This window comes from Nonomuraea sp. NPDC003754 (genome assembly GCF_053605785.1).
In genome coordinates, this window is record NZ_JBSGJX010000046.1 from 1 (window position 1) to 57,445 (window position 57,445).

Genomic DNA, 57,445 nt, shown 5'->3' on the forward strand with positions numbered 1-57,445 from the left:
AGATGTCGCAATCCACACCGAACCCGCAGGCCCTCCCTCATTTCAATCACATCGGGCTCGTGTCCTTGGCGCACTCAACCTCTGTGGTCATTACAGCTTAGGGCCGCGTCGAGGAGCGCGCCGTGTTGATCGACCGACAATTCTGGGACCTCCTACCGCGGGGTCTTGGCCGTGGCCTGCTGGTGACCGCGCAGGTGACTGGTCAGCGCCGGTCAGAACGCTGGCAGCGCGCCCCAACCGGATCCTCGGCCGCCAGCCAGCGCACATACGCCTGGATGCGGTCGTGGTCTTCAGGGAAGACGGACTCCCGCTCCTCACCCAAACCAAACCACCGCGGTGGTTGCCCGCTCTCCCCGCCCAGCGGTAGGTCGCGGTCGACAATAGCGGCATACGACAGGCCCAGCGTCGGCGACCAGTCGGCACGGTAGGACCGCACGGAGACAGCCGCCGGCACAGGCAGCAATTCGGCCCGCAGCCCGGTTTCCTCGGCAAGCTCACGCACCGCCGCGGCGCGCGGACTCTCCCCCGGCTCGACTTTGCCGCCGGGAGGAACCCACCCCCGCCAGCGATGCTTCACCAACAGGACCTGCTGGAAGGCCGGATCGGTCACCCAGACCTCGGCCGCAAGCGGCTCCATCGAGTAGCGACGCGCCCGTTCCAGCCAGGCTCGCGCGTCGTCGAACTCCAGGGCCGCGAGCCTGACGTCGGCGACCACCACGTCAAAGATCATCTACCTCCACCATGGATCACCCGCACACCTTACGCCGACCCCGTGCGCTCGCCACGAAGGCGCTGGAGGGGAGATGCGGTCCAGCTGACCACCAAATCCTCTGGCACCCCTGGGCAAACTGGTCCGCTTGGCCGAAAATGAGCTGACGGAGCGAGCACTGGTGCCGGCCATTGCCGGTGACCGCGCGGGCGCCGTCTGGCAGCTGTACATCCTGGCGAGGATCACGCCAATGCCTCTACGGAAATCGTCGTGAACGCTCTATTCGATGGGCCACGTCATATATTGCCAATGACCACAAGCTCCGATATCGCAACGTCCCGGCCGTCCGTTGCCGTTCTTCCGGTCGGCAGCTTCGAACAACACGGAGGAATCCTTCCGCTGGCCACGGATACCGTGGTTGCGAGCATCATCGCCACACGCCTTGCGGAGGACTACGGATTATTCCTTCTGCCGCCGATAACGATCTCGTGCTCTCATGAGCACGCAGCCTACCCCGGTACAGTCAGCATCTCCCACACCACGCTGACCGCGATCGTCACAGATGTTCGCCAGTCGCTGTGCCACTCGGGGATCACACGGTTGGTGCTGGTCAATGGGCATGGCGGGAACTACGTGCTGTCCAATATTGTGCAGGAGGCCAACGTCACCAGTCCGGACATGGTCTTATTTCCCGTTCGACATGACTGGGACACGGCGCGCCAAGAAGCTGGTCTGGTGACGAACTCGAGCGAGGACATGCACGCCGGCGAACTTGAGGTCTCGCTGCTCCTGCACGCCTATCCCGAGCTCGTCGGTCACGTGACCGAGGACGATGACCACAAGTCTGGGGCTCGCCCATATCTGCTGACCACGGGCATGGCTGCCTACGCTCCAGGAGGGAGCATAGGCCGCCCTTCCATGGGAAGCCAGGAAAAAGGGCGTGCATTGCTCGATTCGCTTAGCCGTTCTTTCGAAGGGCACCTCACCCTCATTATATGAGCCTGCGCTTCTGTTCCGCTTCGGCGGCTGACAAGAATGGCCCGGTTGGTCGCCTCGTCATGGCACTGCAGACTCCCGCCAGTCCCAGCATGTGAGGGTCGGAAGCCGTTTGCCGAACCCAGCATCGATCTACGCCTGGGCGCGGACCCGCCGCACGTGAGCGAGCACCTCGGCGACGACAACCTCCGGGCGGTGGCGGTGCACATGGTGTCCGGCGGGGTCGGCCACAACGTGCCGTGTTTCAGATGACAGAGTCGTCAGATCCTTTTGCAGCGGCTCCCAGATGTCGTAGAACGCCGACCGCTCAGCAATGTGCGCAAGGTCGGTCAGGGTGGGATCGGTACGGCTAGAGCTGATGACGGTGAGCGGAATCGAACCTAGGGTGGGTGCATCACGGAGAACCTGGGATGGGTTGATCGTGATGGTTGCCAGCATTTCGCGGAGCTGTCCGCGTCGCTGTCGATCGCTGAAGTCCAGTGCCATACCGGCCTGATCCCACTCAGGCGGAAGCCGCCGCGCAGCGATCGCGCGCGTTGCCGCGCCGTCCCAGCCGAGCTCTGTGACCAAGCGCCGCAGCCCAAGTGGGGTCAGCCGCCATTTCAGGATGCGCCAGAGCATGTGGGTCCGCGTCCATGGAAAGTGGCGGCCTTGTTCCGGGTGGCTGGAGTCGACCAGGACCACCCCGGCGATCTCGTCGGGCTGCGCAGCGCAGAACAGCCGGACGACATAGCCGCCGGCGGAGTGTCCGACCAGGATGTACGGCGGGCTGATTCTCGCCAGCCGCAAGGCACGACGGAGGTCGTCGGCGTTCCGCCGAGCAGACCCCGCGCCCCATGCTGGGTCGCTCCACCCCAGATGCGCCTTGTCGAACAGGACAGTCGTCGTCTCCGCGGCTAGCTTGGGCAGCAGACCTGCCCAGTTCAACGCCGGCTCCCCGAGCGCAGGGACTACTACCACGGTGGGCGAGCCGACCCCATCGCGCCACAGGTGGATGCGGCGGCCGCCGATGTCCACCAGCACGCCAGGTGCGGCAATCCGCCGCCGGTCACGGCGCGAAGCCCATGTCTGGTAGGCGGCACCGATCCCACCCGCGGCGCAGGCGGCGAGTGCCGCTCGAGCGGAGAGCTGGGCAAGGATACTCGAACGACCGAAGCGGGTAACGCCGTGTGTGTGGCGCGGCATAGGCAGACCCTTCCAGTTAATCGTCGCGAGGTACTCGTGCTTGAGGCTGAAGGGTTAGCCAAGGCGGCAATAACGTCCGGGCCATAACCAGCTGGATGCGACGTTCGCGGAAGACCCAGCCAGCAGCGGGGTACGGCACGTCGGGGAGGGCGAGCTTGCCGGCCTCAACCGGGGTCCCAGAGCTGCATGTGCGCGAGATGGGTTGCAGTGTGATGGGGCGGCGTGTGCTGACCGCGAGTCGATATCCAGACGGTGGTGGCTCCGGCTTGCTGAAGGTCAGCCACAGGAGCGTCCCGTGCGCTCGAAGGAGGAGCGAGCCAGGATTGCTGAGGGCACCTCGATGCCCCCAGCCCCGGTCGCCGCGGCGGTTATGGCTTGAAAGCGACGCCACCGTAGACGGCCACATCGTGTTCCCAGCCGAACAGCTCACGCTCGGGTCGCCACTTCTGTACGTGCACCAGCCCTGGCTTGATCAGGTTCATCTCATCGAAGAACACTGCGATCTGCTCGCGAGTCCGGAAGACAGCCCGGCCATTTGCGGGCTTGTAGTGCCGTTCGGCGGCCCTGGCCAGCTGTGGTTGGTACTCCACGTGTGTCAAGGCCAGATAGGAACCGGAAGGCATCGCGTCGAGCAATGAGCGCACGATCTGGCGCGGATTGTCGCCATCGGGGAGGAAGTGCAGGATGGCCACCAGCAGCACGGCGACTGGCTGGCTGAGGTCGAGCAAGCCTTGCGTCTGTGCGATGATCTCCTGAGGCTGGCGCAGGTCCGCCTTCAGTACGTTGGTTTTACTGGTGGTGGCCAGCATCGCCCGCGCATGGCAGAGCACTACTGGGTCGTTGTCGACGTAGACGGTGCGCGCCTCGGGGTTGATCGCCTGGGCAATTTCATGCACGTTCCCGGCAGCGGGCAGCCCGGTGCCGATATCCAAGAACTGGCTGATTCCGGCGTCCTTGGCCAGAAACTTCACCACCCGGCCGAGGAAGGCACGGTTCTCCCGGACCATAATCCGGGTCTGCGGTGCCTCGGCCAGGATCTTCTCCGCTGCTTTCCTGTCGGCCTCGAAGTTGTCCTTGCCGCCGAGAAGGTAGTCATACACCCGCGCGATATTCGGCCGCTGGGTATCGATGCCATCAGGCACGCTCACCGCCTCGGCGGGGAGCGGCGGCCCCGTCCGCGGCGTCTCGGGCGCCGCCTCAGGCGTTCTGGAGAACATGCTCCTATCGTGGTGGCCGAACAGGACCGCGCCAACGCCCTTCTGGCGCCTCAGGACTGAATTTTTGCTGCACTTTCGGCGGTCAACTCCCGGTATCTGGTGACAGACTGGGCGAATGACCGAATTGAACGGCGCTCCCGCCAGTCCTGAGGCGCTGCAGACCTTGGGGCTGGTCAATTATGCGCACTTCACATCCATACGCGTCGACAATCAGCATGTACGCGGCCTTTCATATCATCTTGAACGCCTTGTCCGCGATTGTCGCTTACTGTTCAACGCGGAACTGGATCCCGATCGTGTCCGTGCGTTCATCCGGCGGGCGACCCAGGAGAAGGCCGGATCGTTCGTAGCGCGGGTGACGATCTTCGATCCCGGGCTCGAGCTCGGCCATCCGGGCGCGACCGCTGAGCCGCACGTCCTGGTCACCACCCGCCCCGCCGGTGCTCTACCAGTAGCGCCGCTACGCGTGCGTAGTGTCTGCTACCAGCGTGAGTTGCCCGCGGTTAAGCACGCTGGGCTTCTCGGCGCCATCTGGCACCGCCGCCAAGTCCAGCTGGTCGGCTACGACGACGCCCTGCTCACCGATGGGGCAGGCTTTATCTCCGAGGGCGCCACCTGGAACATCGCCTTCTACGACGGCGAACGTGTGATCTGGCCGCAGGCCGATGTCCTGCAGGGGGTCACCATGCGGCTGCTGTCAGAGGTGCACGACCAGATGGTCAGCCAGCCGGTCAACCTCGCCGACGTGGCAGGCATGCAGGCCGCGTTCGCGACCAATACCTCCATCGGCGTGCGCGCGGTTGCGCGCATCGACGACATCCCCTTGCCCATGGAGCATCCCATCTTCGACGTGCTGCGCAAGAGATACGACGGCATCCCCACCCAGCGGCTATAGCCGCTGCTTACCCCATCCCCGCGTTCAGGAGCCCCTAGTAGCATGCCCCCCTTCGTCAGAACGTGGTCCGGCCGTGAGATCCGTGCACTCCGTGAGGCCAAGCGGATGAGTATCCGGGCTTTTGCCAGCCATATCGGCGTGCACGAACGCATGGTGTCCAAATGGGAAGCCGCAGGTGAGACGATTCACCCGCGGCCGGCAAATCAGGCCGCTCTAGACTCGTCGCTCGCCGCCTCCAGCGCCGAGGTCCAGGCACGATTCGCCAGCCTGCTGGAGGCTACGGACAAGGGCGCCCGCAGCGGCTCCGCCATCGTCGACATCGCCCGCGCCACTGAGCCGCTTCCTGGAGATGACCACCACGTGCGCCACCCAATCGACGGCAAGCTGATGGCCTTCATTCCCGCTGGGACCTTCCTCAGCGGCACCAGCAACGAACCTGTCTACCTGGCCGCCTATTACTGCGACATCTACCCCACCACCAACAGCGACTACGCACGCTTCACAGCCGCCACCGGTCATCGAGCTCCTCAGCACTGGATGCGAGAGAGCGGTCCGCTTCCTGAGCTCGCTGACCACCCCGTCACTTTCGTTACCTGGCACGACGCAACCGCCTACAGCGTTTGGGCCGCCAAAGCGCTGCCATCGGCCCTCCAGTGGGAAAAGGCCGCACGCGGACCGCATGGCGACGTCTACCCCTGGGGCAACCAGCTCACCCCCGCCAAATGCAACGTCCGCGAAACCATGATCGGTGCGACCACGCCAGTGTCTCGCTACCACAGCGGAACCAGCCCCTACGGCATCTACGATCTGTGCGGTAACACATGGGAGTGGCTCAACACTCCAACCACGCCCGGCCGTCAGGAACTTAAAGGCAGCGCCTTCACCAGCCCGTTCAGGCGTGCCACACCGTCAGCCTTCAACGACGCCGACGCCGACATGCTCGACGACGACACCGGCTTCCGCTGCGTAGTCCCTGCTGAGACCATGCGCTCGCTGATCAACGTTCTCACCCAACCTGCCGACACCTGACCGGGTTGGCAACTACCGGGTTGGCAACTGACGTCAGGAGGGAGCCAGCTGCTTGTGCGCCAGCGGACAAGCAGGCTCCACGCCACGAGCTGGTGGCCGTTCACTCGTTCTTCGAAGGCGCCCCACCGCCTGTGGATTGTGATCAACCGCTCGCCCGGTAGCTGTCAAAAACCAGCTCGGGTCGCGTGCGTGGCCTGCCGCCGGCGCTCGCATACCTCGCCACAGGCCCGAACGGCTCAGCTGGTCGACGGGGGAAGGACCGGCTTGAACGCCGTGAGGAGGATGCTGCCCATTCCGGACATCGCGGCGCAGTTGGAGATCGCGCTCTCGACGCGTTCCACGGCCTCGACTCCGTATTCGGCCGTCAGCTCGTCCCGGTGGCGGTCGAATCTCTCAAGGATCCGGCCGTAGAAGGGTTCGGTGTGTTCGCTGATGTCTTCCGTGGACTCGATCTCGAGATCCGCCACGCGCAGGGCCCTCGTGTAGGCCTCCTCGGGTTCTATGGACAGGACCTGGAACATGTCGAAGTACGCCGCCAACCGTGACCGCATCTCGTCGGTGAGGGGGGCGCGCAGGTACGGGGTCTCGACCACCACCCGTCCACCGGGCCGCAGCACCCGGGCGATCTCCGCGAACAGCGGTTCCGGCATGAAGTGTGGTGTCGTCTCCAGAATCAGCACCGCGTCGAACGAGGCTTCGGGGTACGGGGTGGCCAGGGCGTCGCACCGTTCGAAGGACACCGACGTTTCCACGCCGCGTTCACGCGCCCAGGCCCTTCCACGTTCCAGGGCGTGCTCGTTGACGTCGATCGCCGTCACTCGCGCTCCGGTGGTCTCGGCTACCGCCACGGCGGGGCGTCCGTTCCCGCAGCCGACATCCAGCACGTGGTCGCCGGCGACGGCTTTCAGCCTTTCGATCACCACGCGGGTCAGCCGTTCGGTGGCCTCCTCGATCGAGGACCGGTCCTCCGGTCCCGACCAGTACCCGTAGTGCAGGTCGGGTCCGCCGACCTTCTCGGTCAGGGCGGCCAGGTACTCGTATGAGCCGGCGATGTCTTCGGTTCCGGGAAGCGATCCGCTCGACATTTCTCCTCCATCCGTTGAAAGGGGTCCGCTGCAGGCCGCCGGCACAACAGAGCGACAGGCGACCGTCGCCGCGCTGCCGCGCGGAGACCTGCGCACATGGGTTTCCGCTCGCCGTCCGGTCCGGATGGCCGCTGGTTCCCAGCGCGGTGCTACCACGCCACCGGAAGCGATTCGACGCTGTATGCCGCGTTCATCGGGGTGAACCGCAGTTCGTCGAACGGGACGGCCAGACGCAGGCCGGGGAAGCGGCGTAGCAGGCGGGAGATGCCGATCCGTATCTCCATCCTGGCCAGTTCCGCTCCTAGACAGTGGCGCGGGCCGTGTCCGAAGGCGAGATGGGGCGGCGGTTCGCGGCTGATGTCGAACCGGTCCAATCCGGGGCCCAGGTCCCTGTCGCGATTGGCTGACGGCAGGTGGCACAGGACGTACTCTCCGGCCCTGACCTCCTGGCCACCGACCGTGGTGTCCTCGGCGGCGGTGAACACCTTCCCGAAGGCCACCACCGACAGGTGGCGGAGCAACTCCTCGACGGCGTGGTCCGTGTCGGCGGAGCCGTCACGCAGCGCGGCGGCCTGGTCGGGGTGGTACAGCAGCAGCAGGACGCCCAGAGCGATCGTCCCGGACGTCGTCGCGTATCCCGCGAGCAGCAGCTGGGCGGCGATGCCGGCGACCTCGGAGTCGGACAGCTCCGCTCCGTGCGAGGTGATCAGTCTGCCGACGAGCCCGGGAACCGCACGACGGCGGCACTCCCCGACGAAGCCGCTCAGGTACGTGTCCAGCTCGCCGAACGCGACCGCCTGGTCCTGCGGGTCTGCGGTGAAGTCGAGCAGCATGTCCACGTGCGGCAGGAGCCTGGGCCGGTCCGATTCCGGGATCCCGAGGAGTTCGAAGAACAGCCGTGACGGGACAGCGAGCGCGAAGTCCGCGACCAGGTCGGCGGGAGGTCCCACCCGGTCTATCGCGTCCAGACAGTCGTCGACCACGCTCTCGACCCGCGGGAGGAACTCCCGCATCCGGCGCGCGCTGAACTCGGCGTTGAGCATCCGCCGGACGCGGCCGTGCTCGCGTGGACCGTACGTCGAGAAGAACCCCGGACGCGGTGGGGGGAAGCCTCCTTCCGGCATGGGTATGGGAATCGGGCCGTCGATCGCGGCTTCGGAGCTGAACCGGGCCTGGTCGGAGATCACCTGGAACACGTCGGTGTAGCGGGTGACCATCCAGGCGCTCGCTCCGGTGGACAGGGTGATGCGGGTCACCGGTTCCGAGGCCCGGAGACGGGCGAGTTCTTCGGCCGGATCGAACGGGCAGGTGCTCGATCGGCGGACGAAGATCGGGATGGTCGAGCGGGGCGGGGTCACGGGCGTGGAACCTCTTTCACGAACGGGCCGACCTCGGAGGGCTCCTCGCGGCCGAGGCGCCGCGTGCCGGCGCCCGAGGCCGGAATCGAGCTGAGACGGTTACCGATGTCGGCGACGAGGTCCGCTTCCGCCTGCAGCAGGTAGAAGTGCCCTCCGGGGAAGGTACGGAACTCGACGCCGGCATCCGTGACCTGGCTCCAGGCGCGCATGTCCTCCTGGCTCACCTGCTCGTCGTCCGCTCCCCGGTAGGCGACGATCGGAATGGTGAGCCGCGGCGAGCGCGTGGGCCGATAGGCGTGAAGGAGATCATGGTCCGCCCGTAGCGCGGGCATCACCACGCTCATCAGCTCGGGGGCGTACCGTAGCAGCGGGTCCGCGGAGCGCGCCTGCTCGGCGAGCTCGTCATCACTGAGCGGGACCTTCCAGGTGCCGTCTGCGTGCGCGGGTGGCGCGATGTGCGCGGACACCAGCAGCGCGTGCGGAGTGATGCCCTGCTGGGTGATGAGCCGGACGGCGACCTCGTAGGCGACCACGGCGCCCATGCTGTGCCCGAACAGGGCGAGAGGCCGGTCGGCCAGGGGCGCCAGCGCCTGGCAGATGTGGTCGGCCAGGAGGTCCATGCGGGTGATCGGATGTTCGTTGAACCTGTCCTGCCGGCCTGGGTAGCACACGGCGACGAACTCGACGTCCGCGGGGATCCGGGCCTGCCAGCCCCGGTAGAAGGCCGGGGTTCCGCCGGCGTGGGGCAGGCAGACGAGTCGCAGCCGTGGCTCGGGGAGCGTCCGCTGCCGGCGGAGCCAGAGCCGGGAGACGCCCGGGATCGTTTCGGTCATGGGACGTCACTTCCTTCGAGATCCATCAGGAGCCGCCCTTCGCCTGGCGTGTCGTCGCCGGCCGCCGGAGCCTCGGCGAGCGTTCTGGCCAAGCCCTCGATCGTCGGGGCGCTGAAGAGCGCCTTCACCGAAAGCCGCGCCCCGAACCGTTCCCTGCAGCGCTGGACGACTTGGAGTGCGCTGAGCGAATGTCCGCCCAGGCTGAAGAAGTCGTCGTGTCTGCCGATGGCGCTGGCACCGAGCACTTCCTGCCACACCGTCAGGAGTTCGAGCTCGTGGGGACTCCAGTCACCGGTGTCGCCGGAGCGGCCGGACGTGTCGGCCGCGGGTACGGCGGGAGCGGACCAGCGCGCAGGCCGGGGCTCGGTGGCGGACTCCGGGCTGGGGGCGTGGGTAGCTCCGGGAGGGCTGGAGGACACGATGACCTGTCCCAGGGGGACGGCCGCCAGGCACCTTTCGAAGGCCGCGATCCCTTCGTCGGGGCTCAGCCCGCCGGTCAGCGCCTCGCCGGTGAGGGCGTGATGGTGGCGTTCCACGTCGCGGGCCATCCCGACGCCGTTCCAGCGGTCCCAGTTGACCGACAGGATCGGTGTCCCGTCGCGGCGCGCGTGCAGGGCGAAGGTGTCCTGGAAGGCGTTGGCCGCGCCGTAGCAGGACAGGCCGGGAGCGCCGGAGAAGGACGCGAGCGAGGAGCACAACAGGATGAATTCGGGGCGCGCGCCTGTCTCGGCGAGGGCGGAGACCAGGGTGGCGGTTCCCACGGTCTTCGCCCGCAGGGCGGCGTCGATGCTCTCCCGGTCCAGGAACTGCGCCATGCCGCCGCCTGGCACGCCGGCGGCGTGGATCACGCCGTGGATCGTGCCGAACCTCACCTGGACTTCGCGCAGGATCTCGCCGAGGGCCGCCGGGTCGGCGACGTCCGCGTGGCGGAGCAGGATGTCGTTCTCACGCCCCGCGAGCAGTGCTCGCACATCCACACCGGACTCGCCCGCGGGAGACGCGTCACGCGTGCCCCGACCGATGAGGGCGAGCCGCGCCGAATGGCGGCGTGTCAGATGTTCGGCCAGCCGCAGGCCGATCCCGCTCGTTCCGCCGGTGATCACGTAGGTTCTGCCGGGGCGGAACGAGGGACCCGCCCCTGGCGGTGTCTCCAGCGCCTCGAATCCCCGCAGCCATCGGTGGCCTCCCCGGAGACCGACGGGGTCCTGCCGCGGAGGGCGGGAGAACTCGCCGAGGATCTGCCTGGCCCGTCGCCTGTGGTCTGCGCTGTCGTCGGCGTCCACGTCCACGAGCCGGACGGGCACGTCGGTCAGTTCGCAGCGGAGCGGTCCGGCGGCTCCGATCGTGAGAGCTGCCCGAGGATCGAGCAGTTCGCCTCCGGTGATCTCCAGGGCTCCTGTCGTGACCAGGCAGAGATCCGTCTTCCCGAGACGGCCGCCCAGCGCGTGGGCCAGGCCGACGATCTCGCTCAGTGGCCCGCCCACGTCCGCGGGGAGCGTCGCTCCCCACAGGCAGATGATCCGCAGGGGTCTGCCCGGTCCCTGTTCGGTCGCTTTCAGCAGCCGTTCGTAGTGCTCGGGACGCTGAGGGTCGATCTCGTAGTGTTCGGGGTGCCGCGGGATGGTCGTGGCCCGGGGTGAGGACCCGCGCCGGAACTCTCGTCCCGGGGTGACGACGGTGACGGACGCTCTCCGTTCCTCCAGCTCGGCGGTGATCGCCTCGGCGAGGGGCGAGACATCGGAGAACAGGATCCATCCCGTCTCGTCCGGGGCCGTCCCGGGATCCGCCGGATCCGTTTCCACGGCGCGTTTCCAGCTGACCCCGTAGAGCCCTTCAGATGAGCGCCGAGCGGGCGCGGGTTCCGGGGCGTGTGTCGGTTCGGGCAGGTGCAGGGTGGACGCGAATGGATAGGGCGCCGCGGGGTGCCGTCGGCGCGGCTGCGGCCAGAGCGCGGGCAGGTCGACGTCGACTCCGGCCTCCCACAGCCGGGCCAGCGCGCGGAGCAGGACCTCTCTGTCGGGGCGCTCGTCCAGCGGATGGCGGGTGGTGTTGATGACGACGGAGTCCTGACCGACCCGTGCTCCGGCCAGCGTGGTCAGCGTGGTGCCGGGCCCCATCTCGATGAGGACCTTCGGGCCCCGTGCCAGGACGTGGTCGAGCCCCGCGTCGAACCGGACCGTCCGGCGCAGGTGGGAGACCCAGTACTCGGGGTCACTGAGATCGGCCTCGTCATCCCCTGTCACGTCGGAGACCACGGGCACCGACGGGGCCCGCAGTTCGATGCCGTTCAGGAAGTCGCGGAACTCGTCGAGGACGGGATCGACCAGGTGGGAGTGGGCGGCGGTGCTGAGCGGGAGCAGGCGCCAGGCGATCCCCTGCCGGTCCAGCGACCGGCCGACCTCGGCGATCCGAGCGGACCGGCCGGCCAGCACGCACGCTCCCGGCCCGTTGACCGCCGACAGGCAGACCTCTTCGCCGAGGAACGGCTCGACCTGCCGTACCGGGGCCGAGACCGCGAGCATCGCACCGTCGCGCAGCCGGGACAGGAGCTCACCGCGTTTGGCCACGATCGCGAGGGCGTCGCGCAGCGACACCACGCCGGCGACGCAGGCCGCGGTGTACTCCCCGAGGCTGTGCCCGATCAGCAGGGCGGGTCTGACCCCGAAGGATCCGATGAGCCGGGTCAGCGCGATCTCCATGATGAACACGGCCGGTAGCGCCAGTGAAGGGTCGGTCTCCTCGGCCGCGTTCCTCGCATCCGGCGCGGCCCACAGGGCGCGCAGCCGCTCGGCGGTGGGACGGTCGGGCAGCAGGCGCAGGCACTCGTCCACGGCCATGCGGAAGACCGGTTCGTCGCGGTAGAGCTCCCGCCCCATCGAGGGATACTGCGTCCCCCCTCCAGGGAACATGAACACCACGTCGTCTCGGGTCGCCCAGGCGCGTGAGAACCGCCCTGCGGTCGCCCACTCCCGCGGGGCCGCCACGGCGGCGGATCGGTCGCGAAAGACTCCCGCGTACCGGTGGGGAAAGTGGCGGCGTCCGGCTGCCAGGGTGTAGGCGAGATCGGCGAACTCGGTGTCGGAGGCGTCCTGGAGCGCGTCGGCGCAGGATCGGGTCAGCTCGGCCAAGGCTGCGTCGTCACGCGCCGACAGGGCCACGAGCTGCCACGGCTCGGCGGGTGGCCGGGCCGGGAGGGCCGGTGGCTGTTCGAGGATCGCGTGGGCATTGGTGCCTCCGATGCCGAAGGCGCTGACGGCCGCCCTGCGCGGGGCGCCGGTCTCCGGCCAGTCCGCCGCCTCGACCGCGGGGCGAAACGGGCTCGTCTCGAAGTCGATCTCGGGGTTGGGGCGCAGGGGCGTGACGGGGCTCGGTGGGATCCGGCCGTGGTACAGCATCAACGCGACCTTGATGAAACCCGCCACCCCGGCCGCCGCGTCGGTATGTCCGATGTTGGACTTCACCGAACCCACCCGGCAGTACCCCCGGCCTACCGCGGCGGCGGCCCGGTACGCCCGGGTCAGCGCGGCGACCTCCACGGCGTCTCCGATCGCGGTGGCCGTCCCGTGGGCCTCGACATAGGAGACGGTGTCCGGGCGGACCGCGGCGACCGCGAGCGCCGCCTCCACCACCGCCTGCTGGCCGCGCACGCCCGGCGCCGCATAGCTGAGCTTGTCCGAGCCGTCGTTGTTGACGGCGCTCCCCTTGACCACGGCGTAGATGCGGTCCCCGTCGGCGAGCGCGTCGTCGAGCCTGCGCAGGACCACGATGCCGAGGCCGTCGGCGGGGACGAAGCCCGAGGCGTCACGGTCAAAGGAGCGGACCTGGCCGTCGGCGGACCAGACGCCGCCTTCCTGATGAAGGTAGCCCTGACGGCGCAGAGGGGTCCAGGAGACCCCACCGGCCAGAGCCATGTCGCAGTCATGGGTGATGAGCGCCCGGCAGGCCAGATGGATCGCGACCAGGGACGTGGAGCAGGCGGTCTGCACAGCGATGCTCGGCCCGGTCAGGCCCAGCTTGTAGGAAACCCGGGTGGGCAGGAAGTCCTTGTCGTCGGCCGCCATGAGCAGGTCCGCGGACGTACCGAGGAAGGTCTGGTGGTTCCTCGCGCGGTGGGTGCCGAGGGTCTGGCCCGCGTAGACTCCGACGGTGCCGGCGAACCGCTCGGGTGTGTGACCGGCGTCCTCCATGGCGTGCCACGCCTCTTCGAGGAACATGCGCTGCTGTGGGTCGATGAGGGCTGCCTCGCGCGCCGGATAGCCGAAGAAGACCGCGTCGAAGCATTCGGCGTCCCACAGCACGCCGGCCGCGGGGACGAGGGCGGGATCGGCGATCCGCTCCCGACCCGCGCCGCCTGCCGCGAGCTCCTCTTGGGTGAGCTCGCGGATGCCCCGGCCACCGTCGCGGATGAGCCGCCAGTACTCGGCGGGGCCACGGGCACCGGGGTACCTGCAGGCGATGCCGACAACGGCGATGTCGGTGCCCGCGGGATCACGCTCCGCCGCCTCCGGCCCACGGGTGCTCGTCGGGCTCACCTCGTCTGCTCCTTTCCGAGACGCTCCCCGAGCCGGCGCCCGCCGTCGTGCAGTCTCTTCCTGCTCCCGGCGGGCCTCTCGGCCCTGCATTCACCGTGTCCGTCGTGCTCGTCGAGCAACGCCGCCAGCAGCCGCACGTTGTGAGTCGCCATGAGGTCGGCGATCGGCACCAGCACCCCCCAGCGCTTCTTGATGTCGGCCTGGAGCTTGACGAGATCGGCCGAGGTGCCCCCGAGATCGAAGAAGTTCTCCTCGACAGCGACGTCGTCCAGGTGCAGGAGCCGTCCCACGACCTCGGCCAGCTCCCTTTCGCGCACCGACGCGGGGACCGTGTCCCCGCCCGCTGTCCGTGGCCGGACCTCCGGGCGGGGCAGCGCACCGCGGTCGACCTTGCCGTGGGACGTCAGCGGAAGCCGGTCCATCGTGACGAAGACCGACGGGATCATGTACGCCGGAAGGAGATCGGCCAGGAAGTCCCGATACTCTCCCGAGGAGAGCGGCAGCCCTGCCGTGAGCTGCACATGGGCGGTGAGCCTGACGGCTTCGGCCTCCCCGGTCGCGGTCACCACAGCCCCGGTGACGCGAGGATGGCACATCAGCGCCGCTTCGACCTCGCCCGGCTCGATGCGGTACCCCCGGATGTTGAGTTGCCCGTCGATCCGCCCCATGAAGTCGATGACGCCTCCGGGCAGCCGCCGGGCCAGGTCACCTGTCCGGTACAGACGTGCCCCGGCGCGACCGGAGAACGGGTCGGGAACGAACTTCTCCCGGGTCAGGTCCGGCCGGTTCGCGTATCCCCGCGCCACCCCACGTCCTGCGATGCACAACTCACCGGTCTCACCGTCCGGTACGGGGTCACCCGCCGGGCCGAGGATGTGGATCTCGACTCCCCTCATCGGATGGCCGATGGAGGGCTTGCCCTCTCCCGGCAGGCAGCGTCCCGCCGTCGCGGACACGGTCGCCTCCGTCGGGCCGTAGGCGTTGAACACCCGCAACCGCCTCCCCCACCGCTCCACCAGGAACTCCGGCAGCGGTTCGCCGCCCGACGTCATGGTGGTGACCGGTATCGACTCATCGTCCGGCAAGGTCGCCAGGAGCGACGGGGCGCCGGACAGGTGGGTGACGCCGAACTCGCGCAGGATCCGGCTCAGCTCCGGGCCGCACAGCGGTGACCTTGCCGAGGGGACGCACAAGGTTCCCCCGTTGAGCAGGCTCATGGAGAACTCCCACACCCAGGCGTCGAACGTGAACGGCGCGAACTGCAGGACCCTGGCCCCCTCCAGGTCGCCGAACAGGTCCCGCAGCCCCTCAGCCAGGTTGGTCACGCCACCGTGCTCCACCATCACCCCCTTCGGGGCGCCCGTCGATCCCGAGGTGTAGAGGAGGTAGGCGAGGTCTTCCCCATCAGGTACGGCGGCGCCGCCGTCCGGATCCTTACGCCCGGCGGCGCCTGTTCCCGCACGGCGGGGTGCGTCCGGTCGTACGGTTCGCACACCGCGCCCGGGCAGGACGCTGTGCGGGTCAAGCTCGGAGACGACAAGCCGGGCACCCGTGTCGGCCAGCACCAGTTCGGTGCGCCTGGACAGGTGTGCGGGAGGCAGGGGCACATAGGCGGCACCGGCCTTCCAGACAGCCAATACCACGACGGGCAGCAGGTAGGAGTGCTCCGTGAGGACGCCCACCACGTCACCCGCGCCCGCCCCCGCTGCGACGAGTTCCTCGGACAGGATGGTGGCGCGCTCCTCCAGCTCCGCGTAGGTCATCCGGCCGCCCCGGTGGACGAGGGCGTCACGGTCGGGCACGGTCCGCGCCCATGTCGCGAAGAGATGGTGCGCGCCGACCTTCTCACCGCTCGGATCGATACCGCGCATGTTTCCGCCTCACCCGCCGCCGACGGGCACTCGGCCGGCGGACGATTCGCGGCGGTCACGGAACCACGTGGTGAGCACCGCGATGTGCTCGCGCCGGTAGCCCCGGTCCATCGCTTCGCGCACGCGCTCGCGCATCACGCCGAGATAGGAGCGGTCGATCCCGGCCTGCTCCGCGATGCGGGTCAGGTTGTCGAGAACGTCCAGGTGGGAGGTGAGCGGAGCCTGTTCGTAGGTGTAGTCCCCGCGATCGATGAGGTCGAGGCCGACCTCGATCGTGTTCTGGAAACCGGGGTCGTAGAGCGGCACGGATTCGGCGAAATCCGCCAGCGGGACGCCCATGGCCTCCGCGATGGCCGAGCATTCGAGGAAGCCGTTGATGAACGCGTAGTAGAAGGCGCTGGAGACGACGTGGTACGCCTTCACGTAAGCGGGATCGGCGCCGAGATAGGCCTGTCTGCCGCCCAGCGCGGACGTCACGCTCTTCAACCGCTCGAAGTCCTCGACGGCCCCGCCGTAGACCGTGAAGCAATCCTCGGTCCCGATGGCGTCGGGGTAGTTGAGGATCGCGGCCTCCATGTACGCCCCTCCCCCGGCCTCCACCCGCCCGCGCAGCGGGGTGACGTTCTCGGGAGTGCCGCTGGCGTTCTGGACGACGAGCCTGCCGGAGAAGTTCGGAGCCGCCTCGTCGATGACCCGATGGGTGATGTCGTAGTTGAGCAGGCACATCAGCACGATCGGTGAGGCCGCGACAGCGTCGGCCGCCGTCGCGTGGGAGTGGATCCCCTCCTCGACGAGCACGTCCGACCGCTCGCGCGTACGGTTCCAGACCGAGACCTCCAGTCCGGACCGCGCACAGGCCCGCGCGACCGCCGAACCGATCACTCCGGTCCCGATGACCGTGACGTCCGTCATATCAGAGCTCCATCCTGGTGAAAGTCATGATCACGCCGCCGATCTCGGTGGCGTCCGCCCACGCGGAGAAGGTGTCCAGCAGCCGGTCAGCCTCGGCCGCACCGCCGACAGCCTCCAGGTCGGTCCTGTGTTCCCGGAGCCCTCGCACCAGGCGGGGGAAGGAGTGGCGGACGTTGTCGGTGATGTCGACGAGCTCCACGGCGGCCATTCCGGCCGCGCGCGCCGCCGAGAGGTGCTGCTCGGGCGAGTCGAGCGATACCGCGTTCAGCATGGTCAGATAGGGGCCGATCCGCCGCCAGGTCTCCTCGGTCATCGGCGTGCGAACGTACGGGGTCTCGACCACCAGGCGGCCTCCGGGGCGCAGAACCCGGGAGATGCGCTGGTAGAGCGGGGCGATCTCGAAATGCGGGGTGCTCTCGAACGCCAGCACCGCGTCGAACGAAGCGGGAGGGAACGGAAGGTCCGCCGCGTCGATCCGCCGGAACTCCACCAGAGCGTCCACCTGCCGCGACCGAGCGTGCTCGGCACCGTTGCGCAGTGCATGCCGGTCGACGTCGATCGCGGTGACCCGCGCCCCCGAAGTCTGTGCGATCCGTACCGCCGGGCGGCCGTTTCCGCAGCCCACGTCCAGCACATGAGACCCGGGCCCCACATGCAGCTTGGACGCCACGAGGTCGGTCAGCCGCTCGGTGGCCTCCTCGATCGAGGCTCCGTCGTGCGATCCGGCCCAGAAACCGTAATGGCGATCAGGTCCGGCGGCCGCGTCCACCAAGGCCGCGATTCCGTTGTACGCCGCCTCGGTCTCCGAGCGTGCGCGCGAAATCAACCGGTCACTTTCCATGCTCATGCGAGATGCTTCTCATATCCGTTCAGGGCTTGACATGACAGCCTTTTCCGAGAACAACGATGTGAATCATCGTCCATCGACTGATCCGGCCCGGGCGGCGACACTCCGTCACGCAGGTGAAGTTTTGACACGTATTGCATCGGGTCGGCGCGCCCAGGGAGCCACTTTCACCGGAAATTGATTCCGCGACCGTAGGTCCATGAAAAACGGCAGTCACCCAAGAATGGCGACGAACCCATGGGCCGGAGTGGCGAACCCGGTGCTCACGGTGGAACAGCCGGTGCCATCGCCCCTGGTATCTCCCACTCCGCGCACGTCGTCAAACCCAAGGAGAGGAAGATCCATCGCCGACGCCGCATCGGACGCCGACCATCGATACGGGTCCGCCGGTGGCGGGCTCCAGGGAGCGATCACGCAGGCCGGGACCCCATACCGTCAAGCTAATATCCGCGACGGTACAGGAAACGGATGGAAAACTTGCTCGATCCGGGCCGGAGTGTGTAACCGATAATCAATTGTCCCGCCGACGTGCAACGAAAGGCGCAGGCAGTCGGTCACAGATCCTCAGAAGGGTATAGCCCGTTCGGGAGTCCCGAGCCGACGCTCCGGAAACGATGAGCGGCCGACGGGCCGGGATACCGCCCCTCGCGTGTCGCCGACGAACGATTCCAAGACCGGAGAGAATATGGACACTGTTTCTGAACCTGCCGACTATCCTTTCGGGGAACCCGTCCGCCTCGACGTCCATCCGGAATACGCGCGGTGCCGCAAACGGCCGGGGCTGGTCAAGGTCCGCCCGCCCTACGGCGACGACGCCTGGCTGGTGACCCGCTTCCATGACATCCGCTTCGTGCTGCGCGACCGACGTTTCGTCCGAACGCCCCCTCCCGGGGGCGACGAGGCCCGCCTGACCGTCCTCCCCCTCCAGGACAGCATCCTCAACACCGACCCGCCCCAGCAGACCCGACTGCGTAAAGCCGTGGCCGGCGGGCTGGGGTTCAACACCGAGCGCGTCCACGCACTCCAGGAGCTGGCGGAGCGCCACTCCCGCAGATTCATGACCGTGCTTCTGGCCGGGTCGCCCCCGCTCGATCTGGTCGACGCCTACATCAAGCCGCTGGTCGTGGAGATCCTGTGTCCCGTCATCGGCATCCCCCAGCAGGACCTGTCGATCTTCCTGAACTGGTTCGAGGGATTCGCGAGCACCGCGCTTTCCGCCGACGTCGTGGCGGCCAGGGTCGAAGAGATCTCCGACTACACCGACCGTCTCATCGCCGAGCGGCGGAACCGGCCTCGCAACGATCTGGTCAGCGCTCTCACCGGCGCCGCCTATCGGGAGAAACAACTCACCGAGCCGGAGATCAAGGAACTGGTCAACGACATCCTCCTGGCGATCGACAACGTCACGACACAACTGACGAACGCCGCCTACCTGCTGATCACCTCGCCGGTCCACCTGCGGGAGCTGCAGGCCGATCCAGGACTGATCCCTCAGGCGGTCGAGGAACTCCTGCGCTACGCGCCGTTCCCCTCCCACGCCACCTTCTCCCGTTACGCCACGGAGGACATCGAGGTGGGAGGAACCCTGGTACGGGCAGGAGAGCAGGTCCTGCCCGCCCTTCCCGCGGGGAATCACGATCCGTCCGCGTTCCCCGATCCCGGTGAGATCGACTTCCACCGCACGACCAACCCGCATCTGTCCTTCGGGCACGGTACGCATCACTGCATGGGTCCCCCCCTGGTGCGCATGCTGATGAGGGTCATGGCCTCCTCCCTCACGCAGCATCCGTCCATGTGCCTCGCCGTACCGGAGGAACTGCTGGCGTGGCGGTCGGATCTCCTGATCCGGCGCCTGGAGTCCTTGCCTGTCACCTGGTGATCCATTCACCCGGACCAGGTCAGGCTGCACGGCCCGACTGTCCGCAGGACAGAAATTGTTCGGCGAAATTCGGAAGAATTGAAACATGAAATCGGCGGCCACGTCGTTCCGTGGCCGCCGATTCCGGCTATCTAGCAGATGTCACACCGCGCCGAAAGTCTTGCTGCTGCGCGCTCCGAGGTTTTCGCTGCCGACGAAGAAGTCGCGGCACGCCCGGAAGTATTCTTCGGGGCTGATGCGACCGTCACCGTCGGTGTCGATGCTCTGCGAACCGACCTGGGCGTCATTCTCGGACAGCCCCATGGCGGCCAGCAGCGCCCCGTACTCGGACCGGGACAGGTAGCCGTCGTCGTCGACGTCGGCCACCTCGAACTCGGCGTCGGTGATGGGACGCAGCAACTCGTCGGCGTTCTCCCTCTTGGCGTTGTTCTCCATGTAGGAGCGGAACTCCTCCCTGGAGATGGCGTGGTTCCTGTCCGTGTCCATGGCCTCAACCATGATCGTCCAGCACCGGTCGTACGCCTCGGTGATCCGCCTTCCCTTGACGGACGTCTTGTCCAGGTTGAAGCGCTTCAGCATCCTCTCTCCGAGGGCCTGGAGATCGCTGCGCTCGATCCTGTTATCGCCGTTGACGTCAACCAGGTTGAACCAGTGGTCTGACTTGCGGGCAACAGCGCCGACAGCCATTTATACCTCCCATTGAGATTGCGATCGGACCGAATAAGCCCGTTGATTGTCATGCCCGCACCGGTCGCCGCAAAAAACAAAGAGGACGGCTGTTCATCGCAAACCGTCGGCGAAGCGGAATCCGGCCGGCGGGGTACCCGCGGCCGCCATTCCGGAGACCCGGTAGGTCGTGGTCACCTTCGCCGGGCGCGTGGAAGGCAGGGCCATCGGGATGCCGCCGCTCCGATGGCCGACGAGCCGGTAGACGTACGCCCTGGGAGCCGTGCGCGTTCCGTCATGTGCCGGTGATCCGCTTCAGTGCCTTGCGTCCCCGGGTCAGCGTGTCGCGCGCCTGGTTGAGGTCTCCGATCACGGTCGCCTTGTCCACCTGCTCCCTGGCCTGCTCGTAGGCGTCCAGGACGCGGTGCCAGTCCGTGGCGCTCGCCTCCCGCGCGCGGTCGTCCGCGGCGTCGATCTCCTCGCCGAAGCGCGTCACCTCCTCGGCCAGCTCGGCCCTGACCTCAGCCAGCCGGGCGGCGGTACGGGCCCCATGCTCACGGCGAGCCCGGCGGCGCTTGACCGAGCCTCTCGCGACGCCGTAGGCGATCAGGAGCAGCAGTCCTGCGAGGATCCCCCAGAAGATCTTCCAGCCGAGCGCGAGGGTGGCGTGCGAGCCGGACAGGTCGGCGCCGGTGTCGCCGTAACCGAGGTCGAGGTCGGTGACGTCGGCCCCGGCGAAGCCCGGCATGGGCGGTGCCGGTCAGCGGGCCGGCGCACAGCAGGCCGGTGAGGGCCAGGGGTAACAGGGCGAGCGAGGCGGTCAGGCGCATGGCGGCAGCGTAGAGTCGCCGACTTGCAGTGCGGTTGATCCGGCTCCAACGCGCGGGAGAAGCCGGCCGGAGCGCCGCGGCGACCGGGCGGCGACGTGGAGCGCGTCGGGGTCCGCGTGGCCCGCGCTCTGCGCCGCGCCGCCGACCAGCTCGACCCCGACCCCACTCTCGGGCCCGCCTGCCCCTGCGCCGGCTAGATGACCGAACAGAAGACGCGACGCGCCTACTCGAGCGCCTTGCGCTAACTGTCACACGGACAACGGCCAGTAGAGCGTGTAGGCCAACACCGCGCCCACCGCGATCGACAGCGGCCAGAGCGGTATGAGCCACAGCGCTACCAGGCGGGCGCGCCGACGCCGTTCAGGAATGAACGAGACCAACCACCCGAGCAGCGCACACCCGAACGGCGCACCGAGGCGGCCCGCCTCTCGTGCTGGAGGGAGGGGCGCCGCTCTTTGCGCGGCATGGCGCGTGAAGAGCGGCGCGTGTGCCGCGGCGCCGTCATCTGGTGACGGGTTCAGCCTTTGTAGTCGGTGGTGTGGGTCTCGGAGCCGGTCGGCCACAGATATCTGCCGTGGTCCGCGGTCGAATAGTTGCTGTTGCCGTCTCCCGGACGGGCCTGGATGAGATTGCGGCGCCAGGTGGAGCCGCGGGCCGATCCGCTCCAGAAATTGCCGTACAGGAAGCCGTACAGCTGCTCGAGTTCCGCCGAGAACACGTTGTCGGTGACGGTGATGTTCCTGGCGTTGTTGGTGACACCGATGCTGATGGCGTATCCCCAGCCGGAGACGTAGTTGTTGGTGACCTTGATGTTCTGGTAGACGCCGTTGCCCTGCAGGGCCAGGGCGTTGGTGTTGCCCACCGAGGCCAGGGTGTTGTGGTGGACGATCATGGGACCGCCGTTGCCTTCGCTCTGCGGGCCGATGCCGTCGTGATGGTAGACGTCGCGAGCCGTGTCGGCCATGTCATGGATGTAGTTGTTCGTCCAGGTCGACGGGCGGCCGGGGAAGCCCGTCACCATTTCCATGCCCGCGTTGCCCCAGATGTCGTTGTGGTCCATGACGGCCACGGCTTCCTTCATCGTCGTGGCGAGCTGCCAGGACTTCTTGAAAGGAGTACCGGGCTTGGAGTGGGCCGACGAGACGGTGCCGTTGTTGCCCGGCGGCCTCGAGTAGGAACTCGGCTTGAACGTCGAGTACAGGAACTTGATGCCGGTGTCCGAGTAGATCTGGACGAGGTTGTCGTTGGGGTTGGTGCCCTCGAAAAGGCAGCCGACGAACGTGAGGTTGTCGCCGTAGATATAGATCTTCAACGCGCGGAAACGCTTGAAGGAGATGACGCTGTTGTCGGGGAACCTGAGCGTCAGCGGTTTGGTGTCGCTCATCTTCGGCGCGTGGTCGGTGAGCTTGCCGGGGTACTTGCCCAGGCCCAGGCCTCCGGCGTTGGCCGGCGTGTTGGCGTAACCGGTGTTCGAGAAGTCGGGCCAGACCCCGGAACCGTCGTTGGGCCGGGCGCCGAAGCCCGGAACCGGCTTCGCCGGCCCGCCGTTCGCGACCGGGCTCGCGGACGGCGTGGGCGGGACGGCGCTCGCGGACGGGGTCGGCGTGACGGCGCTTGCCGACGGGGTGGGTGCGACGGCGCTCGCGGGCAGAGCAGGCGCGACGGCGCTCGCCGGCAGGGCGGGCGCGAGGAACGCGAGAGCGGCGACGGCGGCGAGGCCGCTGCGGGTGAACGCGCGGGCGAGCGGAGAGCTGCCTCGGCTGGATAATTTCTTGATCTTGTACTCCGGTGCAGTCGGTTGTGAGCGTTACCGGCGGGTCGAGGCCCCTGTGCGGTCCGGGAGGAACCGCCTCCTTCAGCCCAGAGGTTCCCTCGACACCAGGAAGTGCTCCGAGGCAACCGGAGGTTACAGGTGACTTTTCCTGACCCACCCGCCGCAGGACGCAGCTCGCTCGGCGGGGTTCCACGCTCGTGGCCGGATCCTCCCGCCCTCGTCCGCTCCGTCCTCGGCAACCAGCGGCGATGATCCCGGAACACTACACCAACAAGATCGTTGACACCATGTACAACGATCTGTGACGTCACCAATACCAGGTCGAGGGCGGCCCCGGCGGCCCACCCGATCGCCGGGGCCACCGGATCGCGCGAGGCCACCGGATCGCGCAGGCCCACCGGGACGGCCTTGCCGGTGTTCCGGGGCGTGACCTCGTTCCCGAGGGTTCGCCGGCGCCGTACCCCGGACCGGCCCCAGGCTCAGCGCCTGATCACCCCGGGGTGCGCGGCGTCGAACTCGGCGAGCCCCTCAGGGGTGAGCCTCAGGTAGAGGCCGCCGGGAACGTCCACCACCAGAGGCTTGCCCTTGCCATAGACCACGACGGAGACGTCCAACGCGAGGTAGGTGTTCTCGTGCTGCTTCTCCAGGAAGTTGCGTTCGACGATGTTGGCGTTCCGCGAAGCGGCTTCGTCCGCCGTCTTCACGCTGCCGCCGATGCCGCCGAAGCCCAGAGTCCCGTCGCCGGTCGATCCGGCGGACCCGCCACCTCGGACCGACTGGCCCCGGCCCTGCTCCTGGCCGTGCCCGCTCGTGCTCATGGTCTGCTCGTAGACGCGTTGCTTGACCATCGCGCTGGCGACCTCGTGGGCCCCCGTGACGTCGATCCCCACCTTGCCGATCCCGGGGATCTCGTACTCATGCGCGAGCAGCTGCTCGAGATGGGCGCGCATGGTCCTTTCCTTGGTGGCCTCGGCGACGGACATGCCGGCCGGGCGAGAGAGTTCGTATCCGTTGGGCCGGTCGGCCAGCGAGGGCACCTCCGCCCGGAGCTTCGGCGGTACCGCGGCCATCGGTGCCCATTCCTCCACCAGACCGGCGGCCGGGAACGCGACCTGGCTGACGTCTCCCTTGGGGACGCCCTTCCCGAGCGTGCTGGACATGCTGTTGGGCCCTGCCGTCTCCGCCCATCGCGGGTCCGCGGCGACGACCGGCGTGTGCGCCGTGACGGGGGTTCCCTGCGGCACCTCCGTGGTGAGGTGTCCCGGCACCAGGACGCCGAGTTCGCCGCTCACGACCGCTCTGGACGTCGAGGTGACCCCGACATGCCGGTCGAAGAACCTCCCGGCTCCGTCGTGTCCGGTCACCTCGCCCACCTTGAGCAGCACCTTGCGGGCAGCGCCCTGCACGGGTTCCAGGACAGGGCGGACCGGGACGCGCTCGAGCGTGATCTCGTACGCGACCGGATGCCTGAACTCGTGCGGAGCTTCGCGCGTCTGGTAACGGTTGATCGCTTTCCCGATCGTTCCGTGCGCGTCCACGGTGTGGGAGTCGCGGTAGTTCGCGTACCCCGCTTCGGCTCCCCTGACGTCGTCCGAAGACTCCAGGTAGCGCCCGAGCAGCTCCGTGCCGCGGTCCGAGCCCCTTTCGTGCACCTGCAGGTCGCCGCTGAGGCGCTCGCTGCGGAGCATGAGGCCGGTGTCGGAACGCTCACCGACGTGTACGCCCTCGCCGGGCTGGGCCTTGACCCGGATGCCCACGCGTTCGATGACCCGGCCGTGTTCGTCGGTGATGAACAGCCAGGAGGACACTCCGTTCCCGCGGAGTTCCCCCAGTCTCGTGCCGAGCGCGTCCTGGCCGTAGAGGCCACGCAGGTGCTCGGCCACGGGGTGGTTCGTGAACTCCTGGTCAGGAAGGAGGAGCTGCTCGTCTCGGAGCATCTTGAAGATCGTCGGGAGTACGGCCTGCGCGTCGAGATACAGAACGGAGGCGGTGCTCATCGCCGCCTCGGACGCGGCGTAGGCGCGGGTCGTGTCCCCCGCCTGCTGGGCGGGCTCCACGGGCTCCACGGGCTTCGGACCTTCCAGTCCGTTACGGCGTGCCACCTCGTCCGGAAGGACGAGGTCCATGATGTCCTCCACCCGGACGTACGTGGTCGGGCCCCGTTCGACCGTCGCCCCGTCGGTCTTGGTCGGTGTCACCTCCACGACCAGGTCCGCGCGGTACCAGTGCGAGGTGCTCCCGTCCGAGTAGGTGACCCGGGCCACGTCGCTGCCGCCCAGGTAGGAGCTTTCCTGGGTCATCCGCTTCGCGGTGCCGTGCACACCCGCCCGCGCGACGACCTTGCGCTCGGTTCCGCCGCCTTCCTCGCTTCCCCGCGCGTGACCTGCCTGCTCGCCGTCGCCGCCGAGGGTGACGCGCAGACCGGTCCGGGCGTGCCCGCCCAGGGACTGTCTGCTGCGCTCGCCGTCCGTCGCCCTCGAGTTGCTGTTCGAGTAGCTTTCGTGCTCCACCCCGGTCTCCGACTTGACGTGCTTCATGTCGGCCACGTGGACCTTCACATGCACGTCGTGGCGCGTCCCCCCGCGATCGGACACGGTGTAGTACAGGCCGTCGGGGTGAGAGGTGACCATGGTTTCCAGCTTGATCACATCAGTCGCGGTCTCGAACGCATGCGGTACGTCCAGACGCTCCGCGGGCACCGGCAGTCCCGCCCATCTGGCGTACGCCTCGGCCACCGCCATGGGCAGGTCAGGCATGGCGCCCAGACGGACGATGGCGGACAGCTCGCCCTCACGAGGCCGCCACACGTCGCCGGGCGGCTCCGTCGACGACTCGATGCGTCCCACGTGCGCGACGTCCTGCGCGAGCACGGGCGACTCCGGCAGGTGGACGTTCGGTACGAGGACCTCCGCCTTGCTTCCGTGCACCTCCCACCCGGTGTTCGTCACCTCTGTGCCGTTTCGCGAGATCCTCATCCTGACGTCGAAGGAGAGATCCCGCGTGAAGGTGAAGCCGCCCCTGGTCTCCGTGCGGTCGTACCTCGTGCTACCGGCGGAGAAGCCGGCGCCCTCCGCCTTCGCGCTGCTGCCGGTGAGAGCCAGGTTCACCGGGTCGACCTTGAGCCCGTCGTTCACTTCGAGGCGCGCGACACCACGCACCTCCCCACGGCCTGAGACAGAGGTCTCCCGCTGGCTGGTGTTGGTCTGCGACGTGATCCTGCGCTCGTTCACCGTCATGTCGGTCGAGCCGACCTCGTGCCGCCGGCCGAGAGCGCCCTCGGCCGCGATCTCGAAGGTGTAGCCGCCGATCGTCTTCTCGTACCTGATGCCGTGCAGAGCATGCGTCAGGTCGGCTTCCAGGGCCGGGCCGCCGAAGCGGCTGTCGATGTCCCGCATGATCTGCCGTTTGATCTCCGGCGGGAGGTCGGGCAGCGCCTGGTCGACGGCCTGGCTGATCTCCGTGCTGAGGAGCGTCTCGGAGTGGACGCGGATGCCGCTGCCCAATCCTGTTCCCCGCCCGGCCGCGAGCGTCTCCGGCTCCAGCACGTGAGGGTCGTAGCCGCCGTTCGGATGCTCGCCCCTGGGCGGGTATTCGGCGAGCGGCTCGCTCCGCACGTACTCCGCACGGACGTCGTCCATCTCCCGGTGGAGATCGGCGAGTTTCTGCCGGATGTCGTTGAATTCCCCTGGCGGCCGGAGATCGTGCCCGAAGACGTCCTGCTCCATCCGGGGCGCGTCGCGGGCCGGTACGACCAGTTCGGCCTTCACCTCGACCTCGAAGGTGCCCATCCGCTCGGTCTCGACCTGCAGCAGCATGTGGGCGTCGTACATCGTGACGTCATCGATCCTGGTCAGGACGGTGTGGTTGCCGTGCGCCCGGCTGCTGGACGTCACATGGTCCGTGCCGAAGCCGAACCCGCCGATGAGGCGTGCGACGACCTCCACCTTTTCTCCCAGGCTCACGCCGAACTTGCCACCCGCATGGACATTGACGCTCGTGCCCTGCCGATGTGACGTCCCCTCGCTCTCGCGCCGCCCCATGTCGTCCCGGAACATCGTCTCGATCGGTGGCCGCGCGCTTCCGTCGACAGGCTCGATCCGCGTGATCCGGCCGGTGACCTTGACGGATTCCTCCGCTGATCCCAGCGCGGAACTCTTGTACCGGACCGCCTCGGAGGCGGTCCCGCTCGACAGCATCGACTGGCTGCGGTTCTTCATTCCCTGCTCGCTGAGCACGGTGGACGTGAGGTGCTCAACGATCTTGACCACCTCGCCCGCGGGCACGCCTGCCGACAACGCCCGACGTTGCACCTCCAGCACCAGAGGCGTGACGTCCATCCCGGTGATGGCGATTCCGTGATCGCGGAACTTGTGCTCGGCTCCGACCGGGACCTCGTGGCGGGGCAGCGACGGGGGGTGGTCGGCGGACAGCAGCGGCCCTTCCCTGGTGAACTGCTGGGGAAAGGGGAGGGTCAGGGACAGGTCGGGGACCGCCGCGGTTTCTGTGACCCTTTCACCGTTGCGGTAGACGTCGAGGGAGATGTCCGCGGCGAAGTAGTCGTGCGTCGGGGAAACGGCCTTGTGACCGCTGATGACCTCGATGCCGTTCGTGTGGGTCGTGCGCGACGTACTGCTGACGCCGATACGGGGCAGGGCGCTCGCCTCGGCCTCGTCCGGCGAGTGGTACAGCCCTCGCATCAGACCCGCGCTCCGGTCCAGCGACGAGGCGCGCGAGGACTTGCCTTCCACACCGTCCCCGCCGAACGCGACCGGCTTCTCGGGCGCCAGGCTCGGGTGCTCCACGTGCGTGAGCTCGCTCGGCTTCAGCTTGAGGTAGATCACGGTGTCCTTGACACTGAGCGCGACGCCTCTCTGGAGATGATCGGTCCAGGTGTCGCGGTCGCTGTCGGAAAGCGCCTCCTCGAGCCATTCGCGGATCGCGCGCCGTTCCCGCGGGGTGACACCCGTGATGCCGTCGGTCAGCGCCCGAGCCGCCGTCGTCACGTTCTCCGGGACCTTGACGTCGTGGACGGCCGTTTCGCCCAAGGCGCCGATCTCGACGGTGCGCGGCGGATGGATCACGGGCTTGACCGACGTGTCAAGCTGCTTCCAGGTCGGCGAACCATCAGGCCGCGACATCGGCCCACCCGCGGACTGCCCGGCGTTCACCCCCGCCGACCGCGACCCGTCGACCCGCCACGCCGGCGAACCGTCAGGCCGGAACGGCGCGGAGGCGTACGTCACCGGCTGCGGCGTCTCCATGCCGGAAGCCAGCCGGGACGCCTGCGGGACCAGCATGTCGTGGCTGTTCCAGGCAGGCGACTTGATGGCCTCCTGGTTATGCCTCATCGCCGCCAGCGTCGTTTCGGCGCTGGACTCGGGCCCGCGCTCGGGGCCGGCGTCCGGGCGGGACGGAGGACGTTCGGACGAAGACGGAGGATGTTGGGACGAAGAGGCCGGGTGGGGCGAGGGCGAACCGTCGGCACCACGGAGCAGGGCCGCGCCCCCGTGCTGCCCGTCCGCCCCGAGCGCGCTGGACGTGATGCCCTTGGCCAGCATGTCCCAGCTGAAGTCCCCCTGGACCGCCAAGGTTCCCGCGGTCGTGATCCCGCCGGCCACGGCATACTGCGCGGCCTGCCCGTACAACGACGACGTGGCCGCGGCCAGCAGCTTCTCGGCCATGGTCATCTCGGCCCTGGTCAGGCCGGACCGCAGGGCCGAGGTGGCCAGCGCGTTCAGCCCGACAGAGAGCGCCCCCATGAGCCCGCCCATGGCACCACCGGTCAGCGCCGAGGTCCCCAACTGCCACCAGTCGATCTCGTCCCTGCGACCCTTCACCATCTGCAGGATCTGGAGGCCCAGGTCCATGCCGGCGACGATCCCGGCGAACAGCAGGATGTTGCGCACGCACTGCTTGGCGATCTGCCTGACCGTCAGCCGGGCAAGCTGGACACGTACTGGGATGAGCGCCAGACTCGCCCCGCCACTGGCCAGGGCCGCGCCCAGCAGATACACCAGTTGGGCGACCAGCAGCCAGACGGTGACCTCGATCATGTACTTGGTGTACTGGATCTGCACGCCCACGCCGTTGAGCGCGACAGCGGTCTCCACGAGCCGCTTGACCACAGCGGCGACCTGACCGCCGGCGACCCGGTCGACATGGGCGGCGAAGGCGAGATGGGCCTCCCCGTCCCAGTCGGCGCCGATTTTGGTCGCGCTTCCCGGCTGGTCGGCCCCCGTGCCCTCGACGAGCCGGTGCGCGGCCTTCACGCAGGCGTCGGCCAACCGGAAGCAGCCGGACTCGTCGCCTTCCGGCCAGTCCATGCCGACCACCCAGCCGACGTACGGCTTGGCGAAGTCGGGCACGAGGAACCCGTCGAACCCCATGGACGATCAGCCGCGCTCGACCGGGGGATGCTCCGCCCCCTCGTAGTTGCGAGCGGTGGCGTTCAGGCGTGAGGCGACACGCTCGAGCTCGTCGATGTGCGCCTTCAGGGCGTCGAAGATGCCTCCTTCCATTTCGGGCATCTTCTTGGCCAGTTCGGCGCCGTACATGTCGTCGCCGAGCGTGTTCCTGTCCCGGTCGAAGGCGGCGCGCAGCTCGGCACGCACCTCCTCCGCGTTGTGCGCGAGCTGGTCGTAGACCTTGGCCTGTCGGTGCAGCGACTCCCACCACACGGAGAAGCCGGTCACGGGGCCGGCTCCACGGGCCTGGGGAAGAACGCGTCGAGCACGGCCCGCTCTCCGAAGACCTCCTCGTACGGCACGCTCTCCGGCATCAGGGGCTCCAAGAGCTCCTTGCTCTGCTCGGAGACCGCGGCGGTGGCCTTGTCGACCTCATGCATGATCGCGTCGGCCAGCTGCGAGGGGGACAGGGTGCGGTACACCCTGGGGTTCAGCTCGATGCCGAGCATCTGACCGTGGCGGCCGACGGTCACGCTCACCAGCCCGTCGGCTGAACGGGCCGTGTGCTCCATATCGGAAAGTTCTCCGTACGCTTCGCGAATGCGGGCCATCTGCTGATTGATCTCGCCCGCGAGCTCCCCGATCTCCACCTCGAACGCATCCGCCACAGAGGTACCTTCCGTACGTCCACTGCCAAATGGCATCTTAAGTTACTTTTCCCCCCAAGATCCCGATGACTCACACCGTTTGCGCCGCTGTTAACGAAGTTGTCACTGAGCACACATGAAGTCGCAACCAACCACCGTCGTCCGGCGGCATCGCGACGTACACTTCATGAAGTACGTGCTTGACGACAATCGCGGAGTTGGCGCCAGTGGAGCCTCCGGAGATCGAGTTCGTCAATCGGATGGGGCTGGACATGGAGCGTCTGGGCGGGACGCGCACGATGGGCCGCTTGTACGCGTGGCTCATGATCTGTGATCCGCCCGACCGGTCCCTCACCGACCTGGCAGCGGAGCTCGGCGTGAGCAAGACAGCGGTCAGCACGGTCGCCAGGCAACTGGAGGCGGGCGGGATGATCGAGCGCGTGCCCACGGCCTCCCGCGAGCACCGCTACCGGATGACCGTCGGCGGGTGGACACAGGTCATGCGGGTCCAGCTCGCCGGCGTCCGGATGAGCCTGGACACGCTGGACTTCGGGCTGTCGGTCCTCGGCGGCGAGGACCTGCCCGAACGGCGCGCCCGGATGGCGGACACCCGGGAGTTCTTCGCCTTCGTCCTGCGGGACGCCGACGGGATGCTCCAGCGCTGGGAGGAACACCGCAAGAAGTCGTCGTGACGTACATCTCGACAGAGAGATCCTCAACCAAGGAGAGGCGATGGCCGACTTCGTCGAGCGGTACGACATCCCGAAGCAACACTTCTGGCTGCACGGACCCCGATCGGGCCCGCCCGTCGAGTTCGACGCCCAGGCCGGAATGTGGAACGTCTACGGTTACCCGGAGATGCAGGAGGTCCTCGGCGACCCCGCGACCTTCTCCTCCGACACGATGCGCGTGGTCCCCAAGGGCATGATGCCGGACGAGGACTTCTCGCTGGAGGGCTTCATCACCCAGATCGACCCGCCGGATCACGGCAAGCTGCGCAAGCTGGTCAGCAGCGCGTTCACCCGCAAGGTCGTCGCGGATCTCGAACCGCGGATCGCCGCGATCACCCACGAACTGCTCGACGCGGCGCGGGAGCGCGAGCGGTTCGAGCTGGTGCGCGATCTCGCCTATCCGCTGCCGGTCATCGTCATCGCCGAACTGCTAGGGGTGCCCAGCAGTGATCGTGCGCTGTTCAAGCGGTGGGCGGACGCGCTGTTCCAGCGTGACGCCGCGGTCTCGCTCAACCAGTCCGCCGAAGAACGGAACGCCGCCTTCGAAGCCACGATGAAGCCGTGGCGGGAGATGAGCGCCTATCTCGCCGGCCACGCCGCCGAACGCCGCCGGCAGCCGCGCGCCGACCTGCTCACCAGGCTGGTCGCGGCCGAGGTGGACGGCGAGCGCCTGCCCGACGGGCAGGTGGTCAACTTCGCGATCGTGCTCCTGCTGGCCGGGCACATCACCACGACGATGCTGCTCGGCAACACGGTGTTGTGCCTGGACGCCTTCCCCGCCCAGCAGGACAGGGTACGCGCCGACCGCGCCTCGGTCCCGGCCGTCATCGAGGAGTCGCTGCGGCTCCTCACCCCCTTCGCCGCCCTCGGCCGTGCCACGACGCGCGAGGTCGAGCTCGGCGGCGTGGTGATACCAGCCGATCAGATGGTCATGTGCTGGCTCGCGGCGGCCAACCGGGATCCCCGGCAGTTCCCCGACCCCGAGGCGTTCGATCCCGATCGCGACCCGAACCCGCATCTCGCATTCGGCCGCGGCATCCACTTCTGCCTGGGCGCGCCCCTGGCCCGGTTGGAGGGGCGGGTCGCGCTGAACATCCTGCTCGACCGGTTCGATCCCCTGCGCACCGATCCGGAGGACCCGGTGCAGTTCATCCCCGCACCGACCATGACCGGGGTGCGCCGCCTTCCGCTCCTGTAGGAGCGCGGGCGGACACGTCCTGTAGGAACGCGGGCGGACACGGAGCCGCCCGCTCCAGGTCGTCTCGCCGAGGAAGCGTCCCTGCTGCGTGAGGTCGATGGTGGGCCCACGCCGGAGGGACGGGTGGTGAAGTGCCGGCCGTTGGAGGGTGGGGCAGTCTGCGCTGTCATCTGAGGGGATCCCGCGGAGGGTCGTCTACCCGGTGTCCATCGTGCGGCTATCCGCCTGCGCGAAGGTCTCCGGCGTACCTCGAACGCCCTGAAGGGATGACATATGCGCAAACAGCTCACGCTCGCGGGAACGGCCGCCGTCGTCGCTCTGACCGGGTGCGCCTCCACGGCCGCGCCTTCCGCCGCCCCCGCGGCCGAGTCCGCCCCCGCCTCGACCGCGCCCGCGCGGCCCGACCCGGTCTGCGCGGAGCTGAAGAAGTTCCAGGAAGGTGTCGACCGGGAGGGCGCACCCGACGTGGTCGGGCTCGTCCTCCAGGTCGGCGACCTCAGCGCCGGCCTCATCGGCAAGACAAAGAACACCGACCTGATCAGGGCCTTGACGCTCAACACCGAGGTGGCCGGCTCGATCGAGAAGTCCGTCGCCGCCGGCGACGACCCGAACAAGGCGTTCGAGACCGTCCAGACCCAGATCGACGAGGCGGACGCCCTCGTCGACAAGGTGTGCGGCAAGATCTGACCCCGCGCCGGGCGGGGGCCGGCTACACCTCCTCCGGCAGGGCGTCCAGGAGCTGTCCGGTGTCGTACGCGTCGGTGACGCCCAACCGGTCGAAGATCGCGACGGCGCCGGTCAGCGCGGCCTTGGCACGCCCGTGCCGGCCGAGCGTGGACAGCGCCCGGCCGATCTCCGTCAGCGCCTCGGCCATGCCCCGCTCGTTCGGGTAGGTCGCCAGCCCCGCCAGGCCCGCCTCGGCGTACGCCAGCGCCTCTTCCGGCTGGTGGAGGTGGGTCTTCACGCGCGCGATCGCGATCTGGGCGGTCGCTGTCCAGAACAGGTAGCCCAGCGCGGTCGCGAGGCTCAGCGCGGACTCCAGATGCTCCAGCGCCTCCTCGTACTCACCGGCCCTGGCCAGCACGAAGCCGAGAAGGTAAGGCGTGATCGGCTCGACCTTGCCGTCGCCGATCTCGATCTGGAGGTCGAAGCCCCGCCGTGCCGCGGCCAGGGCGTCCTCCTTCCGGCCCATCGCCGACCAGGTCGTGCCCATGCGGCCGAGCAGCGCGGCCTCGAGCCGGCGATCCCCCGCCGCGCGCGCCAGTGTCATGCCGCGCTCGAAGCACTCCGCGGCACGGGCGCTGTCCCGCCGGAAACCGGCCTGGTAGCCCAGCAGGGCCCACCCGTGGGCCTGCACGCCCAGATCTCCTGCGGCCTCGGCGAGCGTCACGGCGAGCCGCCCGTGCCCGTCGGCGTCCAGGCCGGTGGCCGACCGCGAGCCGTCCATGTGTTCCAGGCCCTGCATGAGGTGGATGTAACCCTCCGCCGCGCGGTCTCCCCTGCTCGTCGCCGCGGCGAGCAACTGGTCGAGGCGCTCGACGTACGGCTGGCCGAGAGTGCGGAGCTCCCCCAGCGCGTTCATCAGCCGGGCCAGCCCGTACAGGTCGCTGCCGGGCAGGTCGGTGACCTGGCTCACGCAGTTCAGCAGGATGTCGCAGCTGGTGTCCAGCCACGCGCCGACGTCCGCCAGATCCGCGAAGGCGATCGCCTCCCCCGCCTGCTGTTCGAGCCGGTCGGCGAGCGGGTTTCCGGGGGAGCCGAGCCGGAGGGCGCCTGCCATGCAGGCTTCGAAGTAGCGGTGGAGCCGGACGAGGGCCGCCCGCCGGGCGTCGTCCTCCTCTTCTTCCTTCAGCCGGGCCCGAGCGAAGAACTTCAGCAGGTCGTGCTGCCGGTAACGGCCCATCGCGGGTGACTGCAGGAGACTGAGGTCGACCAGTTCCTCGCCCAGCCGCTCGGCCTCGGGTTCGGCCAGGTCCAGCAGGCGCGCGGCCATCACGGTGGTGAGCTCGGCCGCGTCGGGAACGGCCAGCAGCCGGAACGCCCGCGCCAGCTCAGGGCGGAGCTGTTCGTAACCGAGGGAGAAGCTCACCTCCACAGCCAGGTTGCCGACCTGGAGTTCGGCCAGCCGCCTGCGCTCGTCGGCCAGGCGGGCGCACAATTGGGCGATCGACCACATGGGCCGGGTCACCAGGCGGGCGGCGGCGATCCGGATCGCCAGCGGCAGGAACCCGCAGGCGGTCACCAGCTCCAGCGCGGACTCCGGCTCCGCCGCCGCCCGTTCCTGTCCGAGGATCGTCCCGAGCAGCCGGATCGACTCGTCGGCGCTGAGCACCTCCAACCCCACCTGGAACGCTCCATCGAGGCCGATCGGCTTGGCACGGCTGGTCGCCAGCACGGCACAGCCGGCCGATCCCGGCAGCAACGGGGTCATCTGGGCCACGTCGCGGGCGTTGTCCAGCACGACCAGCATGCGGCGGTCGGCGAGCAGGGACCGGTAGAGCGCGGCGCGTTCGGCGAGCCCGTCAGGGAGGTCGCCCTGGCCCAGCGATCGCACGAACCCGGCCAGCGCGGTCGCCGGAGGTATCGGATCCGGGCCGGCCCCCTGCAGATCCACGAAGAGCTGGCCGTCAGGGAAGAGGTCCTTCACGGCGTGCGCCACGTGCAGCGCCAGCGTGGTCTTCCCCACCCCGCCCTGGCCGGACACCGCCCAGATCAGCAGCGTCCGCACGTCGCCCGAGCGCAGCGATCCGACCATCTTCGCCACCTCGGCGTCCCGGCCGGTGAAGTCGGCCACGTCCAGCGGCAGCTGGCGGGGTACCGGCAAGGTCACCGCCGCGGGCTCGGCGGCCACCCTGCCCACGTGGAGCGTCGGGTCGCCGGTGATGATCCGCTGGTAGAGGCAGGCCAGCTCCGGCGAGGGATCCACCCCGAACTCCTCGGCCAGCAGCCGCCGCGTGTCGGTGAAGAGCCCGATCGCCTCCGCCTGCCGTCCGGACCGGTACAGCGCCAGCATCAGGAGCCTGCACACCCGCTCCCGTGCCGGGTGCGCGGTCATCAGCGACGTCAGCTCCGCCACCGACTCGTGGTGCCGCCCCAGCGCCAGGTCGCACTCCGCGCGCGCCTCCAGCGCCGACAACCGCATCTCGACGAGACGGGAGCGCTGCCGCCGGGCCCACGCCCCCGGCAATCCCGCCAGCGGCTCGCCGCGCCACAACCGCACCGCCCGCTCCAGCAGGTCCCTGGCCTCGGCCGGCGGCGCGTCTCGCGCGCGTGACACCAGCGCCACGAACTCCCGCACGTCCAGCCTGGCCGTGGAACTGTAGCCGCTCCGCAACGAGCGGATCGCGCCGTCGCCCAGCACTCCCCGCAGGCGTGACACGTAGTTGCGCACCGTACTCGCGGCCGTCGGCGGCGGGGCTTCGGCCCACAGGACGTTCACCAGCTGCTGGACGCTCAGCATCCGCCCCTCGGCCAGCAGCAGGGCCGCCAGCGTCAACCGCTGCTGCGGCGATCCCAGGTCGAGCTCCGTGTCCGCCCGCCAGCCCCGCACCGGGCCGAGAAGCTCGAAGCGCGTCTCCGTGAGTGGCATGTGGTTCACCGGCGGACGGCATCGTGCTCGGGAACGATGTCGCCGCCTGCGGGACGGCGGCGGCAGGCGACGCGTGATCCAGGGAAGCTGATGTCGATCTGCATGGCGTCAACCTGGTGCGGCCGCCTAATGAAAGCGTTGACGAATCGTATACAGGACGTAGATCGGGTTCCCTGAAAGTGATGCCGCATGTTTGTACATGGGGGGTCAATGATGAGGTTCGGCGTCTTGGGGACGGTGGAGGTCCACCGTGACGAGGGGCAACTCGACCTGGGCTCGCCGAGCAGCAGGGCGGTACTCGCGCGACTGCTGCTCTCGCGGGGCCGGGTGGTGCCACTGGACAGGCTGATCGAGGATCTGTGGGAAGCGGAGCCGCCACGCCAGGCGCTGGCCTCGCTGCGGACGTTCGTCTGCCGGCTGCGGCGCGTGCTGGAGCCGGCGGACAAGCCCACGGTGCTGCTGACCGAGCCGCGCGGCTACCGGCTCGACGCCTCGGCGGACCAGTTCGACGCGGACGTCTTCGAGAGGCTGGTGAGGCAGGCCGATCCGCAGCGTGATCCGGCGGCCGCGCTCGAGCTGCTGGATCCGGCCCTGGAGCTGTGGCGCGGGCCGGCCTACGCGGAGTTCGCCCACTCGACGTGGGCCCAGGTGGAGATCGCCAGGCTGGAGGAGCTGAAACTGGCGGCGGTCGAGCGGCGGCTGGCGACGCTGCTGGCGCTGGGACTGCACGCGCAGGCCATCCCGGACCTGGAGGCGTTCACGCGAACCCATCCGATGCGGGAGGAGGGGTGGCGGCTGCTCGCTCTGGCGCTGTACCGCTCCGCCCGCCAGGGCGACGCGCTGTCCGTGCTGCGCCGCGCACGCGGACACCTGGCGGAGGAGCTGGGCCTGGATCCCGGCCCTGCGCTGCGGCAGATGGAGGCCGACATCCTCGCCCAGGTACCCGGTCTGGGCGCGCCACCGCTCCCGCCGGTCCGTGAACAGGTCGCGCCGATCCGTGAACCGGCCGCGCCGGTGCGGATCCGCTGCCTCGGCCGCGACCATCTGCTGGACTCCGCCAGCGACGTGCTGGGCGCGGCCGAATCAGGTGACGGCGGTGCGCTGCTGGTGGCGGGCGAGCCGGGCACCGGCAGGACCCAGCTGCTGCGGAGTGTTGAGGCGTTGGCACGGCTGCGCGGCCTGCAGGTCGCCTGGGCGACGGCGTGCCCTCTGGAGAGCGGCTACGCCTTCGGCATCGCCCGGCAGCTGTTCGAGCCGATGCTGGCGGCACTGCCCGAGGAGGAACGCGCGCGGGTGCTGGAAGGAGTGACGCTCCCGGCTGCCGACGTGATCTGGCGCAACAGGCGCGGGGGCGATCTCGCGGAGGTGCTGCACGGGCTCTATTGGGTGACCGTACGGCTGGCGCGGCGAACCCCGCTGCTCATCGTGCTCGACGACGTGCAGTGGTGCGATCCGGAGTCGCTGCGATGGTTCGCCTACACGCTGCGGCGGCTGCACGGCGTACCGGTGGCGTTGGTCGTCTCCCGCGCGGCCGGCGTGCCCTCGGACTGGCCGGACACGCTCGAGACGACGTGCTCGATGATGCCGTCGGTACGCCTGGGCGCGTTGCCGCAGGAGGCGGCGACCGCGCTGGTCACGGAGCAGACGGGCGCCGAACCCGACCCGGCGTTCGTCTCCCGCTGCATCGCGGAGACCAGAGGGAACGCCTTCCTGCTCGCCGAGCACGTCAGGACGCTGGACCGCGGCGAGCGTCCGGAGACGATCGCCCGATGGGTGTCCGGCCTGCTGCGGGCGGCCGGCCCGGGGGCCGCCGAGCTCGCACGGGCCGTCGCCGTCCTGGGCGAGCAGGCCACGCCGGACGCCGTGGCCGGGATGGCCGAGCTGAGCTGCGCCCGCTTCCCCGCCATGCTGTCCGTCCTGGTGCAGATGGGCCTGCTGCAAGACGGCTCGCCGCTGCGCTTCGTGCACCCGGTGGTCCAGCGGACCGTCCTCGACGAGGCGCTTATCGCTTCGCAATGTGCCATCTATATCGGCCGAACACCCTTCTAACCATGCACACCCAGACATACAACCCTGTCGAGCAGGTCGCTCCGCCCCAGGAACGTCCGCAGCCTGATCGCGGCAGCATCCTGGACGTCGTCGAGAAGATCGGGTCGGTGGCCGTGCCGATCGCGGTGGCCCTGTACGCGATGCTCTACCTGGGCCTCCAGCACGTCTACGCGATCTTCGGCATCACGCCCGAGCAGGCCGGCCTGGACCAGGCCACCGTCTTCGCCAGGCTCGTCGGCACGCTGGTGGAGATCTTCCTCTACCTGCTCCCCGTCGTCGGCGTCATCGTCACGCTCTTCTGGCTGGTCAACCTGCTGACCAGGGGCGCGGCCGGGCGGGCGCTCGCCTGGGTCCGCGAGAAGTCATGGGTCGCCGCGACCCTCGCGGCGCTGCTCTCGGCGATCGGTTACTGGGCCTACCTGACGACCACCAACGGCGTGTCCGAAGACCTGGACATCGACTACGGCTCCGCCGTCCTGCCGGCGGTCGCCATCGCCTTCCTCGGCCTGCTGGCGCCGTACCGGATCATGCGCCAGCGCGGGTCCACCCGGGCCGGCATGAAGGTCATCACGGGTGCGCTCGTCGGCGTCGGTCTCGGCTTCCTCCTCGTCCTCCAGATGGTGATGGGAGCGGCGGACATCTACGTCAACGGCAACGGCAACGGCTTCCTCGACATGGTCGGGTTCAAGAACCAGTGGGCCACCGTCCATGACGGCGACGGCAAGCCGGTCGTCAAGGACGACGATCGCGTGCTGATACTGGGCGAGAAGGAGGGTGCCTACGTCTACTACAACTGCGGTGACCAGATCACCTACCGCCGCCCGGTCGAGGCGACCGTTCTCGGCCAGTTCGAGATCGACCCTGACTTCACCAACGGCGGTACCGAGGAGCCCATGGCCTGCGGCTACTTGACGGAGCAGCAGTGACCAGGGAGCGCCTGCGCTACTGGTTCGACTCCACCATGTCGAAGGGCACCCCTGCCCTCATCGGCTGGCTGGCGGTGGCCTCGGCACTGCTCGTCGCCGTCGTCACCCTGGCCGCCTGGCCGTTCGCCGACGGGCTCAGCCCGTGGCGGGTGGCCTGGATGGGTCTCCTGCGGACGCTCGATCCGGGCACCATGGGAGGCGACGACGGCAACTGGTTCTTCGTCTTCATGATGCTCGTGGTCACGCTGGGCGGCATCTTCATCGTCAGCGCCCTGGTCGGCGTGCTCAGCGCCGGCCTGGACACCAAGCTCGACGAGCTGCGCAAGGGGCGCTCCCGCGTGGTCGAGCGGGAGCACACCGTCGTCCTCGGCTGGTCGGAGGAGATCTTCGCCGTCGTGTCCGAGCTGGTCAAGGCCAAGAAGAGCGAGCGCAGGCCGGTCATCGCCGTCCTGGCCGACCGTGACAAGGTCGAGATGGAGGAGGAGCTCCGCGCCCGGCTGGGCGAGATCGGCAGAACCCGCCTGGTGGTCAGGTCCGGCGATCCGGCCGAGCCGTCCTCGCTGGCCCTGGTCAGCCCGGACGCGGCGCGCTCGATCCTGATCCTCTCGTCGGACGACGCCGAGCTCGTCAAGACGCTCCTGGCGCTGGGCAGCAGGCGGCGGACGGCATCGGGTCCGTCGGTCGTCGCCGCCGTCACCGACAGCGGCAACCTCACGGCCGCCCGCATCGCCGCCGGCCCCCACGCCGAAGTGGTGGACTCGCAGAACCTCGCCGCACGGCTGGTCGTCCAGTCCTGCCGGCAGTCCGGCCTGTCGGCGGTTTACACCGAGCTGCTGGACTTCGACGGGGACGAGATCTACATGTGGACCGAGCGGATGCTCGTGGGCCGGATGTACGGCGAGGCGCTGTTCGCCTTCGACACCGCCACGGTCGTCGGGCTGCGGCTGGGCGGCGGCCGGGTGGTCCTCAACCCGCGCAGCGACACCGTCATCGGCGAGGGCGACCAGCTCATCCTCATCGCCGCCGACGATTCGGAGATCCGGCTGGCCACCGCGCCGCCCGCCGTCCTGCCGAACACCATCGGGCTACCACCGGTCCCCCAGGCGGAACCGGCCAGGACGCTGATCCTGGGGGACAACCGCCGCCGACGGCGCATCCTGCGGGAGCTCGGGCATCACCTGCTGCCCGGTTCGGAGATCCACCTGGTGGGCCCGGTCGCCGAGGACGTCCCGCTGCCGAGAGACGTCCTCGTCACGGCGAAGCAGGGAGACATCACCGACCGCGCCACCCTCGAAGCGCTCAATCCCGGGATCTACGACCAGGTGATCGTGCTGTCGTGTGACGCGTACGAGCCCCAGAAGGCCGACGCCCGCACGATGGTCACGTTGCTGCACCTGCGTGACATGGACACGGGGGCGGCGATCGTCAGCGAGATGAACGACGAGCGGAACCGGCTGCTGGCCCAGGTCGCCGAGGCCGACGATTTCGTGGTGGGCGGTCGGCTGGTCAGCATGCTGCTCGCCCAGCTGGCCGAGAACCGGCACCTCGGCCAGGTCTTCGACGCGCTGCTGGAGCACGACGGGCCGGACATCTACCTCGAGCCGGCGGAGAACTACATCACGCTCGGCGCGTCCTCGACTTTCGCGACCGTGATCGAGGCGGCCCGCCGGCGCGGCGAGACGGCCCTGGGGTACCGGCTGTCGTCGGACAGCGCCACAGCGCCCCGTTACGGCGTGCGGCTCAACCCGCCCAAGTCCGAGCACCTGGCGTTCCGGCCCGGCGACCAGGTCGTCGTGGTGGCCGACAGGTGACAACCTGACGAGGCCGTCCCTGATCAGGGACGGCCTCGTCAGGTTGTCATGCGGCCTTCAGATGCGGCTCCAGGAGCTTCGCCCAGGCGGCGCTGACCTTCTCCCACTCCTGCGGGCAGCGCTCCGCCCTGGCCGCCGGCAGGAAGGAGTCGTCCGCCTCGCCCACCAGATCGGCGAACTTCTCGGGGTCGGAGCCGTAGACGAGGCAGGCGTAGTTGTAGCCCCGCTGCTCGTCCATGGAGTGCTCGTCGTAGAACGGCAGGGAGTCGCGGTCGGTGTCGGCCGCGGCGATGAAGTACGACTGGGCGGCCTGCAGCGCGAAGTTCTCCCCCTCCTCGCCGGCCTGGATCATGAAGATCGCGGACAGCTGGTCGACGGCGTCGTCCTCCTTGCCGACCGTGGGAAGGTCGAAGATGCTGATGACGGCGTGGCCGAGCTCGTGGAAGAGCGTGTCCATCAGGACACCGGCGATGTAATCCTGCTTCTCCTGGTCGGTGCTGAAATTCTCCTCGGCCTTGGTGACGGCGTCGGTGAGCAGCTCGTAGCAGATGGTGATCTTCTTCTCGTCGGGGCTCCAGAAGGCGTTGGCCTGCTTGCATTCCTCGGCCGCGAGGGTGTAGTCCCCTTCCGGCAGCTTCAGCACGTCATTGAACAGGTCGGCCGCCTCCTCCAGCATTTTCTCGTCCTTGAAATTCTTGGCCATCGCCTGGTTCACCTCGTCCTCGGCATCCGCGACGACAACGGAGAACGCGCCTTTCGCTCCGCTGTGACCGCCGGACGCCGCGGGGCTCTTCTGCCGGGCAGCCGTCGGCTCGGCGCCGCACGCCGTGAGCATCGTCCCGGCCAGGAGCGCCGCGACGGCGATTTCTCTGATCTTCAGGGTCATGTGGGAAACCCTGCCGGTCAGGCATTGACAGTCAGTAGACACCGGCCGTGGGCCGCTGCGCGGCGACGTACCAGATCGTCAACGGCCGTCGGGGCCGGGATCCAGGAGAGCCGAGTCGGCGATCTCCTGGGACAGCGCGCGGGCTTCCTCCTCGTACTTCCGCGCCAGATCGGAGTGGCCGGCCTGGCGGTACGCGGCGGCGAGCCTGGAGGCGTTCTCCAGCGCCATCTGCATCAGGCCCTGCTTGCGGTACGCGGCAAGAGCCTCGGCGTAGCAGGGGATCGCTTCCTCGTATCGCCCCAGGGCGGTGAGCACGACGCCTTTGATCGAGATCTCGAAGGCCGCGACGCCCACCGAGGCCGCCAGCGCGATGGCGGCCTCGGTATGGGCGAGGGCTTCTTCCGCCTGCCCGATACGGAGAAGGATCTGGGAGAGGTACGTCAGCGTCCTGGCTTCCACGCGCGGGTCGCCGGACCGGCGGGCCGTAGCCACGGCGCGCCGTGCCACGCGGACCGCTTCCGGCCAGTCCTGCCGCGTGGCGATGGTGAGGGCGAGCAGCGTGCCGCTCTCGGCGAGGAGGATCCCGTCGGCCGCCTGCCCGACCGCTTCGCGCAGGAGCGGCTCGGCGTCGGCTCTGCGCCCCATCGAGTACAGCACGCTCGCCAGTACGCACGCGGCGCCGGCTCCGGTCTCGCGGTCTCCCCGGTCCTTGGCCGCCTGGCGGAGCCGTTCCGCCGCGCCGCTGAACTCGCGGTGGTGGACGACCCGGTCCACCCGTTCCTCCAGCAGGCGCAGGAGGCGGACCGCCAGATGGATGTCGGCGGCCTGCCCGAGCAGCGGCCAGATGCCTGCCAGCTCGGTCTCCAGCCAGGCGGAGGCCTCCTCCTCGCCGGAGAAGCTCAGGCCGGGCCGGGGGCTCGAGCCGGACCAGGATCGCCCGAGCCCCCATGCCGTGCAGGCGTTCTGCAGGGTGGCCAGCAGGTGACCGGCCAGCCGGTCGACCGCTTCCTCCCGCTCGGGATCGGGTTGCCGGCGGGCGTACACCTTGAGCAGGTCGTGGTAGCGGTAGCGGCCAGGAACGGGCGACTCCAGCAGGCTGAGGTCGACGAGCGACTCCAGGAGATGCTCGCTCTCGTCCTCGTCCAGGTCGAGCAGGTCCGCCGCCGCGGCCAGCGGCAGATCGTCGCAGTCCGGCGCGGCCGCCAGCCGGAAGGCTCGTGCCTGCGCGGGGGCGAGCTGACGGTAGGACATCTCGAAGGTGCTCTGGACGTCCAGTTCTCCGGCGCGGAGCGCGTCAAGCCGGCCGCGCTCGTCGAGGAGTTCGGCGAGCATGGACTCGACGGTCCTGAGGCTGCTGAGCGCCAGCCGGGCGCCCACCACGCGGATGGCCAGCGGTAGGTGCGCGCACAGGGCCACCAGCCGTTCGGCCGCGGCCCGCTCGGCCGCCACCCGCTCATGACCGACGATCCGGGCGAACAGATCGACGGCCTCCCCAGGCGTGAGCGTGGCCAGATCGACCCCGTGGGCGCCACCCAGGCCCGGCAGCTTGGGCCGGCTGGTGACCAGCACCGCGCAACCGGGACTGCCGGGGATCAGCGGGGTCACCTGAGCGGCGGCCCGGGCGTTGTCCAGCACCAGGAGCATCCGCCGGTCGGACAGCAGCGAGCGGAACAGCGCGGAACGCTCCTGCACGCCCTCGGGAATCCGCTCGTCGCCCACGCCCAGGGCGTGCAGGAACGACGCCAGCACCGAGGAAGGGTCCAGCGGAGCCGGGTCCGCGCCCCGCAGGTCCACGTACAGCTGCCCGTCGGGATAGTCCTGCCGCAGGGCGTGGGCCAGGCGCACGGCAAGCGTGGTCTTGCCCACCCCACCGATCCCGGAGACGGCGACCACCGGGGGCGCCTGCCTTCCGGTTGCCCGCAACGCGCCGAGGAGGCTGTACGTCTGCGCCGCGCGGCCGGTGAAGTCAGGGATGTCGGGCGGTAGCCGGCAGGGAACAGGCGGGGCCGGTCGCCGCTCACCGGCATGGCGATGGGAAGCGGCCAGGGCCGGGTCACCGGAGATGATCTGCTGGTAACGGGCGGCGAGGTCCGTCGAGGGGGCGACGCCGAGCTCGCGGGCCAGGAACCGCGTGGTGTTGGTGTAGACGCCGATGGCCTCGCTCTGGCGGCCGGAGCGGTACAGGGCGAGCATCAGTTTCCCCACCAGGCGTTCCCTGGCCGGGTGGGCGCGGGTCAGCTCCGTCAGTTCGGCCACGAGGTACTGATGGCGGCCGAGCGTCAGATCGGCCTCGATCCTGGCCTCGAGAGCGGACAGCCGCAGCTCGGCGAAGCGGGCCCGCTGTCCTTCGGCCCACGCGCCGGGCAGTCCGGCCAGCGCCTCCCCGTGCCAGAGTCGCAGCGCGCTCGCGAGCATGTCGCCGGCCTCGGCCGGTGGGGCCTGCCGAGCCTGCCGGACCAACGTGGTGAAGTCGGAGGCGTCCAGGGAGGCGGAGCAGCCATACGCTCCGCCGACCGAACGGATGGCTCCCTCACCCAGCACGGCCCGCAGGCGGGACAGGTACGTGCGCACGGTGGCCGCCCCGGTCCGCGGCGGCTCGTCCGCCCACACGATGTCCACGAGCTGGTCGACGGTCAAGGATCGGCCCTCGGCCAGCAGCAGGGCCGCCAGGGTCAACCGCTGCTGCGGGGAGCCGAGCTGGAGTTCCTCCTCGCCCCGCCAGCCACGAACCGGCCCAAGCACCTCGAAACGCACAGATCACATCGTAGGTTGCGGCATACGACGAATCCGGCAGTCCCGGCAGGGCGGGGATAAATACCGGGACAGATCGCGGCAATGGGACCGGTTATCGCCTGTCAATGCCGCCCTGTGAGGCTCCAGCTCGTCCGTTGAGAACACGCTCAAGGAGAACTGATGAGCAACGAGATCGAGTTGACCGACGCCGAACTCGCGTCCGTCGTCGGCGGTGTGTGGCCGGATCTGGACTTCAGCCTGCCGGACTACATCGAGATCGGCCACGGCAGGGGCTGCCTCTGCCCGGGCCGGCCGAACCTGTACTAGCGGTTCGGGCCTGTCCGAGGGGACCCGGGCCCGCGTCTGAGGGGCTCGGATCAGTGTTGAGAGGCTCGCGCCCCGTTTGACGGCAAGGGCTGGAAAGAGCGCCGCCGGGGCAACCCGGCGGCGCTCGTCATGTGAGGAGTCAGTTGATGCGGCAGGTGTACCGCAAGGAAGCGCTACGACATCACCGGCGAGCGCAAGCTCAGGTTCCTTCGTCCAGCGAGATTCCCCGGGGGTGGATCGGCACCCTGTGGGCGGTGGTCGCCGCGCTGATCCTCGCCCTGGTCGTCATGAGCCTGCAGGTGGCGGGGAAGCTGTGAGGAAGGTTCGGCTGGTCCAGCAGAGCACGGCGGTGGACTGCGCGGCCGCCTGCCTGGCCATGGTCCTCAACCACCACGGCCACGGGGTGTCGCTGCGCGACGTGCGGGACAGGACGGGGGTCGGGAGAGACGGCCTGTCGGCGCGTGACATCATGCGCGCCGCCCGAGGATACGGGCTCAAGACGCGGGCCTTCTCGCTGGAACCGCAGGCGATGGCCGGCAAGCCACTTCCGGCCATCGCGCACTGGCGGTTCGAGCACTTCGTGGTGGTGGAAGCGTGGACGCCCCGCCAGGTGACCATCGTGGACCCGGCGGCAGGAAGGATGACGCTCAGCAGGAGGGAGTTCGCCAGGGACTTCACCGGCGTGCTGCTGACCTTCGAACCGGGACCCGGTTTCACCCGGCAGCCCCGGGCTCGCGGATGGTGGCACTCGCCCGTGGTGCGCACCGCCGTACGCGACAAGAAGGCGCTGTTCGCGCAGATCATCGCCGCGTCGGCGCTGCTGCAGGTGATGGGGTTGCTGCTTCCCGCGGCCTCCGGTGTGATCACCGATCGGGTGCTGCCGGGAGGCGATGAGGGGTTGCTGGCGTTTCTCGGGATCATGCTCGCGGTCGGGGTGCTCACCCACCTGGCTGTGGGACAGCTGAGGACGCTGCTGCTGGCGATGTTGCGCACACGCGTCGACGGGGAGATGACCGAAGGGATCGTCGCCCATCTGATGGCGCTGCCGTACCGGTTCTTCGCCCTGCGGGGAGCGGGGGACCTGGTGACGCGGACCGCCAGCCTGGCCCAGGTACGTGCCCTGCTCAGCGGGCAGATCGTCGCGGCGATGCTGGACGGGCCGATGGCCGCCGGCTATCTCGTCCTCCTGCTGGCCATGGAGCCGAGCTTCGGACTCGGCCTGATCATGATCGCGGGCCTGGAGATCCTCGCGCTCTTGCTCACCCAGCGCAGGGTCGGCGAGCTCATCACCCGCGAGCAGATCGCCCAGGCCGACGCGCAGACCAAGCTGATCGAGTCCATCAAGGGCATGGAGAACCTCAAGGCGGCGGGCGCCGAGCAGCGCGCGTTGAGCCGCTGGCGGGAAGCGTTCGCTCGTCAGCTGGCCGCCGCGCAGCTCGGCGGGCTGACAGCGGGCTCGGTCACCTCGGCGACGGCGACGGTGCGGTTCGCGGCCCCGGCCGCGTTCTTCTGGATGGGGGCCTGGCAGGTCCTGTCCGGGGACCTGAGCCTGGGACAGGTCCTGGCGCTGAACGCGATCGCCGTGGCGGCGCTCACCCCGCTGGGGTCGCTGATGGGCAGCCTGCACCAGCTCCAGACCGTGGGCGCGCACGTGGAGCGGCTCGACGACATCGCCGCCACCCCGCGCGAGACGTTTCCCGTCCAGGCGGAACGGCCGTCGGCCGTGGGCTTCATCCGGCTGCGCGACGTCAGCTTCCGCTACGACCAGCGGTCCCCGTGGATCCTGCGCAACATCTACCTGAGCATCAGCCCCGGAGAGAAGATCGCCCTGGTCGGCAGCTCCGGATCGGGCAAGAGCACGCTCGCCCGGCTGCTGCTGGGCCTCTACCAGCCGGACGAAGGCGAGATCTTCTACAACGGGCTGCCCGCCTCCCAGATCGACATCAGGCACCTGCGCACCCGTTTCGGCATCGTCAACCAGGAGCCCGTCCTGTTCAGCGGATCCATCAGGGAGAACATCTGCCTCAACGACCCTGACGCCTCCTACGAGCGCATGGTGCGAGCGGCCCGGCTGGCCCACATCCACGACACCATCGACGCCATGCCGATGAAGTACGAGACCATGCTCACCGACGGCGGGCTGATCTCCGGAGGCCAGCGCCAGCGCATCGCCCTCGCCCGCGCCCTGCTCACCGAGCCGGCGGTGCTGCTGCTGGACGAGGCGACCAGCCATCTCGACACCAGGACCGAGGCCATCATCGAGCACAACCTGAGCCATCTGCCGATCACCCGCATCGTGATCGCCCACCGGCTGAGCACGGTACGGGACGCCGCGCGGATCTTCGTCATCGACAAGGGCAGCGTCGCGGAGGTCGGCGACCACGACCATCTCATGAGCCGGAGAGGCCGATACGCGGCGCTGGTCGGCCATGACGCCTCCGCTGCGATCACCCGCGATCAGTCCTGACGGGCGGATTCCGCAGGTCCTCGCGGCCGGCGCCCGCGCCCCTTCGCTCCTCGTGCCGGCGGCCCCGAAACCGCGGGCGGGTCAGCTGATCGCGTGAAACAGGATGCCGTAGGTCTCCTGGGTGCTGATGGTGATCTCCCGCCAGCCCAGCGGATTGTCCTCCAGCAGATAGGTGCCGCGATCGGTCCTCGTCATGTCCAGCTGGCCCAGATCCTCGAAGGCCGACTCGTCGAGCCGCTGCCTGATCCTCCCCACGGCCTCCGCACAGCCGGACACCCCCTCCTTGGCCGCCATCGCGGCCCTGGCCTGCTCGGTCATGTAAGGCTCGGTGCAGATACGCGAGATGGAGTCGCTGCCCATCAGGCTGAGGAACGCCTGCGCCTGCTCGACCTCCTCCGGCAGCCCGCTTCCGGAGAACCGGTCCACGGTGGTCAGCGTCGTGGTCAGACACAGGAACCAGACGACCCCCAGGACCGCCGGCTTGACCCCGCGCAGCGTCCCCTTCCGGTAGAGGACGAACCCGACGATCGGCAGGACCACCACTCCGACGAAGCTGACGACGGTGAACAGGAACACCATGACGGCCAGCCCGACCAGGATCGCGGCGAACCCGCCCGTTCCCATCCCGCCCAGCGCCTGCTGCACCGCCCCGGGAGCCTGATCGCCCCAGACCTGGCGGTTCTTGGCCGCCAGCTCGTCGATGACGCTCGACCCGCCGCCAGGCGGCGGGTCGGCATGAGACAGCCTGGGGGCCGACATGCGGGGCGGGGTGCTGGGGACGTGGTGGTCGCGGTACACGCCACCGGACGAGTCGCGCACCTGGTCACCCCATTGGCCGTTCTCGCTCCACCGGGTCTTGCCCTGGGGGTCCTGGCGCCAGCCGGGTCCGTACATGGTGGTCCTCTTCAAGGTGTTCGGGCAGTCGTGTCTGCCGGTCGGGGTCGGGTGGGCTTCCTGCTCCGGGTTCGCGCGGGGCTCGCGCGGGGTTCGCGCGGGCTTCGTGCTCCGGGTTCGCGCGGGGCTCGCGCGGGGCTCGGGCGGGGCTCGGGCGGGGCTCGGGCGGGGCTCGGGCGGGGCTCGGGCGGGGTTCGCGCGGCGCCGTGCGCCGCGCGCCGCCTCGTCGTGCTTGGTGCCGCCCGCCGTATCGACGTCGTCGGAGGCGGGCAGCGGCGGGGGTCAGCGGGTGGCTTCGCTGCTTTCCCTGACGGCCTCTTCGACGTCGCGCTGGGCGACACGGGCGCTGCTCACCCTGGCGATCGCCCGTGACTGGTTGGTCCCGTAGTTGTCGTTCCACCAGATCCGGCCGACGCCCATGATGTAGCCGTCCGTGATCCGCAGGGTGACCGCGTTACTGCGTCCGCTGCTCCACCCGCCGACCGCCGTCGACTGCAGCTGACCGTTGCACACCCCGCGCGTCTGGCTGGGCCGTTGGCAGTGCTTGAGCTGGATGGTCATGTGCTTGGAATAGCCCCAGGTCTGGTTGCTGGAATTGAGGTACGCGCAGGCGACGGCCGTCCGCGAGTCGTAGAAGACGTGGACGTACGCGGCGGTGTCCCCGCTCTGGATCCGCACGGGCGTGTGCAGGATGCGCACGCCTTCGCAGCTCGCCGACTGGGCCGACTGCGCCGGCTGGGCCGAGGCCGCCGCCGGTGAGACCAGCAGTCCGGCGGTGAGCAGACCTATGAACGCGGCACGCATGAGTTCTCCTCGTGTCGTTGGCATGCCAGACAGGTTGGCCAGGAAACGACATCGGTGGAAGGATTTTGGAACTTGAACTGTCCCACCGCCCATACAGCGCTCTGACCTGCTGTTTCAGCGGCCCGGCAACGGTTACACGGGGGATCGCATGAACGTAGATGAAACGGCCGACGCGCTCGGCCATGCATTGGACGAGGCGGCCGCAGGCTTACGCGAAGCGCTGGAATCCGCAGGGAAACAGCAGAAGTACCTGGTGCATCGCGTGAGAAACGCCACGGCCTCGATGGTGTCGAACTGGTTGTCCGGTCAGCGCCAGCTCACCAAGGGCACCAGGCTGCCGGGTGTCGAGGACATGCGCGACATCGTCACCGCCCTCGAGGTGTCCGGCGATCGTGCCGAGCGGCTGCTGGCCGTCGGCGAACGGATCGACGACCTTCGCGGCGCCCTGGAGAAGACCGGACGTGGATGGCGCCAGAACGCTGCCGGCCGTATCGCCTCCGCCGCAACGGGGTCTCCTGACGCGCCGCCGCCGTCCGCTGACGCGCCGCCGCCGTCCGTCGTCTCGCCGGACCCCCTGACCGCCACGGTGCGACCGGCGGTCGACGCCACGACCGCCGCGGTGGGATCGACGGTCGACGCCATGACAGCTCCGGCGGGAGCGGCGGTCTACGCCACGGCAGCCCCGGTGGGATCGACGATCGACTTCACGACAGCCGCCATGGGATCGGCGGTCGACGCCACGGCAGCCGCGGTGGGACCCGTGGTCGGCTCCACGGCGGCCACCGTGGGCTCGATGGCCGGCTCCCCCACGTCGCCGCCCGTTGCGGGGGCGCTCTCCGCGGCGCCGCCATCCGTTGCTGCTTCGTCCGGCGGCGCCCCGGTGTCCGTGACGGCATCCATCGCCGCCGCACCGCCGCGCGCTGCCGGGACGCCGCAGCCAGACGTCAGGGATGCGCGTGCCGTACCCGTGGACACGCGAGACGTCGGGGTCCGGACCGACCCGGAGCGCAGCCACGGCGGCGGAACCGGGGGCCGGGGCAGGACCCCACGGACGGTCCCGGTGACACACGCCGCGCTGGCCGCAGTCGTCCTGGCGGGGCTGGCGTTCTACGGCGGCACCCTCGTCGGCGGCACCGACCGCCGCGCGGGCGAGGGCACCGAACGCTGCGGCGCGTGGACGCACGCCGGCCAGGGCGTGCAGCTACAGCCCTGCATCAAGGTCAGCGACGAGACCCTCATGGTACGGACGCGGCTGCGGGGCCCCGTCGGGATCAAGACCGACATGGCCGTCCAGCTGTACGACCCGATGACCGAGTTGCCGGTCTCCCAGCAGCTCAAGTGCCACCAGATGTACATCACGGTAGAGGGTCAGGTGCAGTCGTGCGGGTACTTCGCGGTCCGGACCCTCTCCGGGCGCGACTACGCCGCGAGAAGCTCCTGGAAGATCGAGAACGGCCCGGCGTTCATCGGCGAAGTCCTCAGCCCCACGCTGCGCTGGTGACCGACGCCGGCTACGGGCACGGGCCGCCTGGTTAGAGACCCGGCCGGCGCTCACGGCCCCGGGCCGCCTTGGTCGGGCCCACCGACCAGCTCGACCCCTACCGGTGACGCCCCTCGCTGGTCAGCACTGACCTGGGATCATCCTTGAGGGTCGCGTCCGGCTTGCAGCGGTTACTCGCGGGTGTCGACGGGATCAATGACGAGGTCCTGAACGCGGGGAAGCGGAGCCGGATCATCGTCGAGAGAGTAGACCTCAAGGCACGACAGGTAGCCGTCCTTGACGAACAGCAGTACACCGTCACCACGACCCGTCACACTGGCGGAGACCAGCACGTCGTCCCGCACCGGGGACGCGTCCGAACGGCGAGCAGTTCCTGGACCGAGGTCCCGCGTCGCGCAACCACAGCCACATCGACGCAGGACGACCACCTCAGGAACCTGCGCTCGCAGCTCGTCCACGCCAGGAAAGTCCTGAGCGAGAAGGGCCAGGATGACGGCTTGCTCCTCCTCGGACAGCGTGCGCTCGTGATCGGCCATATCGCCAAGGTAACCGCTCTTCAACGCCAAGGGCGTGCCGACGCGCGTCCGAGGGATGAGCATCGGGCATGCCCATGCCGTTCCAGACCGACCGGTGGCCGCGACTGGTCGCTCGTCGGCTAGTCCATCCAGTGGAACCAGGCGTCGAACAGCCTGTACGGCGGATCGCCGAGGACCGTTTCCACCCGAAGCCGAGCGTCCAGCGGTAAGGCGAGTACCTGCGAGCTCAGCAGTGCGACGCCGTGGCGGGCAAGGACCTGGCGCAATTGCCGAGACGCCTCCTCCCATCCCGGAAGGTCGATATCCATCACCTGGGAGAGTTCGGGCAAGTCATAAGCGCTGGAACCATCGGGTCCGGAGGATCGGGTACTGGGCTTGAGCAGCACCGCCAAAGGGGCGAGCCGGCACAGCGCCAGGGACAGCCCCTCAACGTGTGTCCAACCATCCATGGATCGACACATCGAACCGTCGCGTTTGGTCACGAAGACGTCGACGTAGGAGGCATATCCAGAGCCGTAATGCCGGAACTCGGCGTGGTGGACGGTCACCTGCGGGAGCCGGTCAATATCGGCCACGAGCCACCGGAGGAATCCCTCAACAGCCGTGGCTTCACCAGCCCAAGCCCCCATTGTGCTTGCCGGCTCGTCTTTCACGGCGCGGTGAAGGGCCGCCGGATCGGTCGCCAGTTCCGTGCCCGCTGACTCGCTCCGTGGGCCGCCGGGCAGGGTCATCGACGCGTCGAGGTCGACGTGCTTCATGCGTCGGTCACGTCCGGGAGCGTACGAGGGCTCGAGACCCCTGTCACCCGGTTTCTCGATCTTTGAGTGCTTTCGATCGGGTAAGGCGGACCAACAGGACGGGTGTACCCAACTTTCTGCGCACCGGCCGATCGTTTTCCCCGCGCGTGCGCCCTCGCCCGAAGGAGGATGACGACGTGGCCGAGAGCGTGATCCCGCAGCAGGGCATGTGGTTCGAACATGCCTTGGAGTACGAGATGGACCCCCAGAACGGCATCCGCCCCGCGCGTTGCGTGGTCACGTGCATCGCCGAACCGGGTGTCACAGTCCTGCCCCAGGTGCTCTGGCGGCGGCTTGACGACTCAGACGAGGACAGTCTGAGCAGCATCGACACCGACCTGTTCGACGACGTCGTGCTGCGCTGGCTGACTCCTGAGGAATGCGCTCTCGCGGTCATGGAGGCGCGATTCCACGAACATTGAGACCACCGGCGCAGCAGGCGCTTCGATCCCGCTGCCGGAGCGGGTGTCAGTCGAGCAGGCGGAGAACTCGTTCGGCCTGACGTTCCAAGGTGCCTGCGGGGTTGTGGGGTGTGGCCGGCCCATCGGGGCCGAGCATGAGGAACCACCCCAGCGCGAACAGGCGGCGAAATCCGCGTACGCGTTGGGCTTCCCGCTGGGTCAGGTCGACGCAGGCCAGCAGCCGCTCCGCGTCCAGGGTGCCGTCGACGCGGGAGATGTGCTCGGCCACCTCGCCGAGTTCGAAGGCGCGATCGCTGCGTCCGGAGTCTTCCCAGTCGATGAGCCGCACCCGATGCTCATCCCACAGGTAGTTGGCGTGGTTCCCGTCAGCCAGGCCGAGGACGGGCGGCAGCGGGTTCGTGGCGAGTTCGTCCGGGACGGAGGAGGCAAGCCATGCGGCGCCCGCTCGGAACGCCTGCCGTACCGCAGGGTCCTCGCCGAGGTCGGGTTGCTTGTCGGCCCAGGCGCGGACTTTGCGCACGGCGGCGGCAGGCCCCCACGCGGCCGGCTCGACCGCCTCGACCACGCGAATGGGGATCTCCTGGTGCAACCGGTTCAGAGCAGCGGCCATCGCGCGGATCTGTTCATCGGTGGCGTGCTGACCGCGAAGGACGCGTCCGGGCAGTCTGGTCATCACGATCGCGGGAGGACAGCCGTCGAACTCGGCGCGGACGGGGCTGGGCGCGAGGCCGGGCGCGTGTTCGGCGAGGAGCGTGAGCGCCGCCCATTCCCGGTGAGGTTCTCCTCGTCCCCAGGATGTGTATCGCTTGGTCACGACGTCGTCGCCGAGTTCGAGGTCGTGCGTGCTGAATCGGTCAGCCGTCATGCGCCTGCTCCGCCCCTTCTGCCGCCGTGCGGGAGGAAGGTTCGCCGCCGCCACCGAGGCCGCGCGCGACGCTTCCACGTCCCGTGCGGCGCACTGCTCACCGCCGCTCGTTTCCACCGTCCAACAGGCACGAAACCCGAGCGGTCCCAGCGCAGGTCGGGTCGGCGCTGGGAATTCTCGCGCTCGTCTGGATCGCAGGGAGCCTACTGGTCCAGATTCTCGCGTTCACTGGGATCAGCGCGGGGCGGTGGCGGGTGTGCGGGCGGCGGCTCGGGTGACGATGCGCGTGCGGGTCCACCGGGCCATGACGCCGCGGCGTTCCAGTTCCAGGACGACGAGGAGGCCCAGGGCCGGTACGGCGCCGCCGACGACCGCACCCGCGAGGAGGGCGAGGTACGGCGCGCCGGAGCGGGCGAGGCGCCGGAGCGCCGGGGCGGGCCGTCCGGTCTGCGCGTCGCGGAACGTGACGTGTACGGACGCCCGGCCCGGTGTGGCGCCGTCCTCTCGCGCGGCCGGGATGAGGATGAAGATGACCAGCCCGGTCACCGCGTACGACAGGCCGGGCAGGAGGTCTCGCAGGAGGGCGTCGGCGGGCATCGGGCCGCCGGTGAGGAGCCCGTGGGCCTGGACGGCGAGCAGCCCGAACAGCGGGGAGGCGAAGAACCACACCACGCCGTCGAGCAGCATGGCGAGTGTCAGCCGTCCGATGGTGGGCGGCGCGAGGTCCGGGACGGGCGCGGGCCACGGATCCGGCAGCAGCCGGGCGGCCGAGACCCCCAGTGCCCAGCCGAGTCCGGCGCCGGCCGTGTTGATGATCAGATCGTCCAGGTCGAACAGCCGATACGCGCAGGGGTAGAGGCCCCACAGGCCGGTGAGCTGGGTCAGCTCGATCGCCAGCGAACCGGCGAAGGAGATCAGCAGGGTGCGCGGCAGGCCGAGCCGCTGCCGGTAGCGCAGCAGGAAGCCCAGTGGCACGAACAGGGCGACGTTGAACACGATCTGCAGCATCGACCTGCTGTACAGCGCGGCGAACAGGCCCTGTCCGGCGTTCTCCCTGATCACGTCCTGGACGCTCGACAGCGGCTGCCAGCGCGGCGTCGCGAGGCTCTGCCGGATCGCGCAGAAGTCCGGCGTCACCTCGGGCAGCGGGAACAGGGTGAAGGCCACCACGCCGCAGGCGTACAGGACGAGCATCGCCGTGACGAACCCCGACCATCGCCCGATGCGCCCGAAACGGCCGTACTGCCGGGACACGAAGGGCAGCAGCAGCAACGCGATGGCCAGCGGGGCGAGCAGCAAGGCGATTTTCGCCTGGGTCAGGTAGATCTCCACAAGGGGCGGAGTCTAGCCAGAAAGGACATATCGCCCTAAATTCCGCATAGACCGCATCCGCCCCACATGTCCTCTGCCGCCGTGCTCGCCCGTTCGTCGACGCGACCGCGTCGAAGACGCACGCCGTGCACGGGGAAGCGGGGCGCCCGAGAGCCCTCGCCGCCGCACCCGGCCGGGGCGGCGGCGAGGAGATGGGGTCAGGTCACCGGCTCCGCCTGTGAGCGGCGGAAGACGCGCGTGTCCCAGACGGCGACGCCCGCCAGCACCAGCAGCCCGGCGACGGTCAGCGCGAGCGGCGGGACGGCGGGCACCAGCAGCCCCACGACGACCATCGCGCACAGCACGCCGATCGCGACGATCCGGCCGGTCGACAGGGCGCCGAACACGGCCCGCTTGAACATCGTGTGCCCGGCCAGGTAGAGCACGGGCCCGCCGAGCGCCATCAGCACGGTCCAGGGGCTGGAGTGCCCGCCGGGGTGCGCGATCACCAGTTCGTCGCCGACCGCCGAGACGATGATGCCGGCCACCATCGGGATGTGCATGTAGGTGTAGGCGGAGCGTCCGAGGCGTCCGGGGTCGTCGGAGCTCTCGATGCGTTCCGCGGCGAGGTCGGCGGTGAGGTCGAAGTACACCCACCACATGGCGATGCTGCCGAGCAGGCAGACGGCGAAGGCGACGAACGTCAGCGCGTCGGTCCTGGCGTCGGCCAGCGTGGTGCCGGTGACCAGGATCGACTCGCCGAGCGCGATGATGACGAACAGCTGGCAGCGCTCCGCCATGTGCCCGCCGTCGATCGTCCACTCGGTGGTGGTGGAACGTCCGAGCCCGGGGGTGCGGAAGCCGGCCGCCGGCGCGCCATAGTCGATCAGCAGCGCGACCACCCAGAGCGCCGCCTGCGCGGTGCCGCCGAGGATCGCGCCCGCGATCCAGAACAGCGCGGAGAGGGCGAACCAGAACCCGACCCCCAGGAACACCCGTTGCAGCGCGTGTCCGCGGGTGAGCAGCGCGACCACGATGGTACGGCCGATCTGGATCGCCACGTAGGCGCACGCGAACCAGATCGCCCGGTCGCCGAACGCCTCGGGCACCGCGGCCGCCATGACCAGGCTGGCCAGCATGAGCCCGGCCAGCGTGAGTCTGATCACCGGGTGGTTGGGGTCGCAGAAGTTGGTGGTCCACGCGGTGTACATCCACGCCCACCACACGGCCAGCATCAGGAACAGCGTCTGCAGCGCGCCCCCGGCTGTCGGGTGTTCGAGCAGGAGGTGGGACAGCTGGGTGACGGCGAAGACGAAGACCAGGTCGAAGAAGAGCTCGAAGGGGGCGACCCTGGGGCCCTCCGCGTGGAGGCGCAGCACGCTCATCGGGGCGTGACGCCTTCCTGGCGGGCGCCGCGGGCCCCGGCGGCGGGCTCGGGCGCAGGCGTCTGCGATAAGGAGTCAGGCCCGGCGCTGCGCCGGACATCGATCAGGAGCGACATGCGGCACACCTTAGTGACACCGGCCCCCTGATGTTCGCGTCAGGCCTGTCCGGAAGCCCGCTGGCGCTGGTTGTAGCGGCCGACCTTGGCCCGGTTGCCGCACACGTCCATCCGGCACCAGCGACGGCTGCGGTTCTTGCTCACGTCGAGGAACCACAGCACGCACCGCGGGTTGCCGCAGGGCCGTACCCGTTCGGGGCGCTCGCCCAGCTCGCGCACCAGGTCGGCGGCCGCCGTCCACGCGGAGTGCCAGGACGGGTCGTCAAGCACCAGCTTCTCGTACGGCCCGCCGTCGCCGATCTGGGGCCGCCGGCCGCCGTGGGAGAGCACGGCGTTGAGCGGCGCGGAGCCGCGTCCTTCGAGCTGGTCGCGCATGGCGGCCCTGGCCTGTGTCAGGCGGTCTCGGACCCGATCGAGGTCGTCGCCGCCGGGCAGGTCGTGGTCGGCCAGCCAGGCCAGCACCCCTTCGGGCGTGTCGAACTGGTCGACGAGCGCCCCGTTCTCCACCCAGACGGTGTCGACCAGGTCCAGCCCCAGGGGCTCGTCGCGGAGCGGCCGGATCCTCAAAACTAACCCCTCAAGATGAGTTGACCGGTTAACGTCGGCCATGCTATCACTTAACCATCAAACCTCGTTTAGGGAGTTAATGATGACGATCGCGTACCGCACCGCGGTGATCGACGGGCTTGACGTCTTCTACCGTGAGGCCGGCGACCCCTCGGCGCCCACGCTTGTCCTGTTGCACGGCTTCCCGACCTCGTCGATCGCCTACCAGGAGCTGATCGCCGAGCTGGCCGACGAGTTCCATCTGGTCGCGCCCGACTACCCCGGCTACGGGCACAGCTCGGCGCCCTCCGCGCAGGACTGGGAGTACACCTTCGACCACCTCGCCGACGTGGTCGACCGGCTGCTCGACTCGATCGGCGTGACCCGCTACGCCGTCTACGTGCACGACTACGGCGCCCCCGTGGGCTTCCGTCTCGCGGTGCGCCACCCCGAGCGGATCACCGGCATCGTCACCCAGAACGGCAACGCCTACGAGGAGGGCCTGACCCCCTTCTGGGAGCCGATCAGGGCCTACTGGGCCGAGCCGTCCAAGGAGAACGGCGACGCCCTGCGCGGCCTGCTCACCCGGGACGCCACGCACTGGCAGTACACCCACGGCGTGCCCGACACCTCGCTGGTCAACCCCGACAAGGAGGCCTTCGACCAGGCGCTCCTCGACCGGCCCGGCAACCAGGAGATCCAGCTCGCCCTGTTCCTGGACTACGGCACCAACCCGCCCCGCTACCAGGAATGGCAGGACTACCTGCGCACCCACCAGCCGCCGCTGCTGGCCGTCTGGGGACGCAACGACGAGATCTTCGGTCCTGACGGCGCGCGCGCCTTCGCCCGCGATCTCAAGCAGGCGCGCATCCACCTGCTGGACGCCGGCCACTTCCCGCTCACGACCGAACTGGAGCAGAGCGCCGCCCTGATCCGCGACTTCCTCCGCTCGCTGCGAACCTCGCTATGAACGGGGTCCAGCTGAAGAGCGTGCTGACGGCGACCTTGGCCGCCCTGGCCGGGTTACTGCTGCTGGCCGCCGTCACCAGCTTCACCGGGCTGGCGCTGTTCGCGCTGCCGTTCGCGGCGACCGCCGGGATCGTGGCGCTGGCGCCGAGCGCGCCGTTCGCGCAGCCGCGCAGCATCGTGCTCGGGCACGTCAGCGCGACGGTCGTCGCGCTCGTGCTCACCGCGCTGGCCGGCCCGTCGGTGTGGACGGCCGCGGTCGCGGCGGCGCTGTCCACGGCGCCGATGATGCTGCTGCGCGCTCCGCACCCGCCGGCCGGCGCCACCGCGGCGCTCGTCGGCCTCACCGCCCCCGCGCCGCTGTTCCTGCTGAGCCCGGTGGTCACGGCCAGCGCCGTCGTGATCGCGGGCGGCGTGGTGCTCGGCCGGATCCTGCCGGGCCACCGCTACCCGGCCTCCTGGCGGTGACGGCCGGTCACAGTCGCGGCTCGTCGGTGCCCAGCTCCGCCGTCCTCTTGAGGTCGGTGCCCAGCTCCGCCGTCCTCTTGAGGTCGGCCAGCCAGGCACGGATCGAGGCGTCGAGCGCCGCGCGCATGCCCTCGGGGTCGGCCTCGACGGGGGCGCCCGCCCAGGACTCGCGGGTGCGCACCAGCACCCCGCCGTCCACCGGCTCGAACGTCCAGACGTGGACCCCGTCGATGCCGTGGGCCGGGCCGCCCCAGACGATGCGGCGCCGCGGGACGAGTTCGGCGACGGTGGAGCTGATGCCCAGGCCGTGGGTCTCCCAGTCGAAGACCGCGCCGACCGCGAGTTCCTGTCGCAGGGCCGCGGTGTCGATGCCGGTGTTCCAGGTGGGCCAGGCGTCGATGTCGGTGTGCAGCCGCCAGACGTGGTCGAGCGGGGCGCGCACGAGGGT

45 protein-coding genes (1 of these 45 cut by a window edge) are annotated in these 57,445 nt (G+C 69.3%); 17 read left to right on the forward strand and 28 right to left on the reverse strand.

Annotation, left to right across the window (positions count from 1 at the left end; genetic code table 11):
- Positions 1-202: 202 nt before the first annotated feature.
- Entirely contained in the window at positions 203-730 is a 528-nt protein-coding gene (locus ACWEVS_RS38130) for an NUDIX hydrolase (protein WP_452555590.1), read from the reverse strand.
- A gap of 288 nt (positions 731-1,018) precedes the next feature.
- On the opposite strand from ACWEVS_RS38130, the gene ACWEVS_RS38135 reads away from it, so the two are divergent.
- Positions 1,019-1,708: a creatininase family protein gene (locus ACWEVS_RS38135; protein ID WP_452555592.1), complete on the forward strand. Its 690-nt coding sequence runs from the start codon at positions 1,019-1,021 to the stop codon at positions 1,706-1,708.
- A 129-nt stretch (positions 1,709-1,837) separates the two neighbouring features.
- Here the strand turns inward: ACWEVS_RS38135 and ACWEVS_RS38140 are convergent, their stop codons facing one another.
- Complete coding sequence (locus ACWEVS_RS38140) at positions 1,838-2,728, reverse strand: alpha/beta fold hydrolase (RefSeq protein WP_452555594.1); 891 nt, start codon at positions 2,726-2,728, stop codon at positions 1,838-1,840.
- 530 nt (positions 2,729-3,258) lie between these two features.
- Entirely contained in the window at positions 3,259-4,107 is an 849-nt protein-coding gene (locus ACWEVS_RS38145) for an SAM-dependent methyltransferase (protein WP_452555596.1), read from the reverse strand.
- Positions 4,108-4,222: 115 nt separating this feature from the next.
- On the opposite strand from ACWEVS_RS38145, the gene ACWEVS_RS38150 reads away from it, so the two are divergent.
- Positions 4,223-5,002, forward strand: coding sequence for an aminotransferase class IV family protein (locus ACWEVS_RS38150; RefSeq protein ID WP_452555598.1), 780 nt, complete (start codon positions 4,223-4,225; stop codon positions 5,000-5,002).
- 42 nt (positions 5,003-5,044) lie between these two features.
- Entirely contained in the window at positions 5,045-6,031 is a 987-nt protein-coding gene (locus ACWEVS_RS38155; protein ID WP_452555600.1) for an SUMF1/EgtB/PvdO family nonheme iron enzyme, read from the forward strand.
- Between the two features lie 236 nt (positions 6,032-6,267).
- On the opposite strand, the gene ACWEVS_RS38160 is transcribed toward ACWEVS_RS38155, so the two are convergent.
- From ACWEVS_RS38160 to ACWEVS_RS38190, 7 genes are all read right to left on the reverse strand, one after another.
- Positions 6,268-7,116, reverse strand: coding sequence for a methyltransferase domain-containing protein (locus ACWEVS_RS38160; RefSeq protein WP_452555602.1), 849 nt, complete (start codon positions 7,114-7,116; stop codon positions 6,268-6,270).
- A 149-nt stretch (positions 7,117-7,265) separates the two neighbouring features.
- Positions 7,266-8,474 carry a cytochrome P450 gene (locus ACWEVS_RS38165; RefSeq protein ID WP_452555604.1) on the reverse strand — a complete coding sequence of 403 codons (1,209 nt, stop codon included), beginning with the start codon at positions 8,472-8,474 and terminating at the stop codon, positions 7,266-7,268.
- Positions 8,471-9,307: a thioesterase II family protein gene (locus ACWEVS_RS38170; protein ID WP_452555606.1), complete on the reverse strand. Its 837-nt coding sequence runs from the start codon at positions 9,305-9,307 to the stop codon at positions 8,471-8,473. Before ACWEVS_RS38170 ends, ACWEVS_RS38165 begins: the two co-directional genes overlap by 4 nt.
- Positions 9,304-13,839, reverse strand: coding sequence for an SDR family NAD(P)-dependent oxidoreductase (locus ACWEVS_RS38175; protein ID WP_452555608.1), 4,536 nt, complete (start codon positions 13,837-13,839; stop codon positions 9,304-9,306). The genes ACWEVS_RS38170 and ACWEVS_RS38175 overlap by 4 nt, the downstream gene beginning before the upstream one ends.
- Positions 13,836-15,710, reverse strand: coding sequence for a non-ribosomal peptide synthetase (locus ACWEVS_RS38180; protein WP_452555610.1), 1,875 nt, complete (start codon positions 15,708-15,710; stop codon positions 13,836-13,838). Before ACWEVS_RS38180 ends, ACWEVS_RS38175 begins: the two co-directional genes overlap by 4 nt.
- 9 nt (positions 15,711-15,719) lie before the next feature.
- Positions 15,720-16,622 (reverse strand): NAD(P)-dependent oxidoreductase, encoded by a 903-nt coding sequence (locus tag ACWEVS_RS38185; protein ID WP_449921692.1) that lies wholly within the window; start codon positions 16,620-16,622, stop codon positions 15,720-15,722.
- Between the two features lies 1 nt (position 16,623).
- The gene (locus tag ACWEVS_RS38190) at positions 16,624-17,469 is read right to left on the reverse strand and encodes an SAM-dependent methyltransferase (protein ID WP_452555612.1); all 846 of its coding nucleotides are present in this window, start codon (positions 17,467-17,469) and stop codon (positions 16,624-16,626) included.
- Between the two features lie 685 nt (positions 17,470-18,154).
- Between ACWEVS_RS38190 and ACWEVS_RS38195 the strand changes: the two genes are divergently transcribed.
- Positions 18,155-19,348 carry a cytochrome P450 gene (locus tag ACWEVS_RS38195; protein WP_452413684.1) on the forward strand — a complete coding sequence of 398 codons (1,194 nt, stop codon included), beginning with the start codon at positions 18,155-18,157 and terminating at the stop codon, positions 19,346-19,348.
- Between the two features lie 141 nt (positions 19,349-19,489).
- On the opposite strand, the gene ACWEVS_RS38200 is transcribed toward ACWEVS_RS38195, so the two are convergent.
- From ACWEVS_RS38200 to ACWEVS_RS38225, 6 genes are all read right to left on the reverse strand, one after another.
- On the reverse strand, positions 19,490-20,035 hold the full coding sequence (locus ACWEVS_RS38200) for an EF-hand domain-containing protein (RefSeq protein ID WP_449921700.1): 546 nt from the start codon (positions 20,033-20,035) through the stop codon (positions 19,490-19,492).
- A gap of 274 nt (positions 20,036-20,309) precedes the next feature.
- Positions 20,310-20,762, reverse strand: a complete 453-nt coding sequence (locus tag ACWEVS_RS38205; protein ID WP_452555614.1) for a hypothetical protein — start codon at positions 20,760-20,762, stop codon at positions 20,310-20,312.
- Positions 20,763-21,361: 599 nt separating this feature from the next.
- Complete coding sequence (locus ACWEVS_RS38210) at positions 21,362-22,228, reverse strand: hypothetical protein (RefSeq protein ID WP_449921705.1); 867 nt, start codon at positions 22,226-22,228, stop codon at positions 21,362-21,364.
- Between the two features lie 869 nt (positions 22,229-23,097).
- Positions 23,098-29,004: a WXG100-like domain-containing protein gene (locus tag ACWEVS_RS38215; RefSeq protein ID WP_452555616.1), complete on the reverse strand. Its 5,907-nt coding sequence runs from the start codon at positions 29,002-29,004 to the stop codon at positions 23,098-23,100.
- A 6-nt stretch (positions 29,005-29,010) separates the two neighbouring features.
- On the reverse strand, positions 29,011-29,310 hold the full coding sequence (locus ACWEVS_RS38220; protein ID WP_449921714.1) for a hypothetical protein: 300 nt from the start codon (positions 29,308-29,310) through the stop codon (positions 29,011-29,013).
- Positions 29,307-29,690 (reverse strand): YbaB/EbfC family nucleoid-associated protein, encoded by a 384-nt coding sequence (locus ACWEVS_RS38225; RefSeq protein WP_449921717.1) that lies wholly within the window; start codon positions 29,688-29,690, stop codon positions 29,307-29,309. The genes ACWEVS_RS38220 and ACWEVS_RS38225 overlap by 4 nt, the downstream gene beginning before the upstream one ends.
- Positions 29,691-29,896: 206 nt before the next feature.
- Between ACWEVS_RS38225 and ACWEVS_RS38230 the strand changes: the two genes are divergently transcribed.
- The 3 genes from ACWEVS_RS38230 (at position 29,897) to ACWEVS_RS38240 (ending at position 32,285) form a co-directional block, all read left to right on the forward strand.
- Positions 29,897-30,361, forward strand: coding sequence for a GbsR/MarR family transcriptional regulator (locus ACWEVS_RS38230; RefSeq protein WP_449922144.1), 465 nt, complete (start codon positions 29,897-29,899; stop codon positions 30,359-30,361).
- A gap of 40 nt (positions 30,362-30,401) precedes the next feature.
- A complete protein-coding gene (locus tag ACWEVS_RS38235) occupies positions 30,402-31,598 on the forward strand; it encodes a cytochrome P450 (protein WP_449921719.1) in 1,197 nt (398 codons plus the stop codon).
- A gap of 273 nt (positions 31,599-31,871) precedes the next feature.
- Entirely contained in the window at positions 31,872-32,285 is a 414-nt protein-coding gene (locus ACWEVS_RS38240; protein WP_452555618.1) for a hypothetical protein, read from the forward strand.
- Between the two features lie 22 nt (positions 32,286-32,307).
- Here the strand turns inward: ACWEVS_RS38240 and ACWEVS_RS38245 are convergent, their stop codons facing one another.
- Positions 32,308-35,187, reverse strand: a complete 2,880-nt coding sequence (locus ACWEVS_RS38245) for a BTAD domain-containing putative transcriptional regulator (protein ID WP_452555620.1) — start codon at positions 35,185-35,187, stop codon at positions 32,308-32,310.
- 210 nt (positions 35,188-35,397) lie between these two features.
- Between ACWEVS_RS38245 and ACWEVS_RS38250 the strand changes: the two genes are divergently transcribed.
- Genes ACWEVS_RS38250 through ACWEVS_RS38260 form a run of 3 tightly spaced genes read left to right on the forward strand, consistent with a single transcriptional unit; the run spans position 35,398 to position 39,973 of the window.
- Positions 35,398-37,236 (forward strand): BTAD domain-containing putative transcriptional regulator, encoded by a 1,839-nt coding sequence (locus tag ACWEVS_RS38250; RefSeq protein WP_452555622.1) that lies wholly within the window; start codon positions 35,398-35,400, stop codon positions 37,234-37,236.
- 2 nt (positions 37,237-37,238) lie between these two features.
- Complete coding sequence (locus ACWEVS_RS38255) at positions 37,239-38,162, forward strand: hypothetical protein (RefSeq protein WP_449921727.1); 924 nt, start codon at positions 37,239-37,241, stop codon at positions 38,160-38,162.
- Positions 38,159-39,973: a CASTOR/POLLUX-related putative ion channel gene (locus tag ACWEVS_RS38260; protein WP_452413669.1), complete on the forward strand. Its 1,815-nt coding sequence runs from the start codon at positions 38,159-38,161 to the stop codon at positions 39,971-39,973. Before ACWEVS_RS38255 ends, ACWEVS_RS38260 begins: the two co-directional genes overlap by 4 nt.
- Positions 39,974-40,019: 46 nt before the next feature.
- Here ACWEVS_RS38260 and ACWEVS_RS38265 read toward each other — a convergent pair whose 3' ends face one another.
- Both ACWEVS_RS38265 and ACWEVS_RS38270 read right to left on the reverse strand, forming a co-directional pair.
- A complete protein-coding gene (locus tag ACWEVS_RS38265; RefSeq protein ID WP_449921733.1) occupies positions 40,020-40,859 on the reverse strand; it encodes a DUF4344 domain-containing metallopeptidase in 840 nt (279 codons plus the stop codon).
- Between the two features lie 78 nt (positions 40,860-40,937).
- Positions 40,938-43,613 (reverse strand): BTAD domain-containing putative transcriptional regulator, encoded by a 2,676-nt coding sequence (locus tag ACWEVS_RS38270; RefSeq protein ID WP_452555624.1) that lies wholly within the window; start codon positions 43,611-43,613, stop codon positions 40,938-40,940.
- Positions 43,614-43,772: 159 nt separating this feature from the next.
- Here ACWEVS_RS38270 and ACWEVS_RS38275 point away from each other — a divergent pair, with 159 nt between their 5' ends.
- From ACWEVS_RS38275 to ACWEVS_RS38285, 3 genes are all read left to right on the forward strand, one after another.
- Entirely contained in the window at positions 43,773-43,919 is a 147-nt protein-coding gene (locus ACWEVS_RS38275; protein ID WP_354915858.1) for a hypothetical protein, read from the forward strand.
- A gap of 146 nt (positions 43,920-44,065) precedes the next feature.
- Positions 44,066-44,236, forward strand: coding sequence for a hypothetical protein (locus tag ACWEVS_RS38280; RefSeq protein WP_449921739.1), 171 nt, complete (start codon positions 44,066-44,068; stop codon positions 44,234-44,236).
- Positions 44,233-46,386 (forward strand): peptidase domain-containing ABC transporter, encoded by a 2,154-nt coding sequence (locus tag ACWEVS_RS38285; RefSeq protein WP_452555627.1) that lies wholly within the window; start codon positions 44,233-44,235, stop codon positions 46,384-46,386. Before ACWEVS_RS38280 ends, ACWEVS_RS38285 begins: the two co-directional genes overlap by 4 nt.
- Before the next feature lie 81 nt (positions 46,387-46,467).
- Here ACWEVS_RS38285 and ACWEVS_RS38290 read toward each other — a convergent pair whose 3' ends face one another.
- Both ACWEVS_RS38290 and ACWEVS_RS38295 read right to left on the reverse strand, forming a co-directional pair.
- Positions 46,468-47,280, reverse strand: coding sequence for a hypothetical protein (locus ACWEVS_RS38290; RefSeq protein ID WP_452413665.1), 813 nt, complete (start codon positions 47,278-47,280; stop codon positions 46,468-46,470).
- A 282-nt stretch (positions 47,281-47,562) separates the two neighbouring features.
- On the reverse strand, positions 47,563-48,084 hold the full coding sequence (locus ACWEVS_RS38295; protein ID WP_449921745.1) for a hypothetical protein: 522 nt from the start codon (positions 48,082-48,084) through the stop codon (positions 47,563-47,565).
- A 148-nt stretch (positions 48,085-48,232) separates the two neighbouring features.
- Between ACWEVS_RS38295 and ACWEVS_RS38300 the strand changes: the two genes are divergently transcribed.
- Positions 48,233-49,585 carry a hypothetical protein gene (locus ACWEVS_RS38300; protein WP_452555629.1) on the forward strand — a complete coding sequence of 451 codons (1,353 nt, stop codon included), beginning with the start codon at positions 48,233-48,235 and terminating at the stop codon, positions 49,583-49,585.
- Between the two features lie 170 nt (positions 49,586-49,755).
- Here the strand turns inward: ACWEVS_RS38300 and ACWEVS_RS38305 are convergent, their stop codons facing one another.
- Entirely contained in the window at positions 49,756-50,121 is a 366-nt protein-coding gene (locus ACWEVS_RS38305; RefSeq protein ID WP_452555631.1) for a hypothetical protein, read from the reverse strand.
- Between the two features lie 119 nt (positions 50,122-50,240).
- Positions 50,241-50,879: a hypothetical protein gene (locus ACWEVS_RS38310; protein WP_452555632.1), complete on the reverse strand. Its 639-nt coding sequence runs from the start codon at positions 50,877-50,879 to the stop codon at positions 50,241-50,243.
- Between the two features lie 176 nt (positions 50,880-51,055).
- Between ACWEVS_RS38310 and ACWEVS_RS38315 the strand changes: the two genes are divergently transcribed.
- Positions 51,056-51,340 carry a hypothetical protein gene (locus ACWEVS_RS38315; RefSeq protein WP_449921754.1) on the forward strand — a complete coding sequence of 95 codons (285 nt, stop codon included), beginning with the start codon at positions 51,056-51,058 and terminating at the stop codon, positions 51,338-51,340.
- Positions 51,341-51,386: 46 nt separating this feature from the next.
- On the opposite strand, the gene ACWEVS_RS38320 is transcribed toward ACWEVS_RS38315, so the two are convergent.
- The 4 genes from ACWEVS_RS38320 to ACWEVS_RS38335 form a co-directional block, all read right to left on the reverse strand.
- Positions 51,387-52,205, reverse strand: coding sequence for a phosphotransferase family protein (locus ACWEVS_RS38320; protein ID WP_449921755.1), 819 nt, complete (start codon positions 52,203-52,205; stop codon positions 51,387-51,389).
- 234 nt (positions 52,206-52,439) lie between these two features.
- The gene (locus ACWEVS_RS38325) at positions 52,440-53,537 is read right to left on the reverse strand and encodes a VanZ family protein (protein ID WP_452555635.1); all 1,098 of its coding nucleotides are present in this window, start codon (positions 53,535-53,537) and stop codon (positions 52,440-52,442) included.
- A 197-nt stretch (positions 53,538-53,734) separates the two neighbouring features.
- The gene (locus tag ACWEVS_RS38330; RefSeq protein WP_452413654.1) at positions 53,735-54,901 is read right to left on the reverse strand and encodes a low temperature requirement protein A; all 1,167 of its coding nucleotides are present in this window, start codon (positions 54,899-54,901) and stop codon (positions 53,735-53,737) included.
- Positions 54,902-55,056: 155 nt separating this feature from the next.
- Positions 55,057-55,584: a CGNR zinc finger domain-containing protein gene (locus ACWEVS_RS38335; RefSeq protein ID WP_449921761.1), complete on the reverse strand. Its 528-nt coding sequence runs from the start codon at positions 55,582-55,584 to the stop codon at positions 55,057-55,059.
- Between the two features lie 82 nt (positions 55,585-55,666).
- Between ACWEVS_RS38335 and ACWEVS_RS38340 the strand changes: the two genes are divergently transcribed.
- Positions 55,667-56,533, forward strand: coding sequence for an alpha/beta fold hydrolase (locus tag ACWEVS_RS38340; RefSeq protein ID WP_452555637.1), 867 nt, complete (start codon positions 55,667-55,669; stop codon positions 56,531-56,533).
- Positions 56,530-56,997: an HPP family protein gene (locus tag ACWEVS_RS38345; RefSeq protein ID WP_449921765.1), complete on the forward strand. Its 468-nt coding sequence runs from the start codon at positions 56,530-56,532 to the stop codon at positions 56,995-56,997. The genes ACWEVS_RS38340 and ACWEVS_RS38345 overlap by 4 nt, the downstream gene beginning before the upstream one ends.
- A gap of 7 nt (positions 56,998-57,004) precedes the next feature.
- Here ACWEVS_RS38345 and ACWEVS_RS38350 read toward each other — a convergent pair whose 3' ends face one another.
- On the reverse strand, positions 57,005-57,445 hold the 3' portion of the coding sequence (locus ACWEVS_RS38350) for an SRPBCC family protein (protein WP_452555640.1). It continues 42 nt past the right edge of the window; the window shows 441 of its 483 coding nt (coding positions 43-483); its start codon lies beyond the right edge, outside the window — the gene reads right to left on this strand; its stop codon occupies positions 57,005-57,007.

What these genes read in the sequence shown, in the direction of transcription:
- ACWEVS_RS38130 (WP_452555590.1), bottom strand. Translation starts at nt 730, where the DNA reads ATGATCTTTGACGTGGTGGTCGCCGACGTCAGGCTCGCGGCCCTGGAG.
- ACWEVS_RS38135 (WP_452555592.1), top strand. Translation starts at nt 1,019, where the DNA reads ATGACCACAAGCTCCGATATCGCAACGTCCCGGCCGTCCGTTGCCGTT.
- ACWEVS_RS38145 (WP_452555596.1), bottom strand. Translation starts at nt 4,107, where the DNA reads ATGTTCTCCAGAACGCCTGAGGCGGCGCCCGAGACGCCGCGGACGGGG.
- ACWEVS_RS38150 (WP_452555598.1), top strand. Translation starts at nt 4,223, where the DNA reads ATGACCGAATTGAACGGCGCTCCCGCCAGTCCTGAGGCGCTGCAGACC.
- ACWEVS_RS38155 (WP_452555600.1), top strand. Translation starts at nt 5,045, where the DNA reads ATGCCCCCCTTCGTCAGAACGTGGTCCGGCCGTGAGATCCGTGCACTC.
- ACWEVS_RS38160 (WP_452555602.1), bottom strand. Translation starts at nt 7,116, where the DNA reads ATGTCGAGCGGATCGCTTCCCGGAACCGAAGACATCGCCGGCTCATAC.
- ACWEVS_RS38170 (WP_452555606.1), bottom strand. Translation starts at nt 9,307, where the DNA reads ATGACCGAAACGATCCCGGGCGTCTCCCGGCTCTGGCTCCGCCGGCAG.
- ACWEVS_RS38180 (WP_452555610.1), bottom strand. Translation starts at nt 15,710, where the DNA reads ATGCGCGGTATCGATCCGAGCGGTGAGAAGGTCGGCGCGCACCATCTC.
- ACWEVS_RS38185 (WP_449921692.1), bottom strand. Translation starts at nt 16,622, where the DNA reads ATGACGGACGTCACGGTCATCGGGACCGGAGTGATCGGTTCGGCGGTC.
- ACWEVS_RS38190 (WP_452555612.1), bottom strand. Translation starts at nt 17,469, where the DNA reads ATGAGCATGGAAAGTGACCGGTTGATTTCGCGCGCACGCTCGGAGACC.
- ACWEVS_RS38195 (WP_452413684.1), top strand. Translation starts at nt 18,155, where the DNA reads ATGGACACTGTTTCTGAACCTGCCGACTATCCTTTCGGGGAACCCGTC.
- ACWEVS_RS38200 (WP_449921700.1), bottom strand. Translation starts at nt 20,035, where the DNA reads ATGGCTGTCGGCGCTGTTGCCCGCAAGTCAGACCACTGGTTCAACCTG.
- ACWEVS_RS38205 (WP_452555614.1), bottom strand. Translation starts at nt 20,762, where the DNA reads ATGCCGGGCTTCGCCGGGGCCGACGTCACCGACCTCGACCTCGGTTAC.
- ACWEVS_RS38210 (WP_449921705.1), bottom strand. Translation starts at nt 22,228, where the DNA reads ATGAGCGACACCAAACCGCTGACGCTCAGGTTCCCCGACAACAGCGTC.
- ACWEVS_RS38215 (WP_452555616.1), bottom strand. Translation starts at nt 29,004, where the DNA reads ATGGGGTTCGACGGGTTCCTCGTGCCCGACTTCGCCAAGCCGTACGTC.
- ACWEVS_RS38235 (WP_449921719.1), top strand. Translation starts at nt 30,402, where the DNA reads ATGGCCGACTTCGTCGAGCGGTACGACATCCCGAAGCAACACTTCTGG.
- ACWEVS_RS38240 (WP_452555618.1), top strand. Translation starts at nt 31,872, where the DNA reads ATGCGCAAACAGCTCACGCTCGCGGGAACGGCCGCCGTCGTCGCTCTG.
- ACWEVS_RS38245 (WP_452555620.1), bottom strand. Translation starts at nt 35,187, where the DNA reads ATGCCACTCACGGAGACGCGCTTCGAGCTTCTCGGCCCGGTGCGGGGC.
- ACWEVS_RS38250 (WP_452555622.1), top strand. Translation starts at nt 35,398, where the DNA reads ATGATGAGGTTCGGCGTCTTGGGGACGGTGGAGGTCCACCGTGACGAG.
- ACWEVS_RS38255 (WP_449921727.1), top strand. Translation starts at nt 37,239, where the DNA reads ATGCACACCCAGACATACAACCCTGTCGAGCAGGTCGCTCCGCCCCAG.
- ACWEVS_RS38265 (WP_449921733.1), bottom strand. Translation starts at nt 40,859, where the DNA reads ATGACCCTGAAGATCAGAGAAATCGCCGTCGCGGCGCTCCTGGCCGGG.
- ACWEVS_RS38275 (WP_354915858.1), top strand. Translation starts at nt 43,773, where the DNA reads ATGAGCAACGAGATCGAGTTGACCGACGCCGAACTCGCGTCCGTCGTC.
- ACWEVS_RS38280 (WP_449921739.1), top strand. Translation starts at nt 44,066, where the DNA reads ATGCGGCAGGTGTACCGCAAGGAAGCGCTACGACATCACCGGCGAGCG.
- ACWEVS_RS38290 (WP_452413665.1), bottom strand. Translation starts at nt 47,280, where the DNA reads ATGTACGGACCCGGCTGGCGCCAGGACCCCCAGGGCAAGACCCGGTGG.
- ACWEVS_RS38295 (WP_449921745.1), bottom strand. Translation starts at nt 48,084, where the DNA reads ATGCGTGCCGCGTTCATAGGTCTGCTCACCGCCGGACTGCTGGTCTCA.
- ACWEVS_RS38300 (WP_452555629.1), top strand. Translation starts at nt 48,233, where the DNA reads ATGAACGTAGATGAAACGGCCGACGCGCTCGGCCATGCATTGGACGAG.
- ACWEVS_RS38305 (WP_452555631.1), bottom strand. Translation starts at nt 50,121, where the DNA reads ATGGCCGATCACGAGCGCACGCTGTCCGAGGAGGAGCAAGCCGTCATC.
- ACWEVS_RS38310 (WP_452555632.1), bottom strand. Translation starts at nt 50,879, where the DNA reads ATGAAGCACGTCGACCTCGACGCGTCGATGACCCTGCCCGGCGGCCCA.
- ACWEVS_RS38320 (WP_449921755.1), bottom strand. Translation starts at nt 52,205, where the DNA reads ATGACGGCTGACCGATTCAGCACGCACGACCTCGAACTCGGCGACGAC.
- ACWEVS_RS38330 (WP_452413654.1), bottom strand. Translation starts at nt 54,901, where the DNA reads ATGAGCGTGCTGCGCCTCCACGCGGAGGGCCCCAGGGTCGCCCCCTTC.
- ACWEVS_RS38340 (WP_452555637.1), top strand. Translation starts at nt 55,667, where the DNA reads ATGACGATCGCGTACCGCACCGCGGTGATCGACGGGCTTGACGTCTTC.
- ACWEVS_RS38345 (WP_449921765.1), top strand. Translation starts at nt 56,530, where the DNA reads ATGAACGGGGTCCAGCTGAAGAGCGTGCTGACGGCGACCTTGGCCGCC.